Raw genomic sequence first — 57,671 nt, 5'->3', positions numbered from 1 at the left:
GAGAGAGGAAAAGGTTATGGTACGATTTTTTTGGCAGAGCTGTTAAAAAAAGCTGCGGACATGGGGATTGATAAGGTCATGCTGACTTGTGAGCCGGACAATATATCTTCGAGAAAGGTTATTGAAGCGAACAAAGGAAAACTACATGGCATTAAGGATGAAAAATGTAACTACTGGATCACCCTTTAAGCTGGTTTGAAAAATAGTGGAGGAGTTGCCAAGAGGCAGCTCTTTTTTGTTATTCACGAGGTTATTGTAGTTCATCCAATGTAGATTCGTCTAAAATGTGAAAATAATTTAAATTTTGGTTGAAAGCGCTCTATTCAAACACAAACAAATAGTTTAAAATCAAAACAAACAAAAATAAACAAAAAAACAAACATTCAAAAACGGAGGTATTCACAAATGGTACAAAACTTATGGGATTCATCTCGGGAAACGAAATTAAACGGGGGATTGGATGCATTAGTGTTCCGCTCTAATCTGCTGGGCGAAGATCGCAGAGTCTGTAACTTTGGCGGAGGGAATACCTCCAGCAAAACGATAGAATTGGATTTTCGCGGGCGTGAGGTAGAAGTAATGTGGGTGAAGGGCAGTGGTTCTGACCTTGCTACAATGAAAGCAGGCAATTTTACCGGACTAAGGCTTCAGGATATTGCCCCGTTATTTGAACGTGATGAAATGCCAGATGAAGAGATGGTAGCTTATCTCGCAAATTGTATGATTGACCCTAAACATCCTCGTGCTTCCATCGAGACGTTGCTGCATGCGTTTTTACCTTTCAAACATGTGGATCATACGCATCCAGATGCCATTATCAGCTTATGCTGTGCGCATAACGGTAAGGAAATTGCCCGTGAGATTTATGGGGATCGTTTCGTATGGGTGCCTTACATCCGTCCAGGCTTTACTTTATCCAAAATGATTGCCGAAGGTGTGCTCGCAAACCCGAAAGCTGAATTAGTGCTGATGGAGAAACACGGTCTTGTGACTTGGGGGGATACACCTGAATCTTGTTATGCCAAAACAATCTCCATAATTAACGAAGCGGAAAGTTATATTGAAGAAAGATTTGAAGATCAGAACCTATTTGGCGGCCGCAAATCAGAAGCACTTCCAGAAGCAGAGCGACGGGCTGTAGCGGCCGCAGTGATGCCACTGATCAGAGGCGCAGTCAGCGATGAGCGTAAAATGATTTTGACCTTCGACGATGCGGAGGATGTGCTGCGTTTCGTAGGAGGGGCTGACTCGGAGAAGTTATCTGATGTAGGCGCAGCTTGTCCGGATCATTTGGTACATACCAAAATGAAGCCGCTTTTTGTTGCGTGGGAGCCAAACACCAATGATATCAATGGCTTGAAGGCGAAGCTGAGCGAAGCGATTAGCGCTTATAAGGAGCAGTACAAAGCATACTTCGACCGTAATAAACATGAGGGCGATGTAATGTTCGAGGCTGCACCACGTGTGATCCTGATTCCTGGCGTGGGCATGATCAACACAGGTAAAAGCTGGAGCAATTCTAAGATCAGCGGAGCCTTGTATCACCGGGCGATTGCTGTTATGCGCGGAGCTACTGCACTGGGAGATTTCGTCTCTCTTAGTGAGAATGAATCGTACAATGTGGAATATTGGCCCTTGGAATTATATAAATTATCACTGGCTCCGGCAGAAGCGGAGTTCTCCCGTAAAGTTGCCTTTATTACAGGTGGTGCCGGAGGAATTGGGAGTGAGACGGCTCGTCGTTTAGTATCAGAAGGAGCGCATGTTGTATTGGCAGACCTCAATCTGGAAGGTGCACAAAAAGTAGCGGAAGAGATTAACGCTAAGTATGGTGAAAATCGTGCATTCGCCGTTAAAATGGACGTAACTCAGGAAGAGCAAGTAACCGCAGCATATGCGGAGACAGCACTTTTTTATGGCGGGGTCGACATTATCGTTAATAATGCTGGGCTTGCAACCTCCAGTCCGTTTGATGAGACTTCATTAAAAGAGTGGAACTTGAATATTTCTGTACTGGGCACAGGATATTTCCTCGTTGCACGCGAAGCTTTTAAAGTGATGAAGGAGCAAAAAATCGGTGGCAGCATGGTGTTCATCGGCTCCAAAAATTCTATTTTTGCAGGAAAAAGCGTTTCGGCTTACAGTTCTGCCAAGGCGCTCGAAGCCCATCTGGCCCGCTGTATAGCAGCTGAAGGCGGAGAGTTTGGCATCCGTGCCAATACGATTCTGCCCGATGCAATTTTACAGGGATCAGCCATCTGGAATTCGAACTGGCGTAATGAACGGGCGGCTGCTTACGGGATTGAGCCGGATCAATTAGAGGAGCATTACCGTAAACGCACGACGCTGCTAGTTAATATTTATCCGCGTGATATTGCCGAAGGCGTTGCTTTTTTTGCTTCTTCCAAGTCAGAGAAAACTACGGGTTGTATGCTGACAATCGACGGTGGAGTGCCAGCAGCTTTTACTAGATAAGAGGTAGCTTGAATATAGATAGGGATAACGGAGGAAAATCATGCTGATTGCAGACAGATATGAACGAATCGTAGAACTAGTGAATGAACGCGGCAGCATCCGTGTCTCAGAATTGAGTACATTATGCCAAGTGACGGAAGAAACCATTCGCCGCGATCTGGATCGATTGGAAAAAGCGGGGCGGTTGCTGCGTTCGCATGGCGGAGCAGTTAGCCTGCGTGACCGGCAACCGGAGACCCCTTATGCCGAACGAGAAATCATGAATGCAGCGGAGAAACAGCGGATTGCCCGTGAGGCGGTAATGATGATTAAGCCGGGCGATCGAATTCTGCTGGATGCCAGTACAACGGCTTGGTATATGGCTTCGCATTTGCCGGATATGCCGCTTACTGTGTTGACCAATTCTACTAGAGTGGCAGCAGAGTTAAGCGGGAAGGAGCGGATCGAGGTCTTTTCTACAGGCGGACAGCTGAGCCGCAGATCAATGTCCTATGTTGGTCATTTAGCAGAACGTTCGCTTGAATTGTATCACGTGGATAAGATGTTTTTTTCCTGCAAAGGATTTCATCTCGAACGTGGCGCTAGTGAATCAAATGAGCTGCAAGCTATGGTGAAACGAAAGATGATTTCTATAGCGGAGCAAGTGATCTTATTATGTGATTCCAGTAAATTTGGAATACAAGCGTTCACACATTTTGCGGCACCTAGTGATGTGGATGTCCTAATAACGGATTACAGCCCTGTTGAAGAACAAATGAAGCAGTTGCAGAAGCTGAACATCGCAATAACGACAGTGTAGTAAATAGTTGTGCAGGAGGTGAAGGCATGAAGGTATCGATGTTTATAACTTGCGTCAGCGATGCCGTGTTCCCGAAGGTCGGGGAAGCCATGGCTCGTCTGCTAGCCAGGTATGGCGTACAGCTGGAGTTCCCGGAGGTGCAGACTTGCTGCGGACAGCCTGCGTACAACAGTGGATATTGGAATGAAGCGCGGCAAGCTGCACTTACGATTCTACAGGCTTTTGATGACAGTGATTTTGTCATTGCACCTTCCGGATCCTGTACGGGGATGCTTCATCATTACCCTAAGCTGTTTCAGGATGATCCGGTTAATCTGGTCAAGGCGCAGAATTTGCAACGCAAATCCTATGAATTTAGCCAGTTTATGGTGCAGGTACTTGGCGTAACTGATCTAGGAGCAGTCTTTCCGCATAAGGTTACCTATCATCCTTCCTGTCATGGCACAAGGATTCTAGGGATTCGTGACGAACCTATGCAGCTTATGCAAAATGTGAAGGCGATGGAGCTGGTGCCACTGCCTTTTGCTGAGGACTGCTGTGGGTTCGGTGGAACCTTTGCCGTGAAAATGTCTGATATCTCCGGGGCGATGGTCACTGAGAAATCAGATCATGTGCTGGAGACGGAAGCAGAAATCCTAACGGGTCTGGATATGGGTTGTCTGATGAATATTGCCGGGAATCTGCGTTACCGCCGCGAACCCGTTCGAGTTATGCATTTAGCAGAACTGCTGTATGAGGGGGTGACTGATAAATGAGCCAAGCTACCACCAATCCCAAGGCGGGTTCAGAGAATGGAAAGCCAGCTACAGTAAAAGAACGTGCAGACTTGGCGCTGAATAATGACTTTTTACGCAAGGCTGTTCGTTTTACCACGGAGAGACTGCGTGATGGAAAACAAAAAGCAGCTAACGATCATGGCCACTGGGAAGAGTGGCGTGAACGTGGGCGGCAAATCCGTCTACACACGATCGCCCATCTTGATTACTATCTGAATCTTTTTGCAGACAAGGCAAGAGCAAACGGCACACATATTCATTTTGCAGCAACGGGTGAAGAGGCTGTGAAGATTGCCCTTGAAATCGCGCAGCGAAAACAGGCAGCTTCTGTGGTCAAATCCAAATCAATGGTTACAGAGGAGCTGCATTTAAATAAGGCGCTGGAATCCATTGGTGTGGAGACCATAGAGACGGATCTGGGGGAGTATATTATCCAGCTTGCCGGGGAAACCCCGTCACATATCATTATTCCGGCGATTCATAAGAACCGCTACCAGATTGCCGAGCTGTTGTCCAAAGAGGCAGGAGAGGAGATTTTGCCCGAAACTACTATCCTTGCTGGATTTGTAAGGCGTAAGCTGAGAGAGAAGTTCCTTGATGCGGATATCGGAATGACTGGCTGTAACTTTGCTATTGCAGAGACGGGTTCGATGGTGCTGTTCGAGAATGAAGGAAACGCTCGTATGGTCACCACTTTACCGAAAACGCAAATTACCCTGATGGGGATGGAGCGGATTATTCCTTCGTGGAGTGATCTTGAAGTGATGGCTACATTATTGCCTCGTTCGGCAACAGGGCAGAAGTTAACGGTATATATGTCGGGTATTTCTGGTCCCCGCAGGGATAATGACGGTGATGGGCCGGAAGAGCAGCATATTATTATTCTTGATAATGGTCGATCTGAGCAGCTAGGCGATCCTGAGTTTCAGGAGCTGCTGAACTGCATCCGCTGTGGAGCTTGTCTGAATGCTTGTCCTGTCTACCGTCATATTGGCGGTCATGCATATGGAGGAACGTATAGCGGACCTATAGGAGCGGTGTTGACCCCGGCGCTGAATAAAAATGTAGATCAATGGGATGACATCGCCTCAGCCTCTAGCCTGTGCGGAGCATGTTATGAAGCCTGTCCGGTCAAAATCCCTCTGCATGATATGCTCATCTATTTACGGCGGCGGAAGGTAGAACGTGGTTATGGGGATAAGGCAGAAGGTCTCGGCATGAAGGGTTTTGGGGCGATTATGGCGAAGTCACAGCGATTTAGTAATATGATGAAGGTAGGTAGAATCGGGCAAAAGCTGCTCGTGCGAGACGGAGGAATTCCGTCGAAACTGGGGCCGCTGAAAGGCTGGAACAATTATCGGATCGCCCCGAAGCTGGCAGATCAATCCTTCCGTGAGAGCTGGAAGGGGCTGCAACAGGAGCTAGATAAGAACAGTCGCGAAATGGACCCTGTGATACAGAAGCGAATGGAAGATTTACTAGCGAAGCGGAAGCGGGAAGAGCTGGAAGGAGGGGCCGGGCATGACTGAAGAGACGCACAGTAACTGGTTGGAACGTATGGAGCAGGATTCACGTGAACAGCAGCAGGCATTCATGAATGATATCGCTCGCCGCCTGAAGCGGCCGAGAATTACTGAAGCTCCTGCACATCCTTTTCGCGGCGCACCGCAGTACTGGCAGCAATTCCAGTGGAGTCCGGAGGAAAGGATTGAACAATTTACGGCGAATTTTCAAAGCGCCGGTGGTCATGTATTTCGTGTGCAGGATATGGATGAAGCCAAGGCTTTCATCGTCAGCAAAGTCAATGAGATGCTCGCACGGTATATTCTCCGGCAAAATGTCACCGAGCTAGCAGTACTTCGACTAGAGGAGGAACTCACAGATACACGGGTCACTGTCTGGAATACAGATGATCAGGAGGCATGGAAAGCTAGGGCGGCCGAGGCTGATATTGGAATTGTGATTGCGGATTATGCAGTTGCCTATACAGGCTCCATTACTGTGCTTTCCTCTGAGGATAAAGGCCGTTCAGTCAGCTTATTGCCTACCGCATTAATTGCCATCGTTCCATTGGAGCGGCTGAAGACTCGTCTCGGTGAGGTGCTTATTGATTTTGATGAAGCTGGGCCATCGGGGCTTCCGGCGGGCATCCATTTTATCTCCGGACCTAGCCGTTCAGCGGATATTGAGAATGATCTGACGATAGGCGTGCATGGTCCAGGAATCGTATTCGCTTTGCTAGTAGGCTGATAGGAGATAAGGAGTGTTGTATAGGGATGAATACACAAGCTCATAATCAAATTCAGAATCATATTGCTGTTGATATCGGAGCCTCTAGTGGGAGAGTGGTCTGTGGAACCTTGCAGCAGCCGGGAGGAACCCTGTCTATAGAAGAAATTCATCGCTTCAGTAATGGATTCGCTGAACAAAATGGTAATCTATATTGGAATATAGATTATTTAGTTGCTGAAATCGTCAAGGGCTTACAGCAGGCCAAGGCTAGAGGGATCGAGCGCTGCACCGTGGGCATCGATACTTGGGGTGTCGATTATGTACTTCTCGATCAGGAGGGGGCGCGGATCCATGAGGTTTTTTCTTATCGTGACTCCCGAACGGATGGAGCGATAGAGAGGCTGCATCGTAACATCTCAACTGAAAGCGTTTACGAAAAAGTGGGGATACAATATCTCCCGATAAATACGTTGTATCAGCTGTTTGTGCATGATCAGGCGGAGCTGGAAGCAGCACATTCCATCCTGCTGGTCCCTGATTATCTTTATTATCGGCTTACGGGTCGCAAGATTAGTGAAGTGACGATAGGTTCCACCTCTGGGATGCTGAATCTTCACACTCGTGATTACGATGAGGATCTTCTGTCGGTGCTTGGTCTTTCAAAAGAGCAATTCCCTCCCTTAACAGAACCTGGGGAACCCGTTGGGAGGTTGACGGAGGACTTGGCGGCTCGCGGTGATCTTCCAGATTGCGAGTTCATAGCAGTAGCCTCTCATGATACAGCATCAGCTGTATTAGGGGTTCCGGCAAACAGCGAGAAATGGGGATTTCTCAGTAGTGGTACTTGGTCACTCATCGGGGTGGAACGGGGTTCAGCCATCACAAGTCCAGAGGCAATGTTACGCAACTATACGAATGAATGGGGAGCCTACGGCTCATTCCGGTTTCTTAAGAATATTATGGGCATGTGGTTGATTCAAAAGGTTCGTGAGGAGTACGGCGGACAATACAGCTTCGGTGAGCTGGTAGAGCTGGCAGCACAAGAAATCCCTTTTAGATCGATCATTTATTGCAATGATGAACGATTCATGAATCCACAGAGCATGATTGACGAGATCCGCAGCTATTGTGTGGAAGCAGGACAGTTGGTTCCTCAAACGCCTGGGGAAATGGCTCGATGTGTATTTGATAGTCTTGCTTTATCTTATTATTTCTACATTCAGGATCTCCAGCAATTGACGGGTGACAACTTAGAGAGGCTGCATATCGTTGGCGGAGGTGCGAATAACGGTCTGTTGTGCCAGATTACGGCAGATCTGCTGGAGATGGAAATTCACGCCGGACCAACGGAATCTACGGCTTTAGGCAATCTGGTGGTGCAGATGATCAGCACGGGTGCTGTAAATGATCTTCAAGAGGCGAGAGAAATTATAAGTCGTTCATTCCAAGTTACATCTTATATACCGAAGGGGATGGACCCCACGACCAAAAAGGCGGCTTTGGCACAGTTCGCCCGGCTGCAGGCCGTTAATTAGTAGCTAAGTTAAGAGGCACGCGAGCCAAAGAGAGGCAAAAGTGCCTCACCTAAAACACACTAAGCTAAAAATCAGGAGGCTCAATCATGGAGCAGAGTAAAGAGAGCTTACAGAGCATTCAGAACAGCTACAATGAAGCGAAAAAGCTTTACGCACAGCATGGGATCGACGTAGATAAGGTGTTGCAGCAGCTAGCGGAAATTAAGATTTCTTTGCATTGTTGGCAAGGTGATGATGTGAAGGGATTTTTGAATAAGGAAAAAGAACTGAGCGGCGGGATCGCAGTCACTGGAAGTTACCCGGGGAGGGCCGGGAATCCGGAGGAGCTGCGCCGTGATTTGGAACAGGCCCTTGCACTCATCCCAGGCCAACATAAAATAAATTTACATGCTATTTATGCGGATACAGAAGAGACTGTAGATCTCGATGCTTTAGAGCCTAAGCATTTTGAGCGATGGGTGAGCTGGGCCAAAGAGCGGGGACTCGGATTGGATTTCAATCCTACCTGTTTTTCTCATGAAAAAGCAAACGATGGCTTCACACTGAGCCACCCAGATCCTGAAATCCGCAACTTCTGGATCGCTCATTGCAAGGCCTCACGTCGAATCGCCGAGTCCTTTGGCCAGGCATTAGGTCAGCCTTGTGTGACTAATTTTTGGGTTCCAGATGGTTATAAAGATACGCCGATCGACCGTTTGTCACCAAGGGTACGGCTTCAGCAGTCACTCGATGAAATCTTCAGCGAGGAAATCGATCAGCAATATAACATTGATGCTGTAGAAAGTAAGCTGTTTGGTATTGGTTCGGAAAGTTACGTGGTTGGCTCACATGAATTCTATATGGGTTATGCGCTAAGCCGGGGCAAGGCGGTGTGCTTCGATGCTGGGCATTTCCATCCAACCGAGACGATTTCGAATAAGCTGTCTTCCTGGCTGCTGTTTGGGGATCAATTGCTGCTGCATGTTAGCCGTCCAGTACGCTGGGATAGTGATCATGTGGTAACTATGGACGATGAGCTGCTCGAGATTGCCCGTGAACTGGTTCGTGGCCAGTTTCTGGACAGAACGCATATTGGGTTAGATTTTTTTGACGGAAGCATCAATCATCTTGCTGCTTGGGTGATCGGAACACGAAATACATTAAAAGCTTTGCTTCGTGCCATGCTGGAGCCAATCGAGCAATTGAAGCAAATCGAGCTGGATGGAGATTACACTTCAAGACTTGCCTTGGTCGAGGAATTTAAATCGTATCCGTTTGGAGCCATTTGGGATTATTATTGTGCGAAGAATGGCGTACCGGTCCGGGAAAGCTGGCTAAATGAAGTAAAACAGTATGAGGCAGAGGTTTTATCGAAAAGATAGAGGTAGAAGTAGAAGCAGAACGAGCTTTGACAATATAAGTAGATAATAGATAGGCGGTTACCAGCAGGTGGCCGCTTTTTTTTGTTTATAAATTGTACATTATTTGAATTCAGCTCTGATCTCTGCTATGTTTTATCCAAAAGAGAGCGAGGCGTAAACTATGAAACAATATGGACCGAACCCGAATACGCTCTATCCCAATGAACAAATTAAAAGTATCTGCTATATAAAAAATGCGATTACAAGAGACAATATCATTGTTGGCGATTATACCTATTATGATGATATAAACGGTGCAGAGAAGTTTGAGGAACGTGTGACTCATCATTATGATTTTATTGGCGACAAGCTTGTTATTGGAAAATTCTGCGCGATTGCCAAAGGCATTGAATTTGTTATGAATGGTGCCAACCACCGGATGAATTCGGTTTCGACCTATCCGTTTAATATCATGGCACATGGCTGGGAACAGGCGGTCCCGGATTTAAAAGATCTGCCGCTAAAAGGTGATACAGTCATCGGAAACGATGTTTGGATTGGACAAAATGTTACGATTATGCCAGGTGTGCATATTGGAAACGGAGCAGTTATCGCAGCCAATTCTACAGTTGTAAAGGATATCCCGGCGTATAGTGTAGCTGGAGGAAATCCCTGCAAAGTGATTAGACAACGTTTTGATGATGAAATGATCGAATATCTTGAAGCGCTGAAGTGGTGGGATTGGGATGCAGAGCGAATCTTTAAGAATCTTGAAGTGTTATGCAGCAGCGATTTAACGAAAATCAAAGCGATCGATTAATCGTAAGTAGGTTCAGGATACGGACTTTAGTTTATCTTAAAGATATAAACCTCAATTGAGGGAATACTTTAGGTATGTACGTCATATGAACCTTTCGGAGGGAACCGGCAATGAAGAAAGATAAGGTCAAGAATAGCATGGAGCTCACTGCAGAGGAATTTCCATATAGCAAAGAAAATGAGGAAATGGTAACGCAAAATTTTTGGACGAAAACTAAAAAGTTTGCAGGCAAAATTCCATTTACTAAAGATGCTATCGCGATGTATTATTGTGCCGTCGACGCTAAGACACCTTTATGGGCGAAAGGAATTGCTTTCGGTGCATTGGCTTATTTTATTTCTCCTATAGATGCTATACCCGATGCGATTCTAGGCCTTGGATTTACAGATGATGCAGCGATTATCGCAGCAGGCATTAAAGCGATATCCGGTCAGGTAACCAACGAACATAAGGAAAAGGCGGAAGTGTTTTTTAATGGGGAAAAATAAAAGGTGCAGCATTAAGCTACACCGTTATATCTGTACTTTCAGGACAGCTTTCTGCGGAAAGCTGTTTTGTTTTGTACACCTCGCCCCAATCTTTCATGAGTTTAATAATAGGAATCAGTGTCTTGCCGAATTCAGTTAAAGAGTATTCGACTTTTGGGGGAACCTGATGGTAGACCTCACGGTGTACAACCCCATCCTCTTCCAACTCTCTTAGTTGCAGGGTCAGCATACGTTGGGTAATTCCCGGGCAGATCCGGCGGAATTCGTTAAAACGTTTCGTGCCATCAATCAAGTGATAGATGAGAATTCCTTTCCATTTGCCTCCTATAACGTCCAGTGTGAATTCTACAGGGCAAGCTTCTTTATTGCTTTCCGGGAAATTTCCGAAGCCACCTTTTCGGTCACGCATAGCTGTTCAACTCCCATGGTATCATTTTGTATACTACATAACATTATTGTGCGTACTTTTAAAGAAGTGATATATACACTAATATTAAGCATGTGATCGGCAAACAGTCAAATGCCCGTCGATTCTAATCAAGTAAAGGGAGTGTTACTCATGGATACTTTATCGTTAAACAAGAATGAAATCCTGTCTGCATATCAGTTCAGACATGCAACTAAAGAATTCGATAGCCATAAAAAAATTAGTGAATCGGACTTTCAATTTATATTGGAAACTGGACGATTGTCACCAAGTTCATTCGGATTCGAGCCTTGGCGTTTTGTGGTAGTGCAAAGTCCGGAAGTACGTGAGAAATTACGTCCTAATGCCTGGGGAGCACAAAAGCAATTGGCAACCGCAAGCCATTTTGTGCTTATTCTCTCACGTCTTCCTAAAGATATGGCTGCTGACTCCGATTATATTAAAGGGATCATGGAGAATGTGCAGGAGTTGCCTCCGCAAGTAATGGAAGGAAAACGTAAAGTTTTTGATAAGTTCTTGAAGGTTGATTTCGGACTGATGGCGAATGAGCGGGCGATGTTCGAATGGAGCTGCCGGCAGACTTATCTGGCACTTGGGAATATGCTGACATCAGCTGCGTTAATTGGGATCGACTCCTGCCCAATAGAAGGTTTCGATAAAGCAAAGGTTGAGCAGATATTGGCAGAAGAAGGTATTATGGACGCTGAGCATTTTGGAATCTCTTGTATGGCAGCTTTCGGATATCGCCTGAATGAACCACGTGGTAAGACGCGTCAAGGTGCAGAGCAAGTAATTCAGTGGGTTTAACGAAATTGAATTTTAATCTTTGAGCCTGTAAAGTCTCTGTATTCTGGGGATTTTGCAGGTTTTTTTGCGATATTTCTTATAAGATTCAAAAAGTAATTGAAAGTTTCATGAAAACTCTGATACCCTTATGAAGGTGACTCAATATTAGCGCTATCGCTTTAACTTAATAATGAAGGGATCCTGCATCATGAAAATCATTCGCATTATTATCCAAGTGTTCCTGCTATATTTGTTCTACTTGGCTGGGGACTATCTGCAAAAGCAACTGCATCTCCCCGTGTCCGGGAGTATCGTAGGATTACTGTTACTTTTTGTTCTATTGCTATTCAGGGTCGTGCCTGTGAAGTGGATTGAAGAGGGTGCAACAACGATATTAGCTTATCTTCCGTTATTTTTTATTCCAGCGACAGCTGGGATCGTGAATCATATGGATATCTTTAGTGGTAGAGGTTTACTATTAATCCTAATCCTTATCGTTAGCAGTGTTCTCACGATTGCCGCAGCTGCACATTCTAGCCAATGGCTTACTAGTGTAAACAACAAGCTGAAAGCGGGTTGGAGCGGCAAGAGACTAAGCGAAAAGGGGAAGGAAATATAATGTTTTTTATCGCAACAGGTATTGTACTGCTTAACGTAGCTATTTATTTGATGATGTCAGTAGTATATAGACGATTTCGTATTCCTGTACTTATTCCCGCGCTTACAGCAACAGTGATTGTTGTAACTTTACTGCTATATTTTCATATTCCGTATGATACATATATGATAGGCGGCCAATGGATTAATCAGCTGCTCGGTCCTGCTGTAGTCTCGTTAGCCTACCCATTATATAAACAACGTAATGTGTTGATTGAGAATCTCCCGGCGATTCTGGGCGGAGCGATTGTGGGACTGCTTATAGGGATGTTTAGTGGACTGCTTTTGGCGGCAGGTCTAGGATTCTCTAAATTATATGTTTTATCTTTATTACCTAAATCGATCACTACACCTGTAGCGATACAGATCTCGAACAGCCTAGGTGGGGACTCTTCTTTAACCTCCGTATTTGTTATGATTGCTGGATTTACTGGTGCGATTGGCGGACCTTTTATCATCAAGCTGTTTAGAATTCGTAGTGAGGTTGGAATCGGAATTGGTCTAGGAACCGCTTCTCATGCTCTAGGAACAGCAAAGGCCTTGGAATATGGTGAACAATCCGTTTCGATGAGCTCGGTTGCGATGACTGTATGCGCGATAGTTGGTTCTTGTATCGGCCCACTTGTAGCGTGGATGATGTACCCTTAAATTATTCTTTTAATTGGACTATGTTTGCAAAACACTCCATCGGGTAACTATAACTAAGGAACAAAAAAAGCAAAGCACCTGAGGAGGATTTCACATGTCCGATCACACACAAGATGAAGCGGAAATCCGCAACAAGGAAAATAAAGAAGGCGATTCATTAGCTGAAATTAAGAAGATGGAGAACGGTGTAGACATCGAGCCAGAGGCAGATGAGTGGGTAGCCAAACCTGCTGAATCCTCACATCCAGATCCGCTTCCCGATAATTTGGAGTAAATGATTCGGAAGACAGGCTGTCCTTTAGGGGACAGTCTGTTTTTGTTGATGATATACGTAAGTATTGTATAATAAATAAAAGTACAACCTCATCAGAGTGTTTTCTCCAAGTTCGTCTTAGCTTTTCGCAAATTTCACAGATCTTTGCCAATGGGGAGGAAATGGAATGCGTAGTCGAAATGAGAACAGCCGTTACCGGCAAAAACGTGGTGAGGCTCTCGCAGGAAACTTTGAGAAAAAGTACGGTTCAAACTTTGGCGTACGCAGTGAGCTTAAGATGGATGCACTGAAGAAACAAAACGACGATCAGTTGCTGACGACACCTCATGAAGAAGAGCATAAATAATTAGAAAGTAACGAGTGGGAGACTTTTACTCCTGAAATTCTGGAATGAAGGCATAACCTTATGGGTTATGTCTTTTTTGTGCGCATATTTCCTGAACGATCAAGACATAATAGGGCCGGATGGACAACTAAGAAAATAATGACAACGAGAGGCGGGATTAGGTCATGATTATTCCTATATTTTCGTTAAGTGGAGATATAGCAGTTACTGTGGTGGGCCAATACTTTTTTTATTTTATGGTCTATTCCTTTTTAGGCTGGGTATTGGAAGGGACCTATAATCTATACAGTAATGGAAGCTTTCGCAAAGAAGGATTTCTAAAAGGTCCATTTAAGCCGATGTATGGCTTTGCTCCACTATTGCTATTGATTGCTAGAGATTTGACGCTGCCACTTCCGCTTTTCCTATTTCTTGCGCTAATCATTCCTTCTGCTGTTGAATTTATAAGCGGCTGGCTGTTAAAAACGGTATTCCATAAGCAATGGTGGGATTACTCAGGAATGTCTTATCAACTGCAAGGGCATATTTGCCTGCGTTTTTCTCTATATTGGTGGGGGCTTTCAGTAGCTAGTGTGTATGTAATTCAGCCGCTTATGGAGCTTTTATATTCGGGTGTTCAGCCTATTTGGAAATTCGTGCTTCCGATCGTGGGGTTCTACTTTATGGCGGATTTATTATGGACCTGCTGGAGCCGGTATCGGATGGAGAAAACCCCTCAATATCAGAAATAATGGTTTTCTATATGTATACAATGAGTCTTCTTTTGTGTATCAAGCACAAACATTTCGTGGACAGGCATTTCGATATTGCATATCCGTTTCTAGTCATAAATAATATAGCAATATATTAAATACTAGACGGACTGGTGGCGATAACGATGACAGAGAAGATTCTAGTGAGCGCATGTCTGTTAGGGCATAAAGTACGTTATGATAATGGCGATGTTCCGTGTCTCGATGCCCGATTCCTAAAGTGGTATGAGGAAGGGCGTTTTGTCCATATTTGTCCAGAGGTAGTGGGCGGTTTGCCAACCCCTCGTCCTGACGCACAGCGGCAAGGAGATCGGGTAGTGACGGGGGCAGGCACGGATGTTACCGAGCCATTTATGAAGGGGGCTCAAGCCACACTAAAGCTGGCTAGGGAGCATCAGGTTGCATTAGCTATTTTAAAACAAGACAGTCCTTCATGCGGAAGCCTGTATATTTATGATGGAACCTTTAAAGATACGAAAGCACCGGGAGAGGGCACCACTACGGAGCTGTTGAGGAAAAATGGGTTTAAAGTATTTGGCGAAGATCAGCTGGACGAAGTCGAGCAGGAACTCGCACGTATGGACGGGCAGGTTATTCTTTAAGTAATAAATAGGTTGCAGGATACATAGTGTGTATAAGGGGAACGAAGCAGTGTCCTTGGGAGAGGAAATGCCGTCCGATGAGCCATCCTTCATTTGGGATAGGAGGCGGACGCAGATGAGTATTGATCAGCTCATTGCTTTGCTCGTTCTTGTCATTATGATCGTACAGCTTGCTGGCACAAAAAGGTAAACACTAAGTCTCACCTCATTGTAACTGCTTCCGGAGCTCAGGATTTTTTGAGTTCGGAAGCTTTTTTTGTCCCTGGCTATGCATATTGTGAAATCTAAAGGATTCCTTCATAGTGATGTCTAATATACATATAGTGGGTTTTTGGGAAGTCCAAGGAAAGAAATTAGGGGGAACTATGAAATTTAGAACATGGATAATCATTGTTCAGTTGTTTATGATTGCTGTGCTTGTAGGCGTTTTGGCGGCCGATCTAGGTAAGCCAGGCTCAGATGAGTCTAAACATGATGATATTTTAATACATTTTGATCAAAAAGATTTAAACAGGATAAAAGAAACGGTTCAAAGGTTTAGTGAAGGTAAAGGGGATAACCTGATGTTGATTGAGCCAACCACGGATAGTGGACGGTTAATTCATGATTTCTATTCTAATGGTAAAGAGCTTCATTGGGTAAAGGATGATACAAGAGATGCATGGAGTAATAGTCCTGGGAAGATCGAATATGTATGCAAGGCGATTGAACTAATAGAGACAGGTGAGCGGTTTAATGTCGAGTTATCCCAATGTAATGTTCAGCCAGACGGTGAGAAAATAAATGTGATCAGCTTTTTAAAAGAAAGATTATAAACCCATTTACGGAGAGGATGGATGAACAATATGCCGATGTCTGAGTACTATCAAGGAATTCGTGGGAAAGTGGGCTCAGAATTATTAATGATGCCTTCCGTAGCTGCAGTAATAAGAAATAAAGAGGATGAGATTCTGTTCATCCGCAAGCCAGGAGAATCTTTGTGGGGATTGCCTGCGGGAGCGATTGAGCCAGGGGAGCGTCCTGGAAGAACCTTACGCAGAGAGGTATATGAAGAGACAGGGTTGATGGTTCATCCTACGTCTATTTTAGGTGTTTTTGGTGGAGCGAAATATAGATACGAATATAGTAATGGCGATCAGGTAGAATATACGGTTATTGTATTTGAGTGCTCTATCATCAGAGGAACGCTTAGAGCTATAGATGGGGAGATCGAAGAATTTAAATTTTTCAAAGAGAACGAGCTGCCAGAGATTGCAATTCTATATCCTAGAGAGATTTTTATAAAAGACCGAGAGAAGACTGAAACGATATTTGAGTGACTGAGAGGAGTGCCTCATGAAGACCTACATTTATATGGTTAGACATGCAGTGTCACCTTTTGTATTAGGGAATGAGCGGGAACGGGGATTATCCGAAAAAGGGCACGCAGACGCTTATAGAATCAAAGAGCTTTTGGCGGAGGAGAAAATTACACATTTTGTCTCCAGTCCATATAGACGAGCCGTAGAGACGATTAAGTATTTGGCAGAAGCTTCGAACCAAGAGATTGAACTGTATGAAGAACTCAGAGAACGAGCAATCGGAAGTGTCGAGATTGAAATCGGTGAAGATGATTTTCTGCAGGGCATTCGGACATCGTTCAGCGACAAGCATTATAAAATGCCGGATGGAGAGAGTACTCAGGAAGCACAGGAGCGTGCAATTCCTGTTATCAAGCAATTAATTAAACAGCATAAAGGCGGAAAAATAGCATTAGGTACGCACGGGAATATCATGACCATTATCCTGAATTACTTCGATAAGAAGTATGGATATGAGTTCTTTGAACAGACATCCAAGCCGGATATTTATAAGCTGGAATTTGAAGAATTGGAGCTTACCCATGTGGAGCGGCTGTGGGACTCCGAAGTGCTGAACAGATGAAATATTTTATAAAGCTGAATGCACTAAGCGTACTTTATGCCTTTATGTTGTTTATTGTAATAGAGCTGCCATTGAATATTTATCGAATCAGCAGAATTTCAGGCTTGGTGGTTCCCAATCACAGAACCTGCAGATAAACCTGCACCGGTAACAGGACTGATCATAATAGGAGCCATGATTATTTATCCGTTTTATATCGCAATGATTAGTATTATCGCAAGCATCACTTTTAAGTCAGACGCTGGATAGAGGTTGGAAATGAGGATCAATGATTTGAAAGAAAGACTTTTTTATACTTGTATCTGCCTCGTTGTTATTGTATTGGGGTTAAGCTCTAGAGTATTCACGAATCAGCTGCCTTTGTTTGTATCTAGACATTTCGGAGATGCGCTTTGGGGCAGTATGGTTTATTTTATGTTTCGGGTCCTACTGGTAAATCAAAAGCTAAGGCTCGCCTTTGTATGGAGTTTGGTGTTTAGCTTCGGCATAGAATTTAGCCAGCTGTATCAAGCGGAGTGGATCAACAGCATCCGATCTACAGTATTGGGTGGTCTAATTCTCGGAAAAGGATTCCTATGGATCGACCTCGTTAGATATTTGGTTGGCATTACCCTTTGTTATGGATTGGATCAATACTTTCACCAAAAGGTGCACCGAAATGATAAATAGTGTTTATTGGAGAGGAACCTTTAAATGGTAAATAGTTTGATTGTGGTATGCTTGCTTACGATGATTATTCACACGGCAGAAACCTTATCGTATTCGGTACGATATGCCGGAGTGAAGCTGAACAAGATAGCCATTGCTTTATCTCTCACAGGCATTATTGTTCTCGTCTCAAGAACTGCAAATATGATCCAAGCTCCACTGACGGCTAAATTCGTAGATTATGCCAAAATACATTCTGATTTTCCGCTTCTAAATTACTTGAGAATTATATTATTGGCTTCTTCCTTAGGAACATTAATTGCCATTGCTGTTTTTCCTACCTTTGTCGGCTTGTTTGGGAGAATCATCTCTAAGCTTGAAATTGAGGGTTCTATCCCAAAACTGCTTACCAGTGTAACGATCGGGCAACTAAAGAACACAAGAAAATACATAAGAAAACCAAAAGTGAATCTATATAACTTCAGATACCTGGGGATTCCTAAACGATTTATTGTGATGAATGTTTTTGTTACAGCCTTTTACACCGTAGGTGTCATATCATCATTGTATGCTGCTCATCTAATGCCTCAATATAGCACGACTGCTTCTCAAGCTTCCGGACTGATTAACGGTATGGCGACTATTCTGCTGACCATATTTATCGACCCACAGCTTGGTCTAATTACCCATAAGGCTACTGAAAATGTAGAATACCGTGATCAGCTAGGAAAAATATATGTGGTATTGATGGGTTCTCGATTTGTAGGCACTATATTTGCTCAGCTCCTGATTGTGCCCGCAGCCCAGCTAATTAGTATGTTAGTGAAGCTGATTTGAGCCAGTGGGGCTAATCATTAGCGAAGTTTAGATTCTGCTGCTCTTAGAGCTAGCGAGATCTTCTGCTCCCAGCTGTAAATATTCTGCTGCATGGAATGAATTCGTTTCATTTGCTCATAGGATGATTTCAATTCTGTAGCGGCTCTAACTGCATCACCTTGCTTAACAGCTGCTTTATATTGTTTGTCAGCATCCGCGCGTACTTTCTGCGTGACAGTGAGATTCTTACTTTCGGCAGTTATTTGTTTCTTTAAAGCAGTGATGGGTGCTAACGCATCTTTGACGGGTTTAAGCTTAGCAGCGGTTTGCTTGCGAGCGGCTGCCAAAGCGGTTGTCTTTGTCTTAATTTCGGCTCGGGCCAGGGTTACAGCAGCCTTTAGTTTATTACGCTTCAGTTCCAGCAATGTGACTTTTTTCAAGTCTTTAGCTTTCTTGGCTGCGGTAAACTGTTTACCGAGTGTGCTGTATTGTTCCAGAAGGGGAGCGTGTTTCTTCTGAACTGAGGTTGCTTCTGAAGATAAGCGGCTTAACAGTGCTTGATCTGTTGACTGTATGACGGAACGAATAGATTTCAGAGTGTCATTATTCTGCTTGCGTAACTTCTGAATTTCTGAGTTATCTGTCTTGAGGGTGGCTTGAAGCGCGGTATAATTACCATGAAGACTGTTAATGTCATCCAGCGCGGCATCCCAGCCAGTAGCAGCAGACACAAGTGTAAGGTTACAGGTTAGGAAAGCTGCTACCAGCACTAATTGAGCCACCCATTTTAAATCCCTAATTCTGAAAATGTTCTTTCTACATCTGGCGGTACCTTTTGGTTTAAACATTCATCTCAGCTCCTTAATGAATTAGTTAATATACGCAAAAAAGCACCTCCAAGATAGGCATTGACGCCTGTCTTGCGAGGTGCTTCTCCCGCACAGAAATATAAAAGATGCTCTTACTATAACTTGAAATTAATGGATAGTCAATGGACAATAGAACGTTTGTTTGCTTGTTTTTATAATTGTGAAATACAAAGGGGAGTAAATATGAGTTCACATCTAGAGTATGGGCACGATCGAGTGGCCCTGATTACCGGAACCTCCAGTGGATTTGGATTGCTGACAGCGCTCAATTTGGCTGGACAGGGGTTTAAGGTGATAGCAACCATGCGTGATTTAAACCGTAAAGCCGAGCTGGTGCAGCAGGCAGAGCAGGCAGGAATTTTAAAGCAGCTTCATTTAATGACCATGGATGTCACCGACAGCGATTCTATAGAGATAGCAATATCTTCAGTACACGAAACATTTGGAAGAATTGATGTTCTAGTCAATAATGCAGGTTTTGCCATTGGCGGTTTCATAGAAGAAATATCTATGGAGGAATGGCGGCGGCAAATGGAGACGAACTTTTTTGGATTAGTGGCTGTGACAACAGCTGTGCTGCCCATTATGCGAGAACAGCAGAGCGGCACGATTATTAATGTGGGAAGTGTAAGCGGATTATCCGGATTTCCAGGTTATGCGCCTTATGCAGCTTCTAAATTTGCTGTTGAAGGTTTCAGCGAAAGCCTGCGTCATGAAATGTCCCCTTATGGAATACGGGTGGTATTAATTGAACCGGGTTCCTTCCGTACACCGATATGGGGAAAAGGCATGGAGCAAATTCGACGTAAGGAGGATTCTCCGTATAAAGAACGTCTTGACGCTGTGCTACGATATTCCAAACATACTGCTGAGACAGCGCCTGACCCTAGTCAAGTGGCTAATCTTATCGGTCGTATTACCGAAATGAAAGCACCACGGCTACGTTATCCTATCGGCAAAGGCACGCGAATCTTAATCTTAGGCAAAACGCTGCTTCCATGGAAATGGCTGGAGAGAATTATTGCGAAAGAATTGAGGGGATAGGATGGAGTCATCCATAAATTTAACAATCATTAAACTAATAGGTTATATGTCCAGTTTGATGACCGTTTTGTTATGGCTAATTTTTATATTCATCAATCCTTATGCTGAGATTACGAATCGCTCCACTCTTGTAATTAGTATAATTATGTTGTTATTACCGGCGTGGTTATTAGCAATAGGTGTCTTTTTAAACAGAAGTCGGCTAATGCTGCTTGCATTTATCTGGAGTTTTCCCTACAGTTTATATATGTTATTAACGCCCGGAATCTTTAGGTTGTTCGGGATTACGAGCCTAATGTATTTACTTTGTTTTGTGTTATTTAGAATGAACAAGATTAGATATTGAACAAGGATAGAGGTGTGCCGATGCTAGAATCGTCCGGAATCCATATCTGCTTCAACGCAGATGGCCGTGAAATAGAAATCCTCGATGTTACTCCATTTGGCAAAGATAAATTTCGAATTGAAGAGACACCGATTTTTAATCCGGCTGTTACAATGGGAGATATTATACAGGTGAAGGAAGAAAATGGAGTCTATTATTACCAAGAGACCGTCCAGAAATCTCCTTTCAAAAGATACGCTTGGCTGCTTAGCAAAGAGGCTGTTGATTCAACGGCCATTGCAGATTTTAAACATAGAATTATAGAGAATGAAGGCAAATGTGAGTTGATCTTTGGCGGTTTGTTCGTCATTCATATTCCTAAGAATACTTCGATTGATGTTGATGGGGAAATGAATCGAATTATTGAGCGGTTCGAGATTTGAATACTAAGAAAAATGCTGCGTCATGAAATGCAAGGAAACTTGCACACGATGACTGCAGCATGGAGAATAGAAGAAACGCTTTTTATTTTATTTCTTCCATAAATGTCTTGAAATTTTCAGTGATTTCTTTTGATTTAGTATGGTGCAGATAATGTCCTGCATCAAGTTTTACCAATTTTCCTTGTTTAGAATTTTTGACTTGCTCTTCATGCAATGATATCCAATCTTTTAAGAGAGTATCATCCCCTTGTACAAAGAGCAAAAGGGGAAGATCCTTTGGAAAAGTTGAATTTAGAGCCCCTTTATAATTAGAAGACATATGTTCCACTTCATTTAAGTGAGTGTAATTATAAGTGTTTCTAAGTGTAAATAATCTCAATTGTTCTTTAGTTTCATCATCAAACGGCAATCCAACATAGGGGTTTCCACTTGTTTTAAATAACAATCTGCCCAAGCCTGAGTTTCTAAGTAGTTTTAATTTTCCTGTTGGTATTTTAACATTTGTTCTGTCTTCTGTTGCAATACTGTTATCAATCCCGACAAATGCACTCACTTCGTTTGGATATTTGTTCACATAATTCAAACTGTACATACCGGAAATAGAGTGTGCCATTAGAATATAACGGTCAATATTAAGCTGCTTTACAGCTTCATGAATTTCACTTACAATATTTTCCGTGGTTCGTTCTTTTTCAGTTCTATCACTTAATCCATAACCGAAAGGCTCAATCGCGACAACTTTGTAAAATGGAGATAGTTCATCTATCAGCAGTTTAAAATCAAGTCCCGGTGCCACCGTTCCATAACCAGGTAAGAGTACGACCGTCTCTTCGCCATTTCCTTGAATCAAAACATTCATATTTTTACCGTCGACGCTTACAGACTGACCATAGGGTTTTATTTTAGCTTGGTCCGATTTATTAAGGAAAATATTAGCGACAAAAACAGTCACTAGAAAAAGTACTATTGCAGTAGCTAAAGCCCCTAAGGAAATAAGTATAATTTTCAGCGGTTTATTCATCCTTTTTTTTATAACCTCTTCTTCTGGTTTCACTCGCATCTTCTCCTGTTCTAATCGCTTTATTCTAGCTACCTTAACGAGTCGCTAAAGGAAGCTTACCCGATGAAGATGAACTATACATGACGACAATATGAACTGAATATGAACCAGCTGAAAAAGTTTGACTCAATAAAATGAATGCGAGGTGAGCAATAATGTTGAAATTTATGAAGCAATGGTTGCCGAGTATTATGATCGCAGTGGTTATTTCTTTGTTTGTTAGAACCTATGTTGCTGAAGCCATGCGAGTTCCAACGGGCTCTATGATCCCAACGATTCAAATCAATGATCGCTTAATTGTTGAGAAAATGTTATGGATGACCACACTGGAGCATGGAGATATTGTTGTATTTACGCCACCTGTAGCTGGTGATGAGAATAAAAGATATGTAAAAAGGCTAATGGGGCTGCCTGGAGATACCTTGGAAATTAAAGATGGCGAACTTTACCGAAACGGAGCGAAGGTTAACGAACCTTACCTCAATGAACAGATGGATTACACTTTTGGACCGGTTACGGTACCCGCCGATCATTATTTTTTTCTTGGAGATAACCGGAATATAAGCTATGATGCTCATCTGTGGGATACTCCATTTGTGTCGAAGGATAAGCTGATTGGGAAAGTGATCGCTGAATTTAGCAATCCCTTTTAGGTAGTGTGTAAGACGGATAAATGTAAGGCTTAATCTCTAAAAATAGATTTAGGGGTGCTGAAGTCGCGGGGGTCTTTTGAACTAACCGAGTGGTTTAATGAGACTTTAACCATATTGTTACTTTGGAAGAATTTAGCTATCCTTAAGGTAAAATATACCTACATATAGTAAGGGGTGCTGAATTTTGAAAGCTCATGTCACAGATCTCAAACATGGCGATTGTCTAATAGCAGATACATTCAATAGTGTTGGCCTACACGTGCTTCCGAAGGGGACAGTGGTCTACGGAGAAGAAATCACCATCCTGATGAGGCATCAGATTGATTATGTCGATATTGAACCACGCATGATGGCGCTGGATAATGAAGAAATGAATGTGGCACAAGGGAAAGATGGTAATTTTGATCAAGCCATCCAAAACTATGAATCTATATTTCTGGAAGCACTCAGCAAGGGTAGCTTTACGCAGTCGGATGTTGATAATACGCTGCAGCCATTGCTGGAGAAATTGGATGAACAAAAGGATGTCGTTTCTTTATTATTGCTGCTTGAACGTGATGATATCAGTACATACAATCATTCATTGCAGGTCGGACTGTTATCCTTTTACATAGCGACTTGGTTAGGTCATACAAAAGCCGAAAGATTTGAGATTAGTAGAGCAGGTTATTTGCACGATATCGGAAAAAGCCAGATTGCTCCACATATCTTAAATAAGACGGATAACTTAACTCCCGAAGAATCAGAAGAACTAAAACGTCATACTACGTATGGATACGACATTATCCTTAAATCGATGAATGACGAAAAGACCGCACTAGTGGCGCTTCAGCATCATGAATTCGAGGATGGCTCAGGTTATCCTAACAATCTCCGTAAACAGGACTTGCACCCGTATACGCAGATTGTTGCTGTCGCAAATACTTATGTAGGCATGACCTTAGGAAGAGCAAATCAACCGAAACAAGGCCTGATTAACGTTCTTCGCAAGGTACATGAACTTGGATTTGGCAAGCTGAATGGAAATGCGGTACAAGCTCTGATCGGACATTTATTGCCGAATTTTGTGGGTAAGAGCGTTCAGCTTAGCAATGGTGAGCAAGGTACGATTATTATGAATAATCCGTTGGATATTTTCAAACCTCTGGTAAAAATAAATGAGACTACGTTCAGAGACTTATCTAAAGAGCGTAATTTGACTGTTGAAGAAGTATTTATTTAACGAATATTTTTGTGGCGAAGAATAGTAAGGCTATCTCCTTGATCCGTAAAATCAGGGGATAGCTTTTTTGTGTTATAATCGGAATTGGGTTAAAAACCCTTCAATATGGAATAGGAGAGTGCTTATCGTGATTATCAAATTCATTCGTTTACGTTAATTTGAGGTGCAATTCAATGATGACATCATCCATTTTTTTGAAAATGTATTGAGTCTTATTTAACTGTGCATTCATTGATAAAATTCGAATGAAATGAGGAATGAACAATGAGCGAAAAAATAGTAAAAGTAAACGGAATTGATATATGCTCGGAAAGTTTTGGAGATCCTAGCAATCCTGCGATATTGCTGATTATGGGTGCCACATGTTCTATGGTTTATTGGGATGAAGAGTTCTGTCAGCGATTAGCAGATACCGGACGTTACGTTATTCGTTATGATAACCGGGATGTCGGACGTTCCGTTGTTTATGAGTCTGGGAGTTCCAATTATACCGTGATAGATATGGCTAATGATGCCGCTGGGTTACTAGACGCCTATAATATTGAACAGGCAAATATCGTTGGGATGTCCTTAGGCGGAATGATTGCACAAGTCCTTGCTACACGTCATCCGCAAAAAGTTCTAACCTTAACCTTGATCGCATCAAGTTTTTTCGAATCTGATGATAATGATCGGAACTTGCCTCCTATGGATGAGCGGATCCTCGCATTCCATGCAGATGGAGCAACACTGGATTGGTCTAATGAGGAAGCGGTAGCCAATTATTTGGTTTCAGGTTCCGGCATACTCTGTGGTTCAAAACATAAATTCGATGAGAAAAGAGCGTATAAACAAGTAAGGATGGAAATAAAACGTGCCAACAACTTGCTTAGCATGTTTAATCATTCTCTCCTTACAGGGGATGACGACTACGAGGGCAAGGCAAAAAATATCATGGTTCCTACCTTGGTTATCCACGGCACAGAAGACACGGTGCTTCCTATAGAGCATGGCTTGGCACTTGCTGCGGAAATTCCTAATGCGTCGCTTCTAACCCTGGAAGGAACGGGCCACGAAGTCCACCCGGATGATTGGGAAACCATAATCAAAGCGATTTCGAATCATACATTAGGCGGTAAAGCTTAACAGGGCTTAAAGAGTAAATTAAAGAAGGGCTACAATTCGGTGTTGCCGATTGTAGTCCTATTTTTTTCAGGATTACTTTGTCCCTAGGAATTAAACCGCTTCACTAATTTGTCTTTATGTGCAGTAAAAGCCTCTTCTAAAGTGATGCCATATAAGTCGGCTAACAATGCGATATTTCCGAGAACATCCCCGATTTCCTCAATCAAGTCGTTTTTCAGTTGCTCTGGAGTGCGAGTCGATTCATCCGGTCGATCTCTGCCGATTTCATAGGAGCGTACAGCTCGTGCTACTTCACCTGTCTCTTCCATTAAGAATCCCACTCTTATAAAAGGACCATAAGTAGTCCAGCCTCGTTCTCCATAAAAATGATTAATCCATTTCTGCACATCATTAATTTCCATATTATGTAGCACTCCTTAATCTTTCACATGATTTATACTCCAACATATAGTATATTAGATAGCGGACATTATCAATATATAGTTTGGAGATGGGATTTTGAAATCAATATGTGTTTTCGCAGGATCGAATTTAGGGGGACATGAGGATTATAAAGCTAAAGCTGTTGAACTTGGTAACTACATGGCTATGAATAATTATCGTTTAATTTACGGTGGCTCAAAAATCGGATTAATGGGTGAAGTCGCTAATGCTGTTTTGAATGGTGGAGGCGAGGTAATCGGGGTAATGCCTAGAGGATTATTTAATGGGGAAATGGTACATAGAGAATTAACGGAGTTGATAGAAGTAGAAGATATGCATGGCCGTAAAGCAAAAATGGGAGAATTGGCAGATGGCTTCATTGCTTTACCTGGAGGGTTTGGAACGTATGAGGAGCTTTTTGAGGTTTTGTGCTGGTCACAAATTGGCATACACAAGAAGCCGGTAGGGGTTCTAAATATCAGGAATTATTTTGATCCTCTGCTGAATCTGATTCATAACAGTATCCAAGAAGGCTTCTCTAATTCTTCGCATCTCAGTCTGCTAAACGTATCCAACGAGCCGTTGGAACTCTTAACTCTATTGAAGGAGTATGTTCCGCAAACGCTAGAGCAAAAGTGGAAACAGCTCAACTAGAAAAAGGAGAACTTACATGAATTCAGAATTTGCATTTACTGATTTCCCTGTGTTACAAACTGAACGATGTACACTACGTAAAGCAACAGAAAATGATCGCTATGATATATTTGAACTTTATTCCCAAGAAGCCGTTGTGAAATATATGCCATTTACACCCTTCATTTCGGTCGAGGATGCGATAGATGAAATGAAATGGTATGACAAAATTTTTAAGGAACAATCCGGTTTACGGTGGATGATTGAAGATCGTGAGACTCAAAAAGTGATTGGAACCTGCGGATTTCTGAATTATGAGCAAGATCATCATCGTGTGGAAATTGGGTATGACTTAATGCCTGCTTTTTGGGGAAAGGGGATTATGACAGAGGTAGTGAACCGTGTTATGCAGTTTGGCTTTTTGAACATGAGACTAAATAAAATTGAAGCGAGAGTGGAACCGAAAAATGAGGCGTCACTTATATTGATGAATAAGCTCGGCTTCTACAAAGAAGGGGTCTTAAGGCAACATGAGTTCGAAAAAGGTCGGTATGTGGATCTTGCTGTCTTCTCTAAATTGAAAAGTGAATACCGCTGAATTTGAATTTCACTAGTGGATTGGCTATGATAAATATAGAGAAACGCTACAAGAGGAGAAATGAGATAATGACCCCCGAGAATCAAATTGAACAATTTAAGAAGCTTAAGCACGATATCACTCGTTTCATGTTGATTTATAAATTTGCATTGGATGAGATGGAAACAAAGATTGAGATCCTAAAACAGGAGTTTCAGTCTCTGCATGATTACAGCCCAATTGAACATACCAAATCGCGTATTAAGTCACCAGAGAGTATCATGAACAAAATGCTGCGCAAAAATGGTGAATTATCGCTGAATTCAGTGAAAAATTGTATTAAAGACATCGCTGGTCTGCGGATCACCTGTTCTTTTATCTCTGATATCTATCATGTTAGTGAGATGCTTCAGAAGCAGGATGATCTAACGGTTCTTGAGGTAAAGGATTATATTAAGAATCCTAAACCTAACGGATATCAGAGTCTTCATTTGCTGATTCAAGTCCCTGTTTTTATGTCCGATCGCCAGGAGCTTGTCTGTGTAGAAGTTCAAATTCGTACCATTGCTATGGATTTCTGGGCAAGCCTCGAACATAAAATCTTTTATAAATATAATAAATCAGTACCTGAGAGCATGACTCGTGAGCTGAAAAATGCGGCGGATGCCGCCCATGCTCTTGATCTGCAAATGGAGCGTCTGCACCGAGATATAAAAGAAATTAAAGACGATGATGAAGATGATCTTAGCTCTTTCGAGGAGGAGCTTCGCCGTATAGTGGTTCATAATAAGCAGTTCACACTTCCAGCTAACTTTATTAAACTGCTTGACGATAAATAAGCTGTTTTGTCCGCCTAGAGTTATCCGTTTCGTTTCGGGTGACTCTAGGTTTTTTCTTGTATACATCATTGCCATAGATAACTAGAATAGAGTATTCTCAACTAGAAGAGAAAGGTTACTTCAGCTTCATCATTTTTACATAAAAGGAGAATGAAGATGAGCGAGCGTACACTTCGCGCCATTACTGTGAATCAAATCGGATATCCGCTGGATGGAGAAAAAATCGCAGTATTTACAGGTGCTGAGCATGATTTTCAGGTAGTTGATGTTGATAGCGGGACTATTGTGTTCAAAGGTAGTTCAGATGCTGGAAGATTTGATAAAGCCAGTGGAGTAACTTTGCACACAGGTGATTTCTCGGAGGTCAAGGCTGAGGGAAGATATCGGATTGAGCAGGGCGAGGGTGTAGCTTCGGCATCCTTTACAATCTCAGATCAGCCTTATCATGAGCTTCAACAGGGCTTGCTGAAAGCTTTCTATTATTATCGCTGTGGCGTTGAATTGACTGAAGAATATGCTGAAGATTGGAAGCACAAGGCGTGTCATACCGCAAAAGGGATTGTATATGGGCAACCGGATCTTCAACTAGACTGTTCGGGTGGCTGGCATGATGCAGGTGATTATGGAAAATATAGCGGTCCCGGAGCGAAAGCTATCGCGGATATGCTGCTTGCATATGAATTATATCCCTCGGCTTTTGTAAGCGCTATCCCATTGCCTGAAAGTGATGGATCTACGCCAGATGTGCTGCTGGAATGCAAGGTGGAGCTCGATTGGTTGTTTAAAATGCAAGACTCCGCAACAGGTGGTGTATACCATAAACTGACTACGCTAAGCTTTCCTGGACTGGATGTTATGCCTGAGGACGATACAGCGGATCTGTACTTCTCACCAATATCTGCTACTGCTACTGGAGATTTTGCTGGGGTTATGGCTATGGCTGCAAGAGTGTACGAGTCTTTTGATGCTGCTTATGCGCGGAAATGTCTGGATGCTGCAGGGGCAGCATGGGAATGGCTTGTTCAGCATCCAGATGTACACGGTTTTACGAATCCGCCTGAGATTAGCACTGGAGAATACGGGGATGGAGTCGATAAGGACGAGCGGTATTGGGCAGCGGCGGAGCTGTATCGTACGACAGGGAAAGAGGAGTATCATCAAGCTGTTCTCCAGCTAGTGCAGCTGGCTTTTCCAAAATACAGTTTAGGCTGGGGTGATATGGGGGGCTATGGCACTATTGCTTATCTGTTAAATGGTGAGGAGCAAGCAGAACGTGCTTTATATGTCTCGTTAAAAGAAGGGCTTGTTGCTGAGGCGCAACGATTAGTGGAACAGAGTCGTGAGGAGGGCTATAGGATCTCTTTAAAAGAGGAGGACTATATCTGGGGCAGTAATATGCTTGTAATGAACAATGCAATGCTGCTGCTGGCGGCTGAATATTTTAGTGGAGACTCCGGTTTTGCGGACTGTGCCTTAGATCATCTACATTATCTGATGGGGCGTAACGTATTGGATATCAGCTATGTTACCGGATTTGGGGATCATGCCGTGATGAATCCGCATCATCGCCCTTCTGTAGGTGACCAAGTGGCTGATCCGGTGCCAGGATTGGTGTCAGGGGGGCCAGATCGTGGGCTGCATGATGAATATGTAGTTGAGCATTTACAGGGAAAACCAGCTGCGCAGTGCTTTGTCGATCATGAGCTTAGCTATTCTACGAATGAAGTGACGATCTATTGGAATTCACCTGCGGTGTTTGTTGTGGCCCGGTTTAATCAATAAAAAGCAATAGTTCGAATAGGGAAAGGCGTCCTGGATCTGGATGTCTTTCTCTTTTTTATAGTTGAAATGCGATATTCACGCGGGATCTAAGGCTCAAGCAAATGATTGAGCAAGGTTAAGCCTATTTCTCACAAGCGATTCCGTCTTTGTCACGGTCGCTTTTTTTATTGGCATTATAGAGTTCTTTCGATACATAGGGTTTATTTTTCGTTTTGCCGCCTTTGTTCTTGGTTGAGCTGGAAATAGCAACTCCACCTTTGTAATCTTTGTTTAGCTCCGAGCAGTTTTTGTAGGTTTTGACCTTGGATTCTGCGCTTGCTGTATTTAAGGTAACGACGGATAGAGTGAGTAGCAGGCCTGATGCTAGACAAATGTTTAAGATTTTTTTCATGAGAACATCTCCTATAAAAATCTAATGGAATTGATGATTGCGTAGTATCGTATGTATTTTATATTACCAGTTTAATTCATTGAGGTATACATTATTGGTGGATTTGGAAACAGTGTACATATTTATGAGTGAAGTGGGGGAATAATTAGATTCAATTCACATGTAGTGAACAGGCTACGAATGAGGTGATTCTAATTAGCAAAAAGAAAATGGCGACTGCTCTAATTGCAGGGTTGTTGCTTCTGCCGGGAATGGCCTTGGGTGCATCAGCCCCCGTTACTATGACTCGCGTTAATGGAGAACTGCTATCGGCTATGCCCAAGCCAGCTCCGGAGTCCAAGCGCATTATATTACCTTCTGCAATTCAAGCATCAGAGCTATACGGGTTCGGATTACAGCATCGGAATGCCTCGATTCAATATTCGATCTTCTCTAAAGAATTCAAAAAGATTATGTATCCGCGGTTTGTTGAACTAAACTGGGTAACGGGTGTCTCCAGCCCCTGGATCACGAACTACGAGGTCACTAAAGAAACGATAATTAACAAGAACTCAGAGGTCATAGAAATGCGTTTGGATACTGCGACTTCAAGTGGACCAGCACCTTCTATATTTTTGACAATCTCACTTGTGCAAGAGAAGAATAGCTGGGTGATTACCGGAGTGACATCGGACCCTGAGCTGCCGCGTGGCGGATTGCCTAGGAAGTAGGTATGTTATGGATAAAAAGAGCAAGCGTATTAGGGGATTCCCATACGCTTGCTCTTTTTTTGATTCGAAAGCACAATCGTTCAGTCCACGCGGTCTGTTTCTCCACAAATCATCAGTGACAATGTTCAGCCCAGAGTGGCAATGCCAGCTCGAGTCACAAATCATCAGCCTACGTTGGTGATTAATTAAGAAACCTCGCGTCAGACATCGTTACGGACCGTATTGCAGCTATTTTGGCATTATGATCGTTCTGGCGAGAGTTTCGGACTGTATGGCTCTTATTCCCCTGAAATCACGCATTATAGGAGTACTTTTGGGTGAATAGCTGCATCTGAGTCCGATAGCATGGCTAAATCGCCGAAATTGTGAAAATAAGAGCTCCTCGGTCCGATCACCGCCAAGCTCCAGTGGATTTGGAGTCGCAATGTTCAGCCCAGAGTGGAAGGCCAACTCAGCATCACAAAGCCCAGCTTGCATTATAGAGTATAGCATACGTCACCAGCCCAGCTCATATCATACAGCGCAACTGACGTCGCATAGCCCAGCTCGCATTACACAGCGCAACTGACGTCGCATAGCCCAGCTTGCATTATAGAGTGTAGCATACGTCACCAGCCCAGCTCATATCATACAGCGCAACTGACGTCGCATAGCCCAGCTCGCATTACACAGCGCAACTGACGTCGCATAGCCCAGCTCGCATTACACAGCGCAACTGACGTCGCATAGCCCAGCTCGCATTACACAGCGCAACTCACATCGCAACTCACATCGCATAGCTCAGCTCACGTCACCAGCCCAGCTCGCGAACCCCAGCTCAAGCCACAACAGCTACCTAGACTATCCAGCTGTTAGCGACTAATCTCTTCCCGCCTTCACCATCAATTCCGCCAGCATTTTGGGTTCGGTTCGAACGGTGGTCATGTGATCTCCTTTGCCCTCGATGAAGCGGAAGACGCCTAAATGACTGGATTGTGTAGGATGGAATCCGTATGGACCTTGCGGTATCGCGGTGTCCTCCGTTAGATAAAGATAACTTTTGGGGATCTGGAGACTGTAGAATTTCTTGAGATCAAGCTTTTCGAAAAGTGGACTTGCTGGCTCAGGAGGAGCTTTTTTATAAAAAGCTTGCGCTTCCGCAAGACTGGCGGTGTTGACGAATGTATCCCGGAAGAGAGGAAAGGGGAGCGTTATGGTGTTATTGCCGGAAGTATCTCTTAGCTGTTCAAAGTACTTAAGCGAATCAGCTGGAAATTGGTCCGCCAGACTTTGCCCATCCAGCGGTACGAAGGCATCGAAGAATACCAGACGTTTGATCCGATCCGGTACTTGCTGAGAGACGGTTTGGATCACCGATCCACCAAAGCTATGTCCGAGCAGAATGATATCCTTTAAGTCTTTTTGCTTGATAAAGTCGACAACAGACTGTGTAATTTGCGCATGCGTTACATTATTGTTTTTGTCCCCGCCATGACCGGCATATTCCGGAGTATAGACGGTGTGTCCTAAGCTGCGAAGTGCGGCGGCCGTTTGATCCCAAAAACCAGCAGTAGCCCAAGACCCATGAACTAGAACAAATGTAAGAGGCGCCTGTTTCGATGATGTTTTGTTATTGGCGGCCTCAACCGTGGAACTGAGATTCATAGGCTGGAAACCCATAATTGTAAAGAGAGTGATACATAACGCTAACACTATTTTTGTGTGAATGGATTTCATACTATGCCTCCTATGTGGGGTGAGAGTGTAATACTTAGAGGATGCCCCGTTTAGAAAAGAAAGATGAATTTTTATCAGGAGTAGTGAATCTCCGCACCTAGGCATAGGCAAACGCATATCTTGTGTTTAGGAAAAGCAAAAATTTATAGCAACAGAAAGGCAGGAAAAAAAGTGACTTCATACATGGACTATACGTCCCCCAATACAGAGTTTACTTTTGATGTGAACACCAATACACTTTTTAAAAAAGATGCCAACAACTTCATTAACTTGCTGTCGATTAAACAATTGAACACGCTTGAGAACATATCGCTGCTGGATATTTTTCTTAGCAAATCAAATGTTGTGGAACCTCATTATCATCAAAATGCTGCAGAGCTTGTATATTGTATCTGCGGTTCAGCGGTAGTGTCTTTAATCAATCCGTTCACAAATGAACTTCTGCATTTTCCGATTTGTCCGGGTCAAGTGGCAAACGTGCCGCAAGGCTGGTGGCATTATGAGGTAGCTACTGTGGATAATACACATCTGCTCGCGATTTTTGACGCACCTATTCCTGAGGTCATTTTAGGTTCGGATATTCTTAGCAAAACCCCGGCAAATGTATTAGCCCATACTTACTGCTTAAATGAAGCTAAGGTAAAAGAAGCTCTTGCTCCAATCAAGCCGGGAACCTTCATCGGCCCTCCTGCTGACTGCTGCGAAGAAGATAAAGTAATGGGCAGCAGCAATATGGCTCCTAATATGGCCCCTAACATGGCCCCAAATATGCATCCTAATATGCAGCCAAATATGAATCCATACGCTCATATGCAGGCACAACCCATCCCGATATCTTCACAAATGCCTCCAGCTACACAAGCCTTTAATTATCAGCCTTACCCGATGCAAGGGTACTATACGCAGGGTTATGATCAGCATTATCGCCAACAACCCTATGTACAGCAGCAGCCGCATTACCAGTATCCAAATAACCAAGAGTAAACTAAAAAAACCTCCCGGAACTCTAGATTCCGGGAGGTTTCGTTGTTAAACCTAGGATAAACGGACAAGTACTCTTCCTCTAAGGTTTCCTTGTAGAATATCTTCTAATGCTTGCGGTAGCTCGTTTAACGTGACTTCACGATCCACGAGGTTCTCCAGCTGACTTGGCTTCAGATCGCTCGCCATCCGTTTCCAAGCCTTCTGGCGAAGGTCTGCAGGACATTCAACGGAATCTATGCCGAGAAGATTAACACCCCGAAGAATAAACGGAAGTACTGTAGTTGGAACTGAAGTGCCTCCGGTTAAGCCACTTGCAGCTACAGAACCTCTGTAGGTGATTTTACTCAAAACTGCGGCAAGGGTGTCACCACCCACCGAATCTACTGCGCCTTGCCATAATTGTTTGTCCAAGGGTTTGCTGGCGCCGCCAATGACCTCTTCACGTGAGATCACGTCTTCGGCTCCTATACCTCTAAGGTAATCGGTAGCTTTGGCGTTACCTGTGCTTGCCACTACGCTATACCCTTTTGCGCCAAGCATGGCAATAGCAGATCCACCTACACCGCCGGTAGCGCCTGTTACAAGTACTTTGCCTTTGTCCGGGGAAACGTCATGATCTTCCAGGGCTAGTATGGACAAGGCAGCTGTCAGTCCTGCAGTACCGTAGATCATAGCTTCTTTAAGCGTCAGGCCTTCGGGAAGGGGAGTGATCCAACCTGCGGGAATCCGAGCGTATTCGCTAAAGCCGCCAAAGTGTGATACGCCAACACCATATCCTGTCGCAATGACTTGCTGCCCTTTATGAAACCGCTCATCTGTGGAAGATACCACAACACCGGATAAATCTATCCCTGGAATAAAGGGATATGTTCTTAGAATTTTACCGTTTGGAATACTGGCTAAACCGTCTTTATAGTTTACACTGGAGTAAGCAACCTTAATTACAACCTCTCCAGCTGGCAGATCCTCTAGGGTAACCGGCTTAACAGCTACGGAGAAGGATGATTCTGTTTTGTCGACAACTAACGCCTGAAATGATTCTGTCATAAGTGTGAGCTCCTTCAACTACGTTATAGGTAAGACATGTATATAATATTTATTCTGCCCGGTCAACTTGTGATTGTCTATGATATAGCGCAATTGTTTATTAAGGTTCCGTTAAATCTTGTGATAGAGGGTGAAGCTTATGAAATGGAAAAATTTAATGGGTACAGTCTTAGCGGGTATCACATTAGTCTCACTTGGCTTTAATGGATATTCTTTTTATAACAAGCCACCAAAAGAGACTAACCAAACTACCAAGGAGCTTGTTCAAACTATAGGCGAGATTTCAATCCAATCTAACTCTGAGAGTGGAGTGCAGGGTGAAAGCGTGGAGGAACTGAAAAAAATTATTTATAACTTACCTCAAGTGGAGAAAAAATTAGCTTTTATAAAGGGAGTAATCACAGAAGGGAATACGGTTTATCTGGATATGGATGAGGTGGAATGGTTCGGTGGAGAGGCGGCAGAAATTGCGGCTAAAGAAGATGGTATACAAGAACCCGAATCATTGCCTAATGGATTCTATATCCGAAATGCAAGCGATGAAATCGAACGACGTAAGCTTGAGACTGATGTAACTATAGCTGAACTAAATGGGGCGAGACCTCAGCAAGTTGACTATACGAATTTTATTAGCGAAGAGCTTGTGGATAGATTATTCCATCTGACATTTGTAGAAGGTAAGGCTGTTTTGCTAGAAGAGCAGTACAGACCTTAGTGAGGGAGAGCAACTGAAAGTGCCAGCGGAGAAAAGAATCGGCGGGATGCTCTACAGCATGCAGAGAAGGTAATGAAGAGTAGAAGAGCTTACGGTTTGTTTATGCTTACATACACTTAAGATTATGATGAATTTTATTTTCATGGGAAAAATGGCTCTGTGTCCTTAGCTGCCATACCTGATGTATTTGGACCGGGTGCGGATGGGAATACTGTATGAAGAAAAATTTTTCGTTGATCTAGTTAATAGGCGGAAGATATGTTTAAATGGGAAAGTATAGTATTTTTTAAATAATAGGTTGAAGAAAGAGAGGCTAATTCATGTCGATTGCGACTACAATGATTATCAGGCTCGAAATTCGGAAATCGGTTGCATCTTTTGGCGATGTTGCTTCAGGAATTGCCGCAGCTGGCGGAGATATTGTTGCTATTGACGTGATACGTGCAGGGAAGGATGTCACTACCCGAGATATAACAGTGAATGTGCAAGACGCAGCTAATGGAGAAATTATCTCAATATTATCGAAGATGCCGGGAATTAAAATAATCAACGTGTCGGATCGGACGTTTCTGGCTCATCTTGGCGGAAAAATCGAAATCACACCTAAAATGCCGATTAAAAATCGGGAGGATTTATCCTTAGTGTATACGCCGGGGGTAGCCCGAGTGTGTACGGCGATTGCCGAAGATCCCAGAAAAGCTTATTCTCTGACGATGAAAAGAAATACAGTTGCAGTCGTTTCGGACGGCACTGCTGTGCTTGGACTAGGGGATATCGGCCCGGAAGCAGCTATGCCTGTCATGGAAGGTAAGGCGATGCTGTTTAAGCAATTGGCGAACATTGATGCTTTTCCGCTATGCTTAAATACCAAAGATCCGGAAGAAATTATCAATATCGTAAAAGCAGTTTCTCCTGGCTTTGGAGGGATAAACTTAGAGGATATAAGTTCACCACGCTGCTTTGAAATCGAACGCCGGCTTGCGGAAGAGCTGGACATTCCGGTATTCCATGATGATCAGCACGGAACTTCCGTGGTGGCTTTTGCAGGACTTTTGAATGCGCTTAAAGTTGTTAATAAATCTATTGAAAATGCGCGGATTGTTGTTGTGGGTATAGGGGCGGCTGGGGTGTCCATATGTAATCTGCTGCTGGCAGCGGGCGCGCGTTATATTTATGCGGTTGATCGTGAAGGCGTTCTCAGAAAAGATCTCCAGTATGATAATCCGGAATGGCAGAAGCTTGCTGCCGCAACCAATCCTGAGGGAATTGAGGGTGGAATAACGGAGGTTATACGAGGGGCAGATGTCTTTATTGGGGTGTCCCGTGGGGGGATTCTGACCGTGGAGCATCTTAAAAGCATGGCCAGTGATAACATCGTTTTTGCGATGGCTAATCCTACACCGGAGATTGAACCGGATTTGGCAGAACCTTTTGTTCGCGTTCTAGCGACAGGCAGAAGTGATTATCCGAACCAGATCAACAATGTGTTATGTTTTCCGGGTATTTTCCGTGGCGCACTTGATTGCCGGGCTAGAACTGTGAATCTGGAAATGAAGCTGGCTGCGGCAAAAGCCATTGCATCGGTCGTTCATCCGGATGAACTCAATGAGCAATATATCATCCCAAGTATTTTTAACGAAAAAGTAGTTGAACAGGTCCGCCTGGCAGTAATCCAAGCGGCTATATCCACGGATGCAGCACGCCGGATTCCTAAAGACGTAGCAGCTATAACGGAATAAGAGCTATACGATAAATGGACTGCTTTGCTTACTTAGAGAGCAGTCTATTTGTTTTTATATTTGGAGGGAAATTGCCCGAATTGCAACTTTAAATCCACTTAAAGGTGAGGGAATGTATGAGAAAAATTCATATTATGGGAGCCTCAGGCGTAGGAACGAGTACATTAGGTTACGAATTAGCTAAAGTGTTGCCACATGTCCAGTTAGACAGTGACGACTATTTTTGGGAGCATAAATTCACTAAGCAACGTGAGGTCAATGAGCGATTAGCAAGACTTACAAGAGATTTGACTCATAAGGAACCTTGGATTCTGAGCGGTGCGGTATGTGGCTGGGGAGACGGCCTTCGACCATTATTCGATTTGGTTATTTTTCTAGGACTTCCACCGGAAATTCGTTTAGATAGATTAAGAGCCAGAGAGTACGAGAGATATGGTGATCATATTTTGCCTGGAGGAAGTAAATATGAAGCGTATCAGACCTTTATGAAGTGGGCGGCATTATATGATGTTGCTGGAGTTGAAGTCAGGAGCAAAGTGCTGCATGAGGAATGGATGTCCGCACTGGAATGTCCTATTTTACGAATAGAGGAAGATTTATCGGTTGGAGATCGTGTTGAGATCGTGCTGAGATATTTACAAATGGTATAGGAGGAACTTTTGGTCGGCGGAATATATTCAACAGGCTACAGAAGAATTCAGCAATAATGTTGAGGGAGTCAACGGCGAGTTAAAGTCCGTACATTCTGGGATTGGTGCGTTTGAGCGAGAGGATTCTATCATTAAGGTCGTAGTAGAGTGGGATGGGCAGAAAGACGAATTCGAGTTGAGGGATCGTAAATAATGGGGCTATGAAGAAGATTAAGCTGCATCCATTTTATGTGGCTAGTGCTGGGGCGGATGGCTTGGTATTATGGGCATTCTTCTTTTATGAAGGTGTTGGCACAGCAGTTGGTCCAAAGAGGTTATAATGGAAAGCGTATATCTCATCCACGGAATGGTGGACTGTATGTGTATGAGCAGGGCTGTTAATTTAAAAGAAAGCAGGATGAACAATCATGGTTGATATTAAAGAAATAGAAATGGAATCTCTTCCTGAACTGGGGAATTTATATCAAGAGCTGATGAATAAACCGTCTGACCTTAATAAGCTTGAAGAAGTGTTTAAAGTGGTTAAGGCGGATAACCGGTACATTCTATTGGGTGCTTTTGTAGAGGGGGAGTTACTAGGGTCTTTGATGGGCATCGTGTGTCAGGACTTAGTGGGGGACTGCAAACCGTTTATGGTGATTGAGAATGTGGTCGTTTCAGCGCGGGCACGTCGTCAAGGCGTCGGCAAAAAACTTATGAACGCCATTGAACAAGCGGCCCGGGAAAGAGACTGCTATTATATTATTTTAGTCTCCGGTGAGCAGCGGAAGGAAGCGCATGTGTTCTATGAATCGTTAGGTTATAGAGATGAAAAGGTAGAAGGATACCGAAAACATTTAAGTTCCCATTAAAAAGTACAACAACTTTCTAGGAGGTTTTTATTTGCAGACATTTTTTCAATATAACTGGATGGTCCGCGAACAATGGTATGAGTGGTGTGCAAATATTTCTGAGGAGGAGCTGCTTGCAATACGTATAGGTGGTGTAGGCAGTATACTCAAGACGCTTTTTCACATTGTGGATGTGGAGTGGAGCTGGATTCAAGTATTGCAAGGAAAACCGGATTTCCAAGAGGATTTTGAGCAGTACAAGACTTTGCAGCATGTACGAGAATTGGATGCAAAATTCCACACAGAGGTGGAACCCTTTGTAACGGCTTGGCATGAGGGGCTGGAGCAGAGGATTTTTGAGGATCACCTTCCGGATGGCAGGATCGTGACCGATGCCTGGGGTGAGGTAATGCGCCATGTGATTGCTCATGAGATTCATCATGTCGGGCAATTATCGGTCTGGGCCAGAGAGATCGGAAAACCGCCGGTTTCAGCTAATCTGATTGGCAAAGGGCTGATAAACAGCCTGCCTGGCAAAGCGTAGACAAGCTATTCAGCGTATACTCAGATTCATATTTTACAATCTCCTTGAACTGCGAAAACATAAATCTGTACTTCAAGGAGGATTACACATGGTGAAGAAGAAAAATTTGCTGAGAAAGTTCATGGCAGTTACACTAAGTCTTGCTATCGTCTCAACGGCGTTTGGAGTTGCTGGAAACACGCCCGTAGTTAGTGCGGCGGATGCAGGTGTAACGAAAGCGTATGAATCCCTGTTCGCGGGTGACAGAATCATTGATGTTAAAGTAACGATTGATGATGCGGATTGGAAAAGTATATTAGCAAGTCCCCTCGAAAAAGAATACAAAAAAGTTAAGGTTGAAGTTGACGGGAATGTTGTTGAAAATGTTGGATTTTCTACTAAAGGGAATCTGACGTTAAAATCGGTAGCCAGTATGACAGACTCGGACAGATACAGCTTCCGGCTGAAATTTGATAAATATGATAAGAAGCAAACATTACTTGGTCTTGATAAAATGGTACTGAACAACAATTTTTCGGACCCTTCGTATATTCGTGAATATTTACATTACGAAGCGCTCCGTTCTGTTGGTGTGGATGCACCTTTGACTGTGTTCACCAATCTGTATATCAACGGAGAATTATATGGTTTTTATGTAGGTGTGGAAGCAATAGATGACAGCTACTTAGAACGTACCTATGGAGAAAATTATGACGACGGTGTTCTGTATGATACAGAAGAAAAAAGTTATCTGCAGTACAAAGAAGGCAGCGACTACGAAACGATAACTTATGATACAGGTAAGGAAGATGATAAAGCTTCGTTAAAGAACTTCATCAAGGTGCTGAATGAGATGCCTGCCGGTGAGAAGGGTTCTATTGAAAGTGTGCTAGATGTGGATTCGGCCCTGAAGTATATCGCTGCTAATGCTGTATTGGGGAACTATGACAGCTATAACGGGGATAAAGGTCATAATTATATGTTGTACGGGGATGCATCCGGTAAATTTAGTGTACTTCCATGGGATATGAACATGTCCTTTAACGGGTATTCTGGTGGCGGAGGCGGCAGAATAGGGACAACAGATACAACAGCTGCTGCGGGCACAACTTCTACATCGGCAACAACCATCGCAGCCAATACCAACGCAGTAACTGCATCGATTGATAATCCTACACTTGGGATAAGTTTAGATCAGGTCCCAATGATTGCTAATCTGTTGGAAGTGCCTGAATATAAGACTAAATACCTGAAATATGTATCTGAGCTGGTTGATTATTTGGAAGGAATTCAGAGCAGAATTACTGAATTGGCTACCTTAATTAAACCTTACGTTCAAGCAGATCCAACCAAATTTTATACCATGGAACAATTTGAAAGTAATGTTACTTATTCAGCAACAGGTGAGATGGGTGGTAGTGGAGGAATGACACCACCAGCTGGGATGGAAGGCATGACACCTCCTGAAGGGATGGAGGGCATGACACCTCCGGATGGAACGACACCGCCAGCACGTCCTGATAATACAGGAACTGCGACTGATGGTAATCCTACACCTCCAACAGGTAACGCTGGAGGCGGGGGACAAGGTATGGGCACAATGGCTGCAGGTTCGATTATGACCTTTGCGCTGAACAGACTTGCTAATCTGCAAGGCCAGCTAGGACTTAACGTCACACCTCTACCCTCTGTAACTACAACACTATCAACAACTAATCCGAACACGACGGGCACTAACGGAATATCCGTACTTTTAAACGGAACAGCGGTCAGCTTTGCAGATCAGCTTCCTGTGAATAAGGATGGCCGGGTGCTTGTGCCAGTGAATGCAATCTTTAATGCTCTGGGTGCTACAGTAACCATGGATCAAACGACTAAGAAAATCACTGCAGTAAAAGACAATACAACGATCGTAATGGCCATTGGCAGCAAGACTGCTTACATCAATGGAAAAGCGCTCACACTCGACGTTCCTCCGCAAATTATCGGAAATCGGACATTAGTTCCGGTTAGATTTATTTCCGAGGGATTGAATATGGATGTGAAGTGGGATGCGGGGACTTCTACAGTTACAGCTACGACTAAAACAGCAGCTTAATAATTAGCTTTATCGCGTATGCGGAAATCCGGGGCAAGCTCTGGATTTCCGCATTTTTTAATTCAAGCAGATCAACTCGTGCTGCTGCTAGAGAGCAGTGGCGGAAACCAGACATGACGAAGATCGACCCAACCCTGGCTATTGAAGCTAACCCCGCGGACAGAGGGGAGATAAGCTGTCTGAGTGGGCTTTTCATACAAAATATGTAGGTGGTGCTCTTCAATCAGACGGTTCTCGATGATACTGAAACTTTCCGCTCGGGCCACCGGATTAGGTTCGCGCGCGATGGTATACAGCCAGCCTTCTATATCCGCCCGGGTATACGGTTCAATATGCTGGGAGAGCGTAAGGTATAGATCAAATAAACGAAGTTGTTCATCCTCATCACGGAATAATGAGAAAACAATCAGGTCAGATTCCAGCCGAATCGGACCTTTAAATTCCTCTGGAGACACGGAAATGACATTGCATTTATAACCTTGTTGCTCTAGTCTAGTGGCAATAAAATCAGCATCGCCAGCATATTGTGGAATCGTAGAGATTTGCAACGTGATTTCTTGATCTTTTATCGCTTCTTGCTCGATGGACGCTGAATCGTCTTTTAAACAGGAGACTATTTTTGCCCGAAGCAGGGGATCGCTTAGCGGTCCCTTTTTTTGCGTATTGCAGGTGACGAATTTCCGAATGGAAGACTCCGAATGAATTCGGCTCCAGGTCGAAGAACTGGCGGATGAGGGATTTTGAATCACGTGAAAAGCAGAACCCGTATCAGAGGATGACGTTTCAGTATCCCACGGGACATAAAGGATTTCAACCCGATCTAAATGAGCCCGTCCTTGAAAATAATAAGGAAAAACCTCCAGCACACAAGTGTCCTCGGTCATATCCACAACCTTAAAGGGGCCAGTCCCCACGGGTCTACGGCCAAAGCTCTGCTCATCTATTCCTTCTAAATCACGCGGTACAATTGCGGCTCTGCTCGTGCACAAAAATGGCAGAAATAGTTCATTAGGCTGCTTAAGCGTAATTTGAACGGTAGATGGATTTAATGCGGTGACCCGCTGGATTTCTTTGAAAATATAGCTATAGAGTGTCCGTTTAGAGGTTCGCATCAACCGTCCCAGGGAATAGACTACATCCTTGGCTGTAAGCACTTTTCCATGATGGAATAACACCTCTTTGCGCAGAAAAAAAGTCCAGAGCGTCCGGCTCTCATCGACTTCCCAGGCGTGAGCCAGACAGGGAACAATTTTGTCCCGTTCACCGCTTCTTTTCACTAACCCGTCGAAAACATGGCTGGAAACAAATGACTCTGCCAGCAAATTCATATATAACGGATCGAAGGTATGTAGCTGCTGGGTAATGGGCAGGCGGAGAGTATCAATTTGTTTGTCACTACGAATTTCTGAATGATGCCCAAAATAGGTCAGCAGCCAACCCTGTAGTGTATCCTGCAGTGAGGTGGAGCTGGCATGGGTTTTGATGCCTTCTATAGCGTGGTGGACATCTTTGCGGCTAATCGCCTGCATCATGGATTGAAGGGCAATTTCTTCGGAGGGAACAAGAAATTGTAGCAAAGAGCGGCTTCCTCGCCCACGCTTAGGCGTCCATTTGATCCATTCCTGCAACATCATTTTATTCACAATATGCATGGCATTGCGGTGTGTACAGCCGAAAATCAATGCCAACTCATCCATCGTCACTGAGATTTCTGTGGCTCCCCCAAAATGAGATTGCAGCTTTAAAAATTGGCTATGCAGCTTCATTGTTTTGGTTCCTTTCGGAAAATAGGAAATTATAAATAAATTCTTTCTCTTTTTTTTCTTATTTTATCACGTAAAATAAGGATGAGAAAGTAAGAAAATGGGGGTAATTACCATGACCGAGGAAATGGAAACGGGAACGGGAACGGGACTTAGGCTTAATCGATCGCTTGCTGCTTTGCTTGCTGCGTTCTTACTGGCAATAGTTCATCAGTATTTATTTTATGGAAAGCTGGCGGGCCTATCGTATCCAATCTTTGTGTGTCTGTTCTATGCGTTCATGCTTTATTATGCCAAGGCTAAAATCCGCAAGCTCAACAAATTCAGTTACTTCTGGTTTGGAGCGATTTTTCTACTTTCATTAACCTATTTATTCTTTCATAATTTTTTCTTCTTTGGGCTGAACCTGCTGGTGATCCCGGTGTTGATTTTATTACATATGACTTATTTGCTTAGTGATAAACGGCCGGCTTGGAGCCGGCTTGGATTAGTGGGGAACACGCTGGAGCATGTGCTTCCACAGAATTTCCGCCATTGGAGCACTGTGTTTACGATCATTAAAAGGACTGGCGGCAGTAAAATGAAGGACGAGCGTAAGCAGGTCATGGGGAAAGTGCTGATAGGACTTGCGATCTCTTTTCCAATATTGCTGGTTGTGGTTACTCTGCTGTCCTCAGCGGACGGAGTGTTTCATCATGTACTGCTGGCGCTGCCGAATGTGCTGGATCGGATTTCATTTGGGGAAAGTTTTGTGCGGGTGCTGTGGATTATCCTGCTGGGCATGGGCTTGTTCGGCTTAGTGTGGGGGTATGTGGATTCGAAAATCTATGACTGGAATATGCAGCCTAAGGAATATGGTCCAGTGCTGGCGCCTGTAAGCTTTAAAATGGATCCGATAATTATGACGACGATTCTTATAGCCATTAACACGGTATATGTATTGTTTGTTTTCGTACAGTTTTCTTACTTGTTTGGAGCATGGGAAGGGATTTTACCAGAGGGCAGCTCATATGCTGATTACGCACGTAGTGGATTTTTTGAGCTGATTATGGTGGCTGCGATTAATTTCGTGATTTTGCTGCTGGCTTTGGTATCGGAAGGAAATAGAAGTGGAGGGCTGCAAAAATTTATTAATGTCCTGCTCTACATTCTGGTTGGTTGCTCGACAGTGATGCTATATTCCGCCTATACCCGTCTGACTCTATATGAAGAGGTGTACGGCTATACCACGACTCGGTTTTTAGTGCATGCATTTATGATATTTATGGGCTTATTGTTGGTGGTTGCAGCCTTACGGATAGCTGTTCAGCGTGTTCCATTGGCGAAATGTTATATTGTGCTGGGCTTGATCTCCTACGTCGTCATGAACTATATCGGGATGGATGTTATTATCGCTAATAAAAATATGGATCGTTATGCGGCAAGTGGTAAATTGGACGCCAATTATTTGGTCCGTTTATCTCCGGAGGTCATCCCTTCTCTGATAAGGTTTAGTGAACAGGAAGATGGGATGCTGGATGATTTTTTAAAGAATGAATGGAGAGAACTCAATAAGCGTGAGCGGGCCTGGCAGTCGTTCAATTTCCCGCAATATCTGGCGCAGCGTGAGCTGGCTGAATATTTTGCACAGTAAAGGTAAGAAGAAGGTGTGAGGTCAGTGAGGAAGAAGCCATTTAAAAGAGGCTGGTCATTTATCATCATTTTTATTACGGTAGGTTTAAGTTACGGGATCTATCATATCTATTTATACAATGCGCCCAAACAAAATCATTACTCGCGTGTTTCCAGCACCAATCTTGAACAGGAAAGTCTGGGCGGCATTCAGCTGCTTCAAAGCCTTGATTCAATTGCTAGGGAACCTAAGCCAAATAATGATATAGAGCGGTATCAGTATTATGATCTGGGCCACGAGACAACAATAGCCACAGCACGTGGTGATGATAAAATAATTCTAATCAGCGTCTATTCCGATCATACGATGAGTACGGCAAGAGATATTCATGTTGGAGCTTCAGCGGACGAAGTGATCAAGGCTTATGGCACTTCTTATTATAAAAGAGGGGAGCAAGGGGCTGAGATTATCGGATACGTGGATAAAATCAACCATCGGAGTATTGAATTTTGGCTGCAGGATCAGAAGGTAGATATGATTCGTTATTGTGTGGATTCTGTTGTAATGTAAAGTGTCATAGGAAAACCTCATTAAAAAGGACATATGTCCTTTTTTTGTGGGGTATTCTAAATTACACTGGAGCAAACAATAGAGGGGGCACTACATGCAGACGATAAATGACCGTGAGGCTGTCCGTGCCTTGGCAGTGAAGAACGGTCTGGACGGAATATTTAGCCCGCTGGTAACGCATAAAATGGAGTTGAGACGTTACGCGGATGAAGAAAAGCTGTGTTTGGTTGGCGATCAATTGGATGGAATGTTCATATTGGTTGAGGGCAAGCTCAAAATTCAGACCTTGCTGCCAAATGGCAAATCTATGCTGGTGCGGTTTACAAATCCGATATCTGTTATTGGGGATGTAGAGCTGCTTCACCGGTTCCCTGTTAAGAATCAAGTGGAGTCTGTGGGTGAGAGCTTGATTCTTTTTGCAGGTAGAAGACTACTCCTGAGAGAGCTTGAGGAAAATACAGCGTTGTTACGTTTTCTCGTCGGAGAACTTAGTCACAAATTGCATACGCTCGGTCAAGCCTCCGCACTTAACCTGTTGTATCCTGTGGAGAATCGATTTGCCAGTTATTTAATGTCTTTGTTCGCAGATAAAAACGGTGACCGGCGAGTGGAGGAGATTCGGACCTCAAGTCTTATTGAAACAGCAGAATTGCTTGGCACAAGCTATCGGCATCTTAATCGAATCGTACGTCGTTTTATTGATGAAGGAATCATTACACGAAATCGTGGACGCTTAAGTGTACTGGATGAATCGAAGCTGGCAGAGCTGGCTAACGGAAATTTATACGAATAAAAAGATCTCAAAAGACCATTAGTTCCTGCCCTCGGCCGGAAATAGGGGTCTTTTTGTTTTTTTAAGCAAACATTCAGTTCAAATTCAGAGAGGCTTAAGGGAGAGCTAGTAGGATAAAAGTACCAAATAGACCTACATACATATAGAGATGAGGAAAAACGATGGTGAAAAGTATCCGTGGGAAAATAGTCTTAGGATTTACTGCTGTGATTATAGTCTTTCTAGTGGCGATAGCCGGAAACACATTGTTTCAGGGGAAGGTTACCCAATTGACAGATCAGGTTAATCGTAACTGGGACAAGCTGTCACTTGTTCAAGGCTTAACGGATAAGATTCGTACCGCAGATGAGCTGGGTGCTCGTTATGTGATGAGCAACACAGATGATGAGCGGAATTCCTATCTGGCGCAGTATGAAGAAATGCTCCCATTGATTGAAAATGCTATTACAGAGCTGGAGAGTGCCCGATTAATTGAAGCTGAGTTAAAGGGTGTAACTGAGCTGAAGAGCAAATGGAATGATTATTTGATCGTTCTGAAGGAAGCTTTTGCTTTAGCTAAGGAAGGCAACTTCCCGGAAGCGCAAAAGAAATTCACGGACCTATCATTAGACGCTATGATAGAATCTCAGATTGTGTTTCAGAACATGCTCATGGAGGAAATAGAGAATGGACAAAGCCTGGCAAATTCGCATCGTAATAACGCTTTGATTACTAGCTTTGGTGTGACCGGATTGTCGGTAGTGCTCGCGGTGATCCTTGCGCTGCTAATTTCTGGACGGATTATTAAACCGCTTCGTGATGTGAACACGCAGTTGAAGGAAATTGCAGATGGGGATGCCGATCTTACGCGCAAATTAAGTGTTCGTTCTAAAGATGAGATTGGTGAACTGGCGTTTAACTTTAATAAAATGACAGATAATCTGGGCACGATGATTGAACAGGTGAAGTTATCGGCAAATAGTCTCGCGAATTCCTCTACAAAGCTTAGGTCAGATAGTGGAGTGACGGCAGGCGCCACAGAACGAATATCGGATTTTATGGGTGAAATCGCTACCGGAACAGCCAAACAGATGAATGATTTGCAGACCAATACGATTACAATCTCAGAAATATCACTAGGAATCGGCCAAATTGCTGCCAGTGTCCAGGACATCTCGGAAGCCTCCCATCGCTCTGCGGCATTTGCCATTACAGGAGATGAATCCCTTCAGGCCGCAGGGCAGCAAATGGAATCGATTAATCACTCCATACAATCTTTATCACAGCAGGTCCAAGGTTTTGTGAATCGATCTCAGGAGATTGGCAGTATTGTAGGAGTCATAAAAGGAATCGCTTCGCAGACGAATATGCTGGCCCTAAATGCGACGATTGAGGCAGCTCGTGCTGGTGAGCAAGGTAGAGGTTTCGCTGTGGTTGCCGATCAGGTCCGCAAGCTGGCAGAGCAGTCCGCGGAATCCGCCAATCAAATTGCAGAAATGGCGACTGGGATCCAAAGTGAAGCAGATGACGCGATGAAGGTGATGATGAGCAGCATGCGTGAAGTAAAGGGAGGTACGGAGATTATTGAGGAAGCGGGACGATCCTTCGGTGAGATTCGATTATCTATAGATTCACTCGCCGAACAGGTTCAGGAAGTATCTGGAGCCGTGGAGGAGATTACGGCGGCTGCGGATGAGATTGTAGAGTCAATTCGTAACGTTACGCAAATCTCGGAAACAACCGCTGCGAGTACTCAGCATGTGTCAGCAGCCTCACAAGAGCAAATGGCTTCGGTTGAACAAATTGCATCCTCTGCAAGTGAATTAAGTACAATGGCGCATGGACTGCAAGGGTTGGTAGCTAGATTTAATGTATAACACGAAGCTTCGGAGAGTTAAGGGGCAATATAGTCCCCTTGTCCTCTCTGGGGCTTTTTTGTTGAACGTAATATCCCACATACAAAGCATAGAAATTGCCATCGACGGCCATCTACCTATAACTTATATTATTAGCGTTATTAGTTAGCTTGTATCCGTAATCCATCATTTCAAATGTAGGAGGCGAATGTCTATAAAACTACTGTTTTGAAAGCGCATCCTTTCTGCTGTATAGCTCCACAAAATTTTGGAAGGTGGTTATTCAATGATAGCAGCTTCTAAAAGATTTACCGGGAAGACGGCAGTACTTTATTGTTTGATTGTTATATTATTTGTAGGTCAGTTAGGATTATATCCCTCGGTGAGTTTAGCTGCGGGGAATTTAGCCCAAGGGAAGACTATTACTTCAAGCTCGTTCGGTGATGTATACGTAGCAGCCAATGCTAATGACGGCAGCCAAGGAACGTATTGGGAGAGCGCAAGCGGTGTTTTTCCGCAATGGATTAAAGTGGATTTAGGGGCAGCAAGCAGCGTGAATCAGGTTGTGTTAAAGCTGCCTACGAATTGGGAAACAAGAACTCAAACGTTAGCGGTGCAAGGGAGTACAGATGATGCAGCTTACAATAACTTAGTAGATTCCGCCAATTATACATTTAATCCAACGAGTGATTCCAATACAGTGACTATCAGCTTTACAGCTGCGAATGTCAGATATGTTAAACTGAATTTCACATCCAATACGGTCTGGCCAGCAGCACAGTTAGCGGAATTTGAGGTTCATGGTAATACAACTACAACTCCATCCTCAGGATATGAAGCGGAGAATGCCGCATTATCCGGTGGTGCCAAGGTTAACACGGATCATACAGGTTATACAGGTACAGGATTTGTTGATGGTTACCTAAATCAAGGTGCTGCAACTGCATTTAGCGTTAATATGGCTTCTGCTGGTAACTATGATGCTACATTAAGATTTTCAAATGCATCAGGCAGTACAAAAACCATTAGTGTTTATGTGAATGGAACTAAAATTAAGCAAACCTCACTTGCGAATCTGGCCAATTGGAATACGTGGTCAACAAAGATTGAGACGCTGGCTCTGAATGCTGGCACTAACACGATTACTTATAAGTACGATACAGGAGACACTGGAAATGTGAATCTAGATAATTTGAACGTCACTCCAGCTTCTGCTACAACACCAACTCCGACGGCAACTCCAACTCCGACGGCAACTCCAACACCAACGGCAACACCTACCTCAACTCCAACGGTAACACCAACACCGACACCGACGGTAACTCCTACGCCAACACCGACAGTAACACCTACACCAACTCCAACGGTAACACCGACCCAGACACCAACAGTTACACCAACGCCTGGGGCGGGTTCCAATCTGGCTTTGAACAAAAGCATCAACGCTTCCTCTTCCGTCTTTACCTTTGTTCCTGCAAATGCGAATGACGGTGATGTAACTACTTACTGGGAAGGAGCAGGAGGAAGTTATCCCAATACATTATCTGTAAACCTGGGGAGTAATGCCGATATTACATCTATTGTCCTCAAACTGAATCCATCATCGGCCTGGTCCACACGTACTCAGACTATTCAAGTGCTTGGGCATAATCAGAATACAACAGCCTTTACTAGTCTTGTGCCAGCAACCGTGTATACTTTTAATCCGGCAACCGGCAATACGGTCACTATTCCGGTAACGGCCACGGCTAGTGAAGTACAGTTGAAGATTACCACCAATACTGGTTCAACCGCTGGACAAATCGCTGAATTCCAAGTGATGGGTGCACCAGCTGCTAATCCGGATTTGGCGATAACCGGTCTTACATGGTCACCTTCAGCTCCAGTAGAGACCAATGCCATTACTTTAAATGCAACGGTAAAAAATATTGGAACATTAGCTTCCACAGCGACTAATGTAAATTTCTACTTGGGCAGCACACTTGTAGGTACTAGCCCAGTGGGGGCATTAGCGGCTGGCGCATCTACGAACGTCACTTTAAATATGGGCGTAAAGGATGCAGCTACCTATACTTTAACTGCAAAGGTTGACGAGAATAATACGGTTATTGAATTGAACGAAGGCAATAACAGCTTCACTAGTCCAAATTCTCTTATTATTGCTCCCGTATCCAGTTCTGATCTAGTAGCTTCCCCAGTTAGCTGGACACCAAGCAATCCAGCAGGCGGCAATGTGGTCAGCTTCTCGGTGGCAATCAAGAATCAAGGGACGGCAGCATCCGCAGGGGGTGCGCATAACATAACCTTGAAGGTTCTGGATGCTACTACGAATGCTGTACTCCAAACCTTAACTGGAACCTATAACGGCGTGATTGGCAGTGGAGTAACAGCGCCTCCTGTTAGCCTTGGCACTTGGACAGCAGCTAATGGCAAATATACTGTGAAGACCGAAATTGCCGTAGACACTAATGAGCTGCCAGTTAAACAAGCCAACAATATTCAAACACAGTCTCTTTTTGTAGGTCGTGGAGCCAATATGCCTTACGACATGTATGAGGCTGAGGAGGGCGTGATTGGTGGCGGGGCTGTGAAGCTTACTGCTAATCGGACCATTGGAGATCTTGCGGGTGAGGCTTCAGGCAGAAGAGCAGTTACACTGAATACTACAGGCAGTTATGTAGAATTCACTACTAAGGCTGACACTAATACACTGGTCACCCGCTTCTCGATTCCAGATTCGGCGAGTGGAGACGGTACGAATGCTACACTGAACATCTATGTGAACGGAGTTTATACCAAGGCGATTAATCTGACCTCTAAATATGCATGGCTGTACGGTTCAGAGATAAGTCCCGGCAATTCACCAAGCGCGGGCTCTCCGCGGCATATTTATGATGAAGCCAACATTATGTTCGACAGCACGATTCCGAAAGGTAGTACGATTCGACTGCAAAAGGATGTGGCAAATACCTCGCAGTATGCCATTGATTTCATCAGTCTGGAGCAGGTTTCACCGATTGCCAATCCAGATCCGGCCAAATATACGGTCCCAGCCGGCTTTACACATCAGGATGTGCAAAATGCGCTAGATAAAGTACGCATGGATACGACCGGAAATCTCGTAGGTGTGTATTTGCCAGCAGGTAACTATCAGACCTCCAGTAAATTTCAAGTCTATGGAAAAGCAGTGAAGATCATTGGTGCAGGCCCATGGTATACGAGATTCTACGCTCCAACGAATCAGGAGAATACGGATATCGGTTTCCGGGCAAGCGATACTGCTAATGGCTCTACTTTTGCGAATTTTGCTTACTTTGGGAACTACACATCACGTATTGATGGTCCGGGTAAAGTATTTGATTTCTCCAATGTGGCAAATATTACGATCGATAACATCTGGACCGAACATCAGGTGTGTATGTACTGGGGAGCTAATACGGATTACATGGTGATCAAAAACTCCCGTATCCGCAACACCTTCGCTGACGGCATCAATATGACGAATGGCAGCACGAATAATCTCGTATCCAATATTGAGGCACGGGCTACAGGGGATGATAGCTTTGCATTGTTTTCGGCTATTGATTCCGGTGGTGCAGATATGAAGGATAATATTTATGAGAATCTCACTTCAATCTTAACCTGGCGGGCAGCAGGTGTAGCCGTCTATGGCGGATATGCCAATACCTTCCGCAACATTTATATTGCCGACACGCTTTGCTATTCTGGAATTACGATCAGCTCACTTGACTTCGGGTATCCAATGAACGGCTTTGGCGCTTCACCGACAACGAATTTTGAGAATATTTCCATTGTTCGTGCAGGTGGACATTTCTGGGGGGCACAGACCTTCCCGGCAATCTGGGTATTCTCAGCCTCTAAGGTATTCCAAGGCATTCGTGTCAGTGATGTGGATATCATTGATCCAACCTATCATGGTATCATGTTCCAGACCAACTATGTCGGCTCCGCGCCGCAGTTCCCAGTGACAGATACCATCTTCACGAATGTCACAATTTCCGGTGCGCAAAAGAGTGGAGATGCTTTTGACAGCAAATCCGGAGTGGGCATCTGGGTAAATGAAGCGGCTGAGGCTGGGCAAGGTCCTGCCAGAGGGTCAGCCACCTTTAACAATCTGAAAATTACCAACACGGTAACGAATATTAAAAATAATACGTCTACTTTTACGATTAACGTTAATCCGTAAAAATAAAGCTGCCAATACTGAACAGCCGTCTCCCGCTTTCGTGGGGGGCGGTTGTTTTCAGGTTGCAGAAACCAAGGGTTCTGAATCGACAGGAGGTGCTGCTCACGTTACAATAATGGAAGGTACAGAAATGAAGGAGGCTCTAAAATGACATCCTTAGTGGTTAACAATATAACAGAGCTGATTGGGAATACACCGGTTGTAAGATTAAATCGGCTGACTAGCCCCCAAGATGCAGAACTATATGTGAAGCTGGAGCTTTTTAATCCAAGTGGCAGTGTAAAAGACCGGGCAGCTTATAATCTAATCCTGCAAGCCGAGCTAGCAGGTTTGTTGAAGCCGGGCGGGACGATCATTGAGCCGACTAGTGGAAATACAGGGATAGGATTAGCGATGAATGCCGCGGCAAAAGGGTATAAAGCGATTCTTGTCATGCCTGATAATATGACCAAGGAACGAATCAATATTCTAAAGGCTTATGGTGCGGATGTTGTGCTGACGCCGGCAGCAGAACGGATGCCGGGAGCTATAGCAAAAGCGATTGAGCTGGGAAAAGAAGTGGAGAACAGTTTTATTCCACAGCAATTCGAGAACAAAGCCAACCCTGATATTCACCGGACAACGACCGCTCTGGAAATCTTGGAGCAAATGGAAGGTAAGCTGGATGTGTTTGTTGCTTCATCAGGAACTGGGGGCACGATAACTGGAACCGGTGAGGTTTTGCGTGAGCATCTACCTGATATCCGGATTCTTGTGGTTGAGCCGCAAGGCTCGCCCGTATTATCTGGAGGAAAGCCAGGACCACATAAGCTGGTAGGAACGAGTCCGGGCTTTGTGCCCGCAATTTTGAATACACAGGTCTACGATGACATCGTTCAGGTCGCGGATGAAGCTGCCTTGGAGACGGTAAGAAGGCTGGCTGCAAAAGAAGGAATTCTGCTGGGTCCATCCGGTGGTGCCACTGTATGGGCGGCGTTGCAGGAAGCGCGTCGTCTTGGGGCTGGCAAACGCGTGCTTTGCATTGCACCTGACACAGGGGAACGGTATCTTAGTATGGGAATATTTTAGTTTCGTCTGGAGGAATGGGAATGAATAAGCTCAGTGTGAGTTTTCTTATTGTTCTACTGCTGGCGGGCTGCTCAGGCACTAACAAGCCAACCCCTTCTCCAAGTGCAGAGCCAACACCAACGGCAAGCATGCAGCAGCCAGAAGCTTATCTGGAAGCTGGAAAGCTGAAGGCGAATTTTGGTTTTGCAGATGAGTCTGGCAAGAGCATCTTAGTCACCGGGCAGGAAAAAGGGCTGGATGCGCAAATGCAACAATTGAATGAGGCGATCGGTGATCATGGGCAAGTGCTAAAAGTGAAATTGAATAAATGGCAGGAGGGTACGGAGAACAGTAATGGCCGGGAGATGGCTCACAATTTTGTGAATCTGCCAGGGTATCTTTATACGGTTGAAGAGGGGAATGCGACTCCTGATGAGACCTATTACCTGACGGATCAGGCAGAGTTTAATACGAATGCGCTAATCTCTGTTAAGCCTACGGAGGTTAAGCAAGCCTCGCTAAATGTTGCAGAAAATGTGCGGCAGAATATTGTTTCTGCAAAAAATCGTGAAGTAGAGCATATTTGGAAACTTGCTGACCTGTCTGGTGAACGGCAGCTGTATCTCGTTCAATTCATTAGGCAGGATCAGGATATGTTATTCAGTCTCGTGCTGGAAGACAAGGTCGGGCTTACCTTTATGGATTATCCGGCTGTCATTCAAGGCGATGAATTTTCCGTCTGGAGAGTGGATGATGGTGGGGAAGTCATACCAGAGATGTTCTCTATTCTTTTTGCGGCGGAAACCGCTGAAGGCCCATTACTCGGTATGGAGTGGTGGGGAGCGGAAGGCGTAAATACATTTTTCCTGAAAAAAGAGGGAGATGTTTTTAAAGAAATGGACATTCAATACGGACGCTACACATCACCACTATAACTGGGATGCAGATACATCGAAGGATGTATCTTTTTTTTGCTACAATATAAGAAAGTATAAATTTTCACTATATATTGCTTATAATATTATGAAGGATAGCATTAATTTTTTAAAATACTTAAATTTGTAACAATAAGAACTTTAAATAGCCCGATCGAGTCATGTAGCAGAATTGTGACGGTGATATTGTTAATCATAAGATGTACGGGAGGGGACAGCAACGTATAACCGAATCAAGTACATGATCCTGTTACTGCCAACGCTAATGGTAGGGATCTGGGAGGTCGTGCGCCATCAGTTTCTAATGCCTTATATTTCGATGGATCTGGGGAATTATTTGACACCTGTCCTCGTATTTTTGTTCACTCTTGTATTGCTCGTTCCTATGTTTTCGCTTATGGAGCGGAATCAGCGGGAGCTGGAGCAGGAACGTGCGCTCAAAGAGGCAATGAAAGCCCGGGAAGGGCTAGCTAAGGAACTGCATGATGGGATGGCGCAATCTTTATTTCTTTTATCTGTCAAAATAGATCGTCTGGAAGCAAGCCGCAGGAATGGGGAAGTCAGCGAAGAAAATGTGGATCAGATCAAAAAGACCGTCCACGAGGTGAACCGTTATGTTCGGCAGGCGATCGCCAATCTGAAGGTACCAGTGTCTGAGCAGCACTCTTTTTCATTGGAACAGTCGGTTAAAGATCAGCTTGCTCAAATGGCTAACGAGATTATGATTGAAGTTTCCTTGGATTGGAGTCTACAGGATGAAGCCCTCTCTCCTTCGGAAAAAGCAGAGCTGCTATCTTGTATCCGAGAGGCTATTATTAATGTGCGTAAGCATACAAGAGCGGCGAAGGTTTCTATCACGGGTGCAGGCACTGAGAAAAACTGGAGCGTGGCGATTGTCGACAATGGCGAAGGATTTCAGCATGACCCTTTTGAGGTAAACGGAAGTTACGGCCTTCAGATCATGAAGGAACGTGTCGAAGGAATGGGTTGGAAGCTTCAGGTGATCTCCGGCAATACGGGGACAAATGTGGAAATTACGAAAGGAGGGGGAAGTTTATGAGCCGGTACCGGGTTTTGGTTGTGGATGATCATGCGCATGCGCGTGAGGCGATGTGTGAGATTTTGTCCATGGATGATAGTTTTGAGGTCATTGGTGTAGTGGAGAGTGGTCCTGAGGCGATCGCGTTCACGGCCCAGTGGATGCCTGATCTCATTCTTATCGACATTCAGATGCCGGAGATGGACGGGCTGGAGACTACTCGCCGGATCAAGCAGGAATATCCCTATGTCAAAATCGTTATCGTTACGGTATCGGACGAAATTTCCCACCTCCTCGAAGCGCTGAAGCAAGGCGCACAAGGGTACTTATTGAAGAATCTGGCACCTTCCACCTGGATTGAATATTTGCAAGCCATTGTGAATGAAGAAGCACCGCTAAGCCGGGAGCTGGCTTTTCAAATCCTGAAAGAATTTACCGTTCCTTCAGTAACAGACGAAGGAGAGTCATTGACGGCAAGGGAGAAGGAGATTTTAAGCTGTGTGTCTTCCGGATCGACGAATAAAGAGATTGCCATAAGCCTGTCGATTTCGGAGCATACCGTAAAAAACCATCTGAAAAACATCCTTCAAAAGCTTCAACTCCAAAATCGTACGCAGCTGACGCGTTATGCTCTGGAGCAGGGGCTTGCTTCACGTAAACGTGATTTTCCGCGGTAATTATGAGGATAGAGATGAAAGTGAAAAATGATAAAATTACTTAAGGAAAGAGGCACTCTAACTATGAACAGATTATCTCGCAAAATAATGACACTATTCGCACCAGCCGCTGCAACACTTCTGTTGTTCGCAGCCGTGGCAAGCGCACACGTAACCGTGGCACCAGCACAATCCAGTACCGGAGCATGGGAGACTTACACACTTAAAGTCCCTTCAGAAAAAGATGTAGCGACTGTACAAGTTGATCTACGTATCCCGGCAGGTGCCGAGTTCAAGCAATATGAGGCTACACCGGGCTGGGATGTTACCATTGAGGGGAACAAAGTTAGCTGGATAGCTAATGGAGAAGGAATTAAAGCAGGACAATTCCAACGTTTCTATTTCACAGCGAAGAACCCTGATACTGCAGGTGACATTGCTTGGGATGCTTATCAGCATTATGCCGATGGCAGCTTGGTGCAGTGGTCTGGTGAGGCAGGAACAGAAAGTCCGCATTCTATTACTTCGATTGTGCAAGCCTCCGGTGGGAATGAACATTCTCACGGTTCCAGTGACAATGGCATGAGTATGGAAGAACATAATGCCATCATGGAAAGCGAGAACAACTCCAACAGTGTCAACCCAATGGTTTACATCGCATTAGGGATCTCTTTACTAGCCTTTTTAATAGCAACCATAAGTATATTGCGCGGGCGGAAAGAGTAAGCGGGAACTAGTTGTGATACAAGAATATAGTGTTCATGCAAGAAGCCTCCGTCAATAAACGACGGAGGCTTCTTGCATGAATTATTTGTTGATGAGGATACTTTTTACTGCTCTACAGCCGTTTGCGTTTGTAGTAGGTTACGAAAGCAGCGGTTAGTATTAGGAGAAGGATGGCGACGCCAGTTGTGATGGCTTCACTCGTGCTGCCTTTTTGCTGCATAGTACCAGCACCACCAAAGTCGCCACCGCCCATACCACCAGGCATACCGCCACCAAAGCCACCGCCGCCCATGCCGCCACCGCCAGGGCCATTTCCGCCGCCTTCAGGGAAAGCGGGTCCGCCCATAGCACCAGGCTCACCACCCGCGCCGCCGTCAAATCCACCTTGAGCAGCTTGCCCATTAGTGTTGGTTTGTCCACCTTGAGCAGCTTGGCCGTTAGTGTTGTTTTGTCCGTCTTGAGCAGTTTGCCCTGTTTGTGTAGTCTGCCCACCCGCAGCTGCTTGTGAGTTACTGCCAGGACCATCGCCGGCATTAGGGATAGCCGGTCCGCCCATGGCACCAGGCTCACCACCTGCACCACCCTGAGCAGTCTGTCCATCCGTAGCCGCTTGCCCTCCGGTATTTGGTGCAGCTGCGTTTGCGCCAGTATTACCAGTAGCGCCATCCGCACCTGTGGCCTGCCCAGCACCCGCAGCGCCTTGAGCTGCACCATTTTTAGCGCCGCCACCAAAGCCACCGCCGCCCATGCCACCACCCATGCCGCCACCACTTCCTGATCCGTCACCGGATGAAGGAATGGTGCCGTCGAGCTGCTGCTGGATACTTGTGGCCATGTTCGACATGAAGGTCTCAACAGCCTTTATCCCATTTTCATACTGTTCGAAAGTGTAGAAGGCGGATGGATCCGCTTTGACATAGCTGGAAATCATCGTGTTCAGCTCATCAATCCGAGCCTGGAACGTATCGTCCGCTAGATAGCCAGTAATCATCTCACTAACAATTTCGTGATATTTCGTTTTGTATTCTTCATTAGCGAGTAGTTTCGCAATCAGCGGGCGTTCTGCCAACGCACCTTGGGTAGGCTCGTCAATTAACACATCTGCGCTTCCCATGCCGCCAAAAGCCATATTATAATCCCACGGCAGAATCGAGAAGACTCCATCGTCTTCATATAAGTAATAATTCTGCTTATTCCCACCTAAATAACTGTCCATATTACCCGTGACCGCATTTAGAGCGATATACTTCAGCGATTCCTCTACGTCGATGTATTTTTCATAATCGGTGCCGTTATTTAGCTCATTCAGCATGTCGACAAGAATATCATCGTTGGACTTATCGGATTTCATTTCTAGTCCAGTATAGAGGGCTGGATCATCGCCCAGCCAAGTCAAATCACTGCCCTGACCGGTCATTACACCTTTATAAAGTGCACCATAAGCGTTGCCGAAATTACGTTCCAGATAAGCATCACCGATCTGTTCTACTGCAAGATAGAAACCCTTCAGTTCATCGTTTACATACACATTGACGAAGGAATATTTCGGCGTCGGGAGGCCGACACTTTCAGCGAGCTCATAGGTTAGAAATTCACGCATATAAGAAGCATCGCTGTAATTATTATTAAGATTGATTTTAGTAATGCCGAATAAATTCTGGTTAACATACTCATCAAAAGAAATTTTGAAGCTGTAGCGGTCAGAGTCTGTCATCTGTACTACGCTTCTGAGACTGAGATTTCCTT

Annotated in this window: 59 protein-coding genes (2 of these 59 cut by a window edge); 50 read left to right on the top strand and 9 right to left on the bottom strand. The window is 44.2% G+C overall.

The features are described from left to right. The 10 genes from MHH49_RS29825 to MHH49_RS29780 all read left to right on the top strand — a co-directional run. Window positions 1–189, top strand: partial view of a GNAT family N-acetyltransferase gene (locus MHH49_RS29825; RefSeq protein ID WP_341138729.1) — the 3' end only. Its footprint begins 312 nt before the window's first position; the window shows 189 of its 501 coding nt (coding positions 313–501); its start codon lies beyond the left edge, outside the window; it ends in the stop codon at window positions 187–189. A gap of 216 nt (window positions 190–405) precedes the next feature. Beyond that, window positions 406–2,475: a bifunctional aldolase/short-chain dehydrogenase gene (locus MHH49_RS29820; protein ID WP_341138728.1), complete on the top strand. Its 2,070-nt coding sequence runs from the start codon at window positions 406–408 to the stop codon at window positions 2,473–2,475. Window positions 2,476–2,515: 40 nt separating this feature from the next. Continuing rightward, window positions 2,516–3,274 carry a DeoR/GlpR family DNA-binding transcription regulator gene (locus MHH49_RS29815; RefSeq protein ID WP_036689767.1) on the top strand — a complete coding sequence of 253 codons (759 nt, stop codon included), beginning with the start codon at window positions 2,516–2,518 and terminating at the stop codon, window positions 3,272–3,274. 26 nt (window positions 3,275–3,300) lie between these two features. After that, the gene (locus MHH49_RS29810) at window positions 3,301–4,029 is read left to right on the top strand and encodes a (Fe-S)-binding protein (RefSeq protein WP_036689769.1); all 729 of its coding nucleotides are present in this window, start codon (window positions 3,301–3,303) and stop codon (window positions 4,027–4,029) included. Continuing rightward, complete coding sequence (locus MHH49_RS29805; protein WP_076100755.1) at window positions 4,026–5,579, top strand: LutB/LldF family L-lactate oxidation iron-sulfur protein; 1,554 nt, start codon at window positions 4,026–4,028, stop codon at window positions 5,577–5,579. Before MHH49_RS29810 ends, MHH49_RS29805 begins: the two co-directional genes overlap by 4 nt. Then, window positions 5,572–6,300, top strand: coding sequence for a LutC/YkgG family protein (locus tag MHH49_RS29800; protein WP_036689770.1), 729 nt, complete (start codon window positions 5,572–5,574; stop codon window positions 6,298–6,300). The genes MHH49_RS29805 and MHH49_RS29800 overlap by 8 nt, the downstream gene beginning before the upstream one ends. Before the next feature lie 26 nt (window positions 6,301–6,326). Next, a complete protein-coding gene (gene rhaB / locus MHH49_RS29795) occupies window positions 6,327–7,817 on the top strand; it encodes a rhamnulokinase (protein WP_235219594.1) in 1,491 nt (496 codons plus the stop codon). Window positions 7,818–7,903: 86 nt separating this feature from the next. Then, window positions 7,904–9,178 (top strand): L-rhamnose isomerase, encoded by a 1,275-nt coding sequence (gene rhaA, locus MHH49_RS29790; protein WP_036689772.1) that lies wholly within the window; start codon window positions 7,904–7,906, stop codon window positions 9,176–9,178. 160 nt (window positions 9,179–9,338) lie between these two features. Then, window positions 9,339–9,977 (top strand): Vat family streptogramin A O-acetyltransferase, encoded by a 639-nt coding sequence (locus tag MHH49_RS29785; RefSeq protein ID WP_094902002.1) that lies wholly within the window; start codon window positions 9,339–9,341, stop codon window positions 9,975–9,977. Window positions 9,978–10,087: 110 nt separating this feature from the next. Continuing rightward, a complete protein-coding gene (locus tag MHH49_RS29780; protein WP_341138727.1) occupies window positions 10,088–10,465 on the top strand; it encodes a YkvA family protein in 378 nt (125 codons plus the stop codon). 16 nt (window positions 10,466–10,481) lie between these two features. Here the strand turns inward: MHH49_RS29780 and MHH49_RS29775 are convergent, their stop codons facing one another. Then, entirely contained in the window at window positions 10,482–10,874 is a 393-nt protein-coding gene (locus tag MHH49_RS29775) for a winged helix-turn-helix transcriptional regulator (protein WP_036689775.1), read from the bottom strand. 150 nt (window positions 10,875–11,024) lie between these two features. Here MHH49_RS29775 and MHH49_RS29770 point away from each other — a divergent pair, with 150 nt between their 5' ends. The 13 genes from MHH49_RS29770 to MHH49_RS29710 all read left to right on the top strand — a co-directional run bounded on the left by MHH49_RS29770 (window position 11,025) and on the right by MHH49_RS29710 (window position 18,365). After that, window positions 11,025–11,699, top strand: a complete 675-nt coding sequence (locus MHH49_RS29770; protein ID WP_036689777.1) for an NAD(P)H-dependent oxidoreductase — start codon at window positions 11,025–11,027, stop codon at window positions 11,697–11,699. A gap of 187 nt (window positions 11,700–11,886) precedes the next feature. Next, a complete protein-coding gene (locus MHH49_RS29765) occupies window positions 11,887–12,297 on the top strand; it encodes a CidA/LrgA family holin-like protein (protein WP_036689778.1) in 411 nt (136 codons plus the stop codon). Then, on the top strand, window positions 12,297–12,983 hold the full coding sequence (locus tag MHH49_RS29760; RefSeq protein ID WP_036689780.1) for an LrgB family protein: 687 nt from the start codon (window positions 12,297–12,299) through the stop codon (window positions 12,981–12,983). The genes MHH49_RS29765 and MHH49_RS29760 overlap by 1 nt, the downstream gene beginning before the upstream one ends. A 94-nt stretch (window positions 12,984–13,077) precedes the next feature. Next, on the top strand, window positions 13,078–13,257 hold the full coding sequence (locus MHH49_RS29755) for a hypothetical protein (RefSeq protein WP_036689781.1): 180 nt from the start codon (window positions 13,078–13,080) through the stop codon (window positions 13,255–13,257). A 166-nt stretch (window positions 13,258–13,423) separates the two neighbouring features. Continuing rightward, entirely contained in the window at window positions 13,424–13,603 is a 180-nt protein-coding gene (locus MHH49_RS29750) for a hypothetical protein (protein WP_038570027.1), read from the top strand. Window positions 13,604–13,767: 164 nt separating this feature from the next. After that, entirely contained in the window at window positions 13,768–14,334 is a 567-nt protein-coding gene (locus MHH49_RS29745) for a putative ABC transporter permease (protein ID WP_036689784.1), read from the top strand. 146 nt (window positions 14,335–14,480) lie between these two features. After that, entirely contained in the window at window positions 14,481–14,957 is a 477-nt protein-coding gene (locus MHH49_RS29740; protein ID WP_340939931.1) for a DUF523 domain-containing protein, read from the top strand. Window positions 14,958–15,006: 49 nt separating this feature from the next. After that, the gene (locus MHH49_RS29735) at window positions 15,007–15,147 is read left to right on the top strand and encodes a hypothetical protein (protein WP_340939934.1); all 141 of its coding nucleotides are present in this window, start codon (window positions 15,007–15,009) and stop codon (window positions 15,145–15,147) included. Window positions 15,148–15,322: 175 nt separating this feature from the next. Continuing rightward, on the top strand, window positions 15,323–15,772 hold the full coding sequence (locus tag MHH49_RS29730) for a DUF4362 domain-containing protein (protein ID WP_036689788.1): 450 nt from the start codon (window positions 15,323–15,325) through the stop codon (window positions 15,770–15,772). 30 nt (window positions 15,773–15,802) lie between these two features. Beyond that, a complete protein-coding gene (locus tag MHH49_RS29725) occupies window positions 15,803–16,276 on the top strand; it encodes an NUDIX domain-containing protein (protein WP_340941284.1) in 474 nt (157 codons plus the stop codon). Window positions 16,277–16,292: 16 nt separating this feature from the next. Next, window positions 16,293–16,880, top strand: a complete 588-nt coding sequence (locus MHH49_RS29720; RefSeq protein WP_341138726.1) for a histidine phosphatase family protein — start codon at window positions 16,293–16,295, stop codon at window positions 16,878–16,880. Window positions 16,881–17,153: 273 nt separating this feature from the next. After that, entirely contained in the window at window positions 17,154–17,549 is a 396-nt protein-coding gene (locus MHH49_RS29715; protein ID WP_036689831.1) for a ribosomal maturation YjgA family protein, read from the top strand. A gap of 24 nt (window positions 17,550–17,573) precedes the next feature. After that, window positions 17,574–18,365 carry a lipid II flippase Amj family protein gene (locus MHH49_RS29710; RefSeq protein ID WP_036689792.1) on the top strand — a complete coding sequence of 264 codons (792 nt, stop codon included), beginning with the start codon at window positions 17,574–17,576 and terminating at the stop codon, window positions 18,363–18,365. 17 nt (window positions 18,366–18,382) lie between these two features. Here the strand turns inward: MHH49_RS29710 and MHH49_RS29705 are convergent, their stop codons facing one another. Next, window positions 18,383–19,192, bottom strand: a complete 810-nt coding sequence (locus MHH49_RS29705) for a hypothetical protein (protein ID WP_094902000.1) — start codon at window positions 19,190–19,192, stop codon at window positions 18,383–18,385. A gap of 204 nt (window positions 19,193–19,396) precedes the next feature. On the opposite strand from MHH49_RS29705, the gene MHH49_RS29700 reads away from it, so the two are divergent. Beyond that, window positions 19,397–20,257: an SDR family oxidoreductase gene (locus MHH49_RS29700; RefSeq protein WP_076274269.1), complete on the top strand. Its 861-nt coding sequence runs from the start codon at window positions 19,397–19,399 to the stop codon at window positions 20,255–20,257. 366 nt (window positions 20,258–20,623) lie between these two features. Further along, a complete protein-coding gene (locus MHH49_RS29695; protein ID WP_036689795.1) occupies window positions 20,624–21,025 on the top strand; it encodes a DUF4265 domain-containing protein in 402 nt (133 codons plus the stop codon). Between the two features lie 82 nt (window positions 21,026–21,107). Here MHH49_RS29695 and MHH49_RS29690 read toward each other — a convergent pair whose 3' ends face one another. Continuing rightward, the gene (locus tag MHH49_RS29690) at window positions 21,108–22,085 is read right to left on the bottom strand and encodes an alpha/beta hydrolase (protein ID WP_341138725.1); all 978 of its coding nucleotides are present in this window, start codon (window positions 22,083–22,085) and stop codon (window positions 21,108–21,110) included. Window positions 22,086–22,240: 155 nt separating this feature from the next. Between MHH49_RS29690 and lepB the strand changes: the two genes are divergently transcribed. From lepB to MHH49_RS29675, 3 genes are all read left to right on the top strand, one after another. Beyond that, on the top strand, window positions 22,241–22,738 hold the full coding sequence (lepB, locus tag MHH49_RS29685; protein ID WP_036689798.1) for a signal peptidase I: 498 nt from the start codon (window positions 22,241–22,243) through the stop codon (window positions 22,736–22,738). 184 nt (window positions 22,739–22,922) lie between these two features. Further along, a complete protein-coding gene (locus MHH49_RS29680; RefSeq protein ID WP_341138724.1) occupies window positions 22,923–23,960 on the top strand; it encodes an HD-GYP domain-containing protein in 1,038 nt (345 codons plus the stop codon). A gap of 264 nt (window positions 23,961–24,224) precedes the next feature. Continuing rightward, window positions 24,225–25,085, top strand: coding sequence for an alpha/beta fold hydrolase (locus MHH49_RS29675; RefSeq protein ID WP_038570037.1), 861 nt, complete (start codon window positions 24,225–24,227; stop codon window positions 25,083–25,085). A gap of 83 nt (window positions 25,086–25,168) precedes the next feature. Here the strand turns inward: MHH49_RS29675 and MHH49_RS29670 are convergent, their stop codons facing one another. Further along, a complete protein-coding gene (locus MHH49_RS29670; RefSeq protein WP_036689803.1) occupies window positions 25,169–25,486 on the bottom strand; it encodes a MazG nucleotide pyrophosphohydrolase domain-containing protein in 318 nt (105 codons plus the stop codon). A 97-nt stretch (window positions 25,487–25,583) separates the two neighbouring features. Here MHH49_RS29670 and MHH49_RS29665 point away from each other — a divergent pair, with 97 nt between their 5' ends. From MHH49_RS29665 to MHH49_RS29650, 4 genes are all read left to right on the top strand, one after another. Next, entirely contained in the window at window positions 25,584–26,162 is a 579-nt protein-coding gene (locus tag MHH49_RS29665; protein ID WP_036689805.1) for an LOG family protein, read from the top strand. A 16-nt stretch (window positions 26,163–26,178) separates the two neighbouring features. After that, window positions 26,179–26,739, top strand: coding sequence for a GNAT family N-acetyltransferase (locus MHH49_RS29660; RefSeq protein ID WP_339810845.1), 561 nt, complete (start codon window positions 26,179–26,181; stop codon window positions 26,737–26,739). Window positions 26,740–26,807: 68 nt separating this feature from the next. Beyond that, on the top strand, window positions 26,808–27,557 hold the full coding sequence (locus MHH49_RS29655; protein ID WP_036689808.1) for a GTP pyrophosphokinase: 750 nt from the start codon (window positions 26,808–26,810) through the stop codon (window positions 27,555–27,557). A 156-nt stretch (window positions 27,558–27,713) separates the two neighbouring features. Then, window positions 27,714–29,339 carry a glycoside hydrolase family 9 protein gene (locus MHH49_RS29650; RefSeq protein WP_076100746.1) on the top strand — a complete coding sequence of 542 codons (1,626 nt, stop codon included), beginning with the start codon at window positions 27,714–27,716 and terminating at the stop codon, window positions 29,337–29,339. Window positions 29,340–29,460: 121 nt separating this feature from the next. Here the strand turns inward: MHH49_RS29650 and MHH49_RS29645 are convergent, their stop codons facing one another. Then, on the bottom strand, window positions 29,461–29,730 hold the full coding sequence (locus MHH49_RS29645) for an excalibur calcium-binding domain-containing protein (protein WP_076100744.1): 270 nt from the start codon (window positions 29,728–29,730) through the stop codon (window positions 29,461–29,463). Window positions 29,731–29,915: 185 nt separating this feature from the next. Between MHH49_RS29645 and MHH49_RS29640 the strand changes: the two genes are divergently transcribed. After that, window positions 29,916–30,440, top strand: coding sequence for a hypothetical protein (locus MHH49_RS29640; protein ID WP_143763155.1), 525 nt, complete (start codon window positions 29,916–29,918; stop codon window positions 30,438–30,440). 858 nt (window positions 30,441–31,298) lie between these two features. On the opposite strand, the gene MHH49_RS29635 is transcribed toward MHH49_RS29640, so the two are convergent. Then, entirely contained in the window at window positions 31,299–32,156 is an 858-nt protein-coding gene (locus tag MHH49_RS29635; RefSeq protein WP_038570045.1) for an alpha/beta hydrolase, read from the bottom strand. Between the two features lie 183 nt (window positions 32,157–32,339). Between MHH49_RS29635 and MHH49_RS29630 the strand changes: the two genes are divergently transcribed. Next, window positions 32,340–33,140 (top strand): cupin domain-containing protein, encoded by an 801-nt coding sequence (locus MHH49_RS29630; RefSeq protein WP_076100741.1) that lies wholly within the window; start codon window positions 32,340–32,342, stop codon window positions 33,138–33,140. A gap of 51 nt (window positions 33,141–33,191) precedes the next feature. Here the strand turns inward: MHH49_RS29630 and MHH49_RS29625 are convergent, their stop codons facing one another. Next, the gene (locus MHH49_RS29625) at window positions 33,192–34,187 is read right to left on the bottom strand and encodes an acrylyl-CoA reductase family protein (protein ID WP_036683447.1); all 996 of its coding nucleotides are present in this window, start codon (window positions 34,185–34,187) and stop codon (window positions 33,192–33,194) included. Window positions 34,188–34,326: 139 nt separating this feature from the next. Here MHH49_RS29625 and MHH49_RS29620 point away from each other — a divergent pair, with 139 nt between their 5' ends. The 6 genes from MHH49_RS29620 to MHH49_RS29595 all read left to right on the top strand — a co-directional run bounded on the left by MHH49_RS29620 (window position 34,327) and on the right by MHH49_RS29595 (window position 40,742). After that, complete coding sequence (locus MHH49_RS29620) at window positions 34,327–34,902, top strand: hypothetical protein (RefSeq protein ID WP_341138723.1); 576 nt, start codon at window positions 34,327–34,329, stop codon at window positions 34,900–34,902. A gap of 320 nt (window positions 34,903–35,222) precedes the next feature. Further along, window positions 35,223–36,641 carry an NAD-dependent malic enzyme gene (locus tag MHH49_RS29615; RefSeq protein WP_036683453.1) on the top strand — a complete coding sequence of 473 codons (1,419 nt, stop codon included), beginning with the start codon at window positions 35,223–35,225 and terminating at the stop codon, window positions 36,639–36,641. Between the two features lie 116 nt (window positions 36,642–36,757). Further along, window positions 36,758–37,291, top strand: coding sequence for an AAA family ATPase (locus tag MHH49_RS29610; protein ID WP_341138722.1), 534 nt, complete (start codon window positions 36,758–36,760; stop codon window positions 37,289–37,291). 407 nt (window positions 37,292–37,698) lie between these two features. Next, the gene (locus tag MHH49_RS29605) at window positions 37,699–38,142 is read left to right on the top strand and encodes a GNAT family N-acetyltransferase (RefSeq protein ID WP_036683459.1); all 444 of its coding nucleotides are present in this window, start codon (window positions 37,699–37,701) and stop codon (window positions 38,140–38,142) included. 31 nt (window positions 38,143–38,173) lie between these two features. Continuing rightward, window positions 38,174–38,665, top strand: a complete 492-nt coding sequence (locus MHH49_RS29600; protein ID WP_341138721.1) for a DinB family protein — start codon at window positions 38,174–38,176, stop codon at window positions 38,663–38,665. An 88-nt stretch (window positions 38,666–38,753) separates the two neighbouring features. After that, window positions 38,754–40,742 (top strand): CotH kinase family protein, encoded by a 1,989-nt coding sequence (locus tag MHH49_RS29595; protein WP_341138720.1) that lies wholly within the window; start codon window positions 38,754–38,756, stop codon window positions 40,740–40,742. A 71-nt stretch (window positions 40,743–40,813) separates the two neighbouring features. Here the strand turns inward: MHH49_RS29595 and MHH49_RS29590 are convergent, their stop codons facing one another. Further along, entirely contained in the window at window positions 40,814–42,508 is a 1,695-nt protein-coding gene (locus tag MHH49_RS29590; RefSeq protein WP_341138719.1) for an ABC transporter substrate-binding protein, read from the bottom strand. 112 nt (window positions 42,509–42,620) lie between these two features. Here MHH49_RS29590 and MHH49_RS29585 point away from each other — a divergent pair, with 112 nt between their 5' ends. From MHH49_RS29585 to MHH49_RS29540, 10 genes are all read left to right on the top strand, one after another. Next, window positions 42,621–44,138: a DUF4153 domain-containing protein gene (locus MHH49_RS29585; RefSeq protein ID WP_341138718.1), complete on the top strand. Its 1,518-nt coding sequence runs from the start codon at window positions 42,621–42,623 to the stop codon at window positions 44,136–44,138. 24 nt (window positions 44,139–44,162) lie between these two features. Beyond that, window positions 44,163–44,687, top strand: a complete 525-nt coding sequence (locus MHH49_RS29580; RefSeq protein ID WP_036683471.1) for a hypothetical protein — start codon at window positions 44,163–44,165, stop codon at window positions 44,685–44,687. Window positions 44,688–44,781: 94 nt separating this feature from the next. Then, window positions 44,782–45,480 carry a Crp/Fnr family transcriptional regulator gene (locus tag MHH49_RS29575; protein ID WP_036683474.1) on the top strand — a complete coding sequence of 233 codons (699 nt, stop codon included), beginning with the start codon at window positions 44,782–44,784 and terminating at the stop codon, window positions 45,478–45,480. 161 nt (window positions 45,481–45,641) lie between these two features. Continuing rightward, window positions 45,642–47,336 (top strand): methyl-accepting chemotaxis protein, encoded by a 1,695-nt coding sequence (locus tag MHH49_RS29570; protein ID WP_051491290.1) that lies wholly within the window; start codon window positions 45,642–45,644, stop codon window positions 47,334–47,336. 265 nt (window positions 47,337–47,601) lie between these two features. After that, window positions 47,602–51,522, top strand: coding sequence for a discoidin domain-containing protein (locus tag MHH49_RS29565; protein WP_080742466.1), 3,921 nt, complete (start codon window positions 47,602–47,604; stop codon window positions 51,520–51,522). 147 nt (window positions 51,523–51,669) lie between these two features. After that, window positions 51,670–52,590 (top strand): cysteine synthase A, encoded by a 921-nt coding sequence (gene cysK / locus MHH49_RS29560; protein ID WP_038570052.1) that lies wholly within the window; start codon window positions 51,670–51,672, stop codon window positions 52,588–52,590. Between the two features lie 20 nt (window positions 52,591–52,610). Further along, window positions 52,611–53,504: a hypothetical protein gene (locus tag MHH49_RS29555; RefSeq protein ID WP_076100728.1), complete on the top strand. Its 894-nt coding sequence runs from the start codon at window positions 52,611–52,613 to the stop codon at window positions 53,502–53,504. 241 nt (window positions 53,505–53,745) lie between these two features. Continuing rightward, entirely contained in the window at window positions 53,746–54,564 is an 819-nt protein-coding gene (locus tag MHH49_RS29550) for a sensor histidine kinase (RefSeq protein ID WP_036683484.1), read from the top strand. Then, the gene (locus tag MHH49_RS29545) at window positions 54,561–55,220 is read left to right on the top strand and encodes a response regulator (protein ID WP_038570057.1); all 660 of its coding nucleotides are present in this window, start codon (window positions 54,561–54,563) and stop codon (window positions 55,218–55,220) included. The genes MHH49_RS29550 and MHH49_RS29545 overlap by 4 nt, the downstream gene beginning before the upstream one ends. A 63-nt stretch (window positions 55,221–55,283) precedes the next feature. Further along, the gene (locus MHH49_RS29540) at window positions 55,284–55,925 is read left to right on the top strand and encodes a DUF1775 domain-containing protein (RefSeq protein ID WP_076138753.1); all 642 of its coding nucleotides are present in this window, start codon (window positions 55,284–55,286) and stop codon (window positions 55,923–55,925) included. Between the two features lie 112 nt (window positions 55,926–56,037). On the opposite strand, the gene MHH49_RS29535 is transcribed toward MHH49_RS29540, so the two are convergent. Then, window positions 56,038–57,671, bottom strand: the 3' portion of a protein-coding gene (locus MHH49_RS29535; protein WP_341138717.1) for a CotH kinase family protein. The gene runs 313 nt beyond the window's last position; only the last 1,634 of its 1,947 coding nucleotides appear in the window; its start codon lies off the right edge, out of view; the stop codon is at window positions 56,038–56,040.

Origin of the sequence: Paenibacillus sp. FSL F4-0122, assembly GCF_038002845.1 — a bacterium.
GTDB classification, from domain to species: domain Bacteria; phylum Bacillota; class Bacilli; order Paenibacillales; family Paenibacillaceae; genus Paenibacillus_AQ; species Paenibacillus_AQ odorifer.
This window is presented reverse-complemented; position numbering and strand designations above follow the sequence as displayed.

Coding starts and splice junctions, on each gene's coding strand:
- MHH49_RS29740 (WP_340939931.1), top strand. CDS start 14,481: ATGACAGAGAAGATTCTAGTGAGCGCATGTCTGTTAGGGCATAAAGTA.
- lepB (WP_036689798.1), top strand. CDS start 22,241: ATGTTGAAATTTATGAAGCAATGGTTGCCGAGTATTATGATCGCAGTG.
- MHH49_RS29670 (WP_036689803.1), bottom strand. CDS start 25,486: ATGGAAATTAATGATGTGCAGAAATGGATTAATCATTTTTATGGAGAA.
- cysK (WP_038570052.1), top strand. CDS start 51,670: ATGACATCCTTAGTGGTTAACAATATAACAGAGCTGATTGGGAATACA.
- MHH49_RS29760 (WP_036689780.1), top strand. CDS start 12,297: ATGTTTTTTATCGCAACAGGTATTGTACTGCTTAACGTAGCTATTTAT.
- MHH49_RS29610 (WP_341138722.1), top strand. CDS start 36,758: ATGAGAAAAATTCATATTATGGGAGCCTCAGGCGTAGGAACGAGTACA.
- MHH49_RS29540 (WP_076138753.1), top strand. CDS start 55,284: ATGAACAGATTATCTCGCAAAATAATGACACTATTCGCACCAGCCGCT.
- MHH49_RS29765 (WP_036689778.1), top strand. CDS start 11,887: ATGAAAATCATTCGCATTATTATCCAAGTGTTCCTGCTATATTTGTTC.
- MHH49_RS29710 (WP_036689792.1), top strand. CDS start 17,574: ATGGTAAATAGTTTGATTGTGGTATGCTTGCTTACGATGATTATTCAC.
- MHH49_RS29810 (WP_036689769.1), top strand. CDS start 3,301: ATGAAGGTATCGATGTTTATAACTTGCGTCAGCGATGCCGTGTTCCCG.
- MHH49_RS29770 (WP_036689777.1), top strand. CDS start 11,025: ATGGATACTTTATCGTTAAACAAGAATGAAATCCTGTCTGCATATCAG.
- MHH49_RS29595 (WP_341138720.1), top strand. CDS start 38,754: ATGGTGAAGAAGAAAAATTTGCTGAGAAAGTTCATGGCAGTTACACTA.
- MHH49_RS29750 (WP_038570027.1), top strand. CDS start 13,424: ATGCGTAGTCGAAATGAGAACAGCCGTTACCGGCAAAAACGTGGTGAG.
- MHH49_RS29635 (WP_038570045.1), bottom strand. CDS start 32,156: ATGAAATCCATTCACACAAAAATAGTGTTAGCGTTATGTATCACTCTC.
- MHH49_RS29565 (WP_080742466.1), top strand. CDS start 47,602: ATGATAGCAGCTTCTAAAAGATTTACCGGGAAGACGGCAGTACTTTAT.
- MHH49_RS29775 (WP_036689775.1), bottom strand. CDS start 10,874: ATGCGTGACCGAAAAGGTGGCTTCGGAAATTTCCCGGAAAGCAATAAA.
- MHH49_RS29820 (WP_341138728.1), top strand. CDS start 406: ATGGTACAAAACTTATGGGATTCATCTCGGGAAACGAAATTAAACGGG.
- MHH49_RS29655 (WP_036689808.1), top strand. CDS start 26,808: ATGACCCCCGAGAATCAAATTGAACAATTTAAGAAGCTTAAGCACGAT.
- MHH49_RS29675 (WP_038570037.1), top strand. CDS start 24,225: ATGAGCGAAAAAATAGTAAAAGTAAACGGAATTGATATATGCTCGGAA.
- MHH49_RS29555 (WP_076100728.1), top strand. CDS start 52,611: ATGAATAAGCTCAGTGTGAGTTTTCTTATTGTTCTACTGCTGGCGGGC.
- MHH49_RS29800 (WP_036689770.1), top strand. CDS start 5,572: ATGACTGAAGAGACGCACAGTAACTGGTTGGAACGTATGGAGCAGGAT.
- MHH49_RS29575 (WP_036683474.1), top strand. CDS start 44,782: ATGCAGACGATAAATGACCGTGAGGCTGTCCGTGCCTTGGCAGTGAAG.
- rhaA (WP_036689772.1), top strand. CDS start 7,904: ATGGAGCAGAGTAAAGAGAGCTTACAGAGCATTCAGAACAGCTACAAT.
- MHH49_RS29585 (WP_341138718.1), top strand. CDS start 42,621: ATGACCGAGGAAATGGAAACGGGAACGGGAACGGGACTTAGGCTTAAT.
- MHH49_RS29815 (WP_036689767.1), top strand. CDS start 2,516: ATGCTGATTGCAGACAGATATGAACGAATCGTAGAACTAGTGAATGAA.
- MHH49_RS29785 (WP_094902002.1), top strand. CDS start 9,339: ATGAAACAATATGGACCGAACCCGAATACGCTCTATCCCAATGAACAA.
- MHH49_RS29605 (WP_036683459.1), top strand. CDS start 37,699: ATGGTTGATATTAAAGAAATAGAAATGGAATCTCTTCCTGAACTGGGG.
- MHH49_RS29660 (WP_339810845.1), top strand. CDS start 26,179: ATGAATTCAGAATTTGCATTTACTGATTTCCCTGTGTTACAAACTGAA.
- MHH49_RS29590 (WP_341138719.1), bottom strand. CDS start 42,508: ATGAAGCTGCATAGCCAATTTTTAAAGCTGCAATCTCATTTTGGGGGA.
- MHH49_RS29650 (WP_076100746.1), top strand. CDS start 27,714: ATGAGCGAGCGTACACTTCGCGCCATTACTGTGAATCAAATCGGATAT.
- MHH49_RS29550 (WP_036683484.1), top strand. CDS start 53,746: ATGATCCTGTTACTGCCAACGCTAATGGTAGGGATCTGGGAGGTCGTG.
- MHH49_RS29700 (WP_076274269.1), top strand. CDS start 19,397: ATGAGTTCACATCTAGAGTATGGGCACGATCGAGTGGCCCTGATTACC.
- MHH49_RS29620 (WP_341138723.1), top strand. CDS start 34,327: ATGAAATGGAAAAATTTAATGGGTACAGTCTTAGCGGGTATCACATTA.
- rhaB (WP_235219594.1), top strand. CDS start 6,327: ATGAATACACAAGCTCATAATCAAATTCAGAATCATATTGCTGTTGAT.
- MHH49_RS29755 (WP_036689781.1), top strand. CDS start 13,078: ATGTCCGATCACACACAAGATGAAGCGGAAATCCGCAACAAGGAAAAT.
- MHH49_RS29720 (WP_341138726.1), top strand. CDS start 16,293: ATGAAGACCTACATTTATATGGTTAGACATGCAGTGTCACCTTTTGTA.
- MHH49_RS29745 (WP_036689784.1), top strand. CDS start 13,768: ATGATTATTCCTATATTTTCGTTAAGTGGAGATATAGCAGTTACTGTG.
- MHH49_RS29725 (WP_340941284.1), top strand. CDS start 15,803: ATGCCGATGTCTGAGTACTATCAAGGAATTCGTGGGAAAGTGGGCTCA.
- MHH49_RS29780 (WP_341138727.1), top strand. CDS start 10,088: ATGAAGAAAGATAAGGTCAAGAATAGCATGGAGCTCACTGCAGAGGAA.
- MHH49_RS29630 (WP_076100741.1), top strand. CDS start 32,340: ATGGACTATACGTCCCCCAATACAGAGTTTACTTTTGATGTGAACACC.
- MHH49_RS29690 (WP_341138725.1), bottom strand. CDS start 22,085: ATGCGAGTGAAACCAGAAGAAGAGGTTATAAAAAAAAGGATGAATAAA.
- MHH49_RS29570 (WP_051491290.1), top strand. CDS start 45,642: ATGGTGAAAAGTATCCGTGGGAAAATAGTCTTAGGATTTACTGCTGTG.
- MHH49_RS29805 (WP_076100755.1), top strand. CDS start 4,026: ATGAGCCAAGCTACCACCAATCCCAAGGCGGGTTCAGAGAATGGAAAG.
- MHH49_RS29615 (WP_036683453.1), top strand. CDS start 35,223: ATGTCGATTGCGACTACAATGATTATCAGGCTCGAAATTCGGAAATCG.
- MHH49_RS29645 (WP_076100744.1), bottom strand. CDS start 29,730: ATGAAAAAAATCTTAAACATTTGTCTAGCATCAGGCCTGCTACTCACT.
- MHH49_RS29625 (WP_036683447.1), bottom strand. CDS start 34,187: ATGACAGAATCATTTCAGGCGTTAGTTGTCGACAAAACAGAATCATCC.
- MHH49_RS29730 (WP_036689788.1), top strand. CDS start 15,323: ATGAAATTTAGAACATGGATAATCATTGTTCAGTTGTTTATGATTGCT.
- MHH49_RS29545 (WP_038570057.1), top strand. CDS start 54,561: ATGAGCCGGTACCGGGTTTTGGTTGTGGATGATCATGCGCATGCGCGT.
- MHH49_RS29705 (WP_094902000.1), bottom strand. CDS start 19,192: ATGTTTAAACCAAAAGGTACCGCCAGATGTAGAAAGAACATTTTCAGA.
- MHH49_RS29695 (WP_036689795.1), top strand. CDS start 20,624: ATGCTAGAATCGTCCGGAATCCATATCTGCTTCAACGCAGATGGCCGT.